We start from the raw sequence: 41,438 nt of genomic DNA, 5'->3' as shown, positions 1-41,438 counted from the left end.
AAGGGCACCACAAGATTGAGCTCGCCATAGGGATGGCCGTGATACTGCCCGCGCAACACGTCATGCTCGTCCTCGTCCTTGAAACGGCGCGGATCGGCGCTGTTCATGTAGACGGCCGTGATGCTGAACTGAAACGTTTCGGGCATTGGTTCGAGGATGCGGCTCCGCCGGTAGTTCGGACCGTCCACCTCCTGGTTCGCTGCCCAGCCTTCTTCGACCCCGATCTTGATCAAGCGAGCCAAGTCCTGATAGAGCGCGCTCTCCTCTCCATATTTCTCGTTGAGCCAACGCTCCATCTCGGCGCCAGGCGTCATATCCTTGACTTCCCGGAGGAACGGAATGCTGCGCTGAATCAGTTCTTCTCGGCTTCCCATAGTCGTCTCCTTACTCTTCTCGATTGGGCTCTATGTTTCGAAACCCGCGAACGAGGCGAACTCATCGACGTCCGCCCGCGGCATCAATCTCTCGGTCATCGCAACCTTGGCGTTCCCGATCGAGATGCCGCACACCACGATCTGCTCCGGCGGGATCGACAGCAGTGGGCGCAGGATCCGGTGATATCTAGAGAACGTCTCCTGCGGACAGGACTGAAGCCCACGCCCGGCCGCGGCCAGCAGCACGTTCTGAATGAACATTCCGAGGTCGAGCCAGCTTCCGACTTCCAGCCGCCGGTCGATGGTCACGATCAATCCCACCGGCGCGCCGAAGAATGCATAGTTCTTTGCGGTTTGCCTCCTCCGGGCTTCGACATCGGCTTGAGCAATCCCGAGCGAGCCGTAGAACAGTCGTCCGAACTGCTGGCGGCGATTGAGGTATGGCTCAGGCAAGTCGCTGGCGTAATACTTGTACTCGGACACGTGCTCGTCGCGGCACGTCTCGTTCGCCTCCAGCAACGCCGCCGATACGCGGTCCTTGGCTGCGCCGGCGAGCACGTAGACGTACCACGGCTGGATATTCGCCCCGCTCGGTGCGAACCGCGCGATGCGGAGGATCTGCTCGATGGTCCGTCGCGGGATCGGAACATCGGCGAATTCACGGCACGCGAAGCGGCCGGCGATGATCTCGTCGATCCGATTCTGCGCGACGCTGCTCGCCGCACCGTCGCCGATCACGGCTTCTTCGAGAGCGGACATCCTCCTTCCTCCATCGGTTTGAAGGCTTCTTCCCCAGGGATTGTCGCGAGCAGCTTGTAGTAATCGAACCTATACTTGGACTCCTCCGGAGACTTGACACGGAACAGATACATATCGCGCACCAGCCGGCCGTCCTCCCGGATGCGGCCGTTCTTCGTCATGAAATCGTTCACGGGCATTTCACGCATCTTGGCCGCAACAGTCGGGCCATCCAGAGTACCCGCCGCTTCAACCGCCTTGAGGTAGTGCATGACCGCGCCATAGGTGCCCGCATGGATCATGGTAGGAACCTTTTGGGTCCTTTCGATGAAGCGCTTCGACCACGCGCGGGTCTCGTCGTTGAGGTCCCAATAGAACGCCGAACTGAGCATCAGGCCTTGGGCGCTCTGCAGTCCGAGGCTGTGAATGTCGGCAATGAAGACGATCAGGCCGGCAAGCTTCTGCCCGCGCGCAACTCCGAACTCGCCGGCCTGTTTGACCGCGTTGATGAAATCGCCGCCCGCATCGGCGAGCGCGATCACGTCCGCCTTCGAGGATTGGGCCTGCAGCAGGAACGAGGAGAAATCTGGTGTATTGATCGGATGCTTCACGGTGCCGACGACCTTGCCACCGGTGGCGTCGATGACCTTGCGGCTGTCGGCCTCGAGTTGCGAGCCGAGGGAGTAGTCGGCTGAAAGGAAAAACCAGGTTTTTGCGCCGAGACGTGAGATTGCCTTGGTCGCACCCTGCGACAGCGCGTAGGTATCGTATGTCCAATGGATTCCGGTCAATGAGCATTCGTCGCCGGTAAGGCGAGAGGTGGCGGCGCCGGTGGCAAGGAAGAGCTTCTTCCTGTCTCGCGTGATGCCCTGCACGGCCAGAGCGACGGCGGAATTCGGCACGTCGAGGATAGCGTCGACATTTTCATTCTCCAGCCACCGCCTGGCTATCGCCGAGCCGACGTCAGCCTTGTTCTGGTGATCTCCCGCAACAATCTGGATGGGCCGTCCGAGCAGCTTTCCGTTGAAGTCATCCACCGCCATCTGTGCCGCGACGACCGAACCCTGGCCACCATTGTCCGCGTAGAGCGAGGACATGTCGGACAGGACGCCGAGCTTGATGGGGCCGTCCTGTGCAATCGCCGGCATCACCACCGCCAACAGCGTCAGCGCCAATCCGAGCGATTTGCGCTGATTACCTCGGACCGGCTTTGCCAATGATGTTATCATGCCTCTGCTCCAAGCCGACCAACGCAATCATGCCCAAACGGCAGTGATACGGAAGTGAAACTTTTGCAGAGTCATCCTGAACCGTCTTCAGATCAGAGCGAAGATAGCGATACAGCACGTTCTTCGGCATCCACTCGGTTGCATCCGCGGTGCGCCTGACCTTAATTGGACGGGGCGGCAGCAACTTATCGAGCCGATCCGTCAGTGACCGGAGGAGATCCCGTGTCTGTTTCGTTCAACACATTGGATCTGAACCTGCTCAAGGTCTTCGATGCCGTCATGGAGGAACGCAGCGTGCTGCGGGCCAGCCAGAAGGTTGGACTCAGCCAGTCCGCCGTGAGCCACTCGCTCGCGCGGCTCCGCGAAATCCTGGACGACGACCTGTTCGTGCGCACAGCGACAGGCATGCAGCCGACGGCGCGCGCGCTGACGATGGCGCCCCAGGTTCACGAGGCCATGCGAGCGCTGGAGGCCGCGGTCGAACTAGCGACCTTCGTGCCGGCCTGCTCCACCAAGCAGTTCACGCTGGCCGCCAACGATTTCACCACGATGGTGCTGTCGTCTCCGCTCCTGAAGATCCTTGGCTGCGAGGCGCCCACGATCGACCTGATGATCAAGCCGGTGACGCGGATCGACCTTGCCGAGCAAATCGACCTTGGCCGCATCGACGTCGCCATCGGTGTCTTCTCGGTCCCCCCGGGCCGCTTCCGCTCGGCCCTGCTGTTCGAATATGACGATGTGCTGATCGTTGGCGGAAAGCGCGAGCTCGGCCGGCTGGACAATGCGAAGCTGGCACGCCTGCCGCTGGTCGTCGTCTCCTTTGGCGGCGAGCAGGAGGGCGCGATCGGCGGTTTCATCTCCGAGCGAGGTCTCGCCAGACGCTCGGAAATGTACGACCGCGCCGCGCTCGAGCGGGCGCTCGCCGAAAGCGACCGCCCGCCGCGAATCGCGGTCTCCTTGCCGCATTTTCTCGCCCTGCCCGCCCTGCTGGCCGATTCCGAACTAGCTGCCATCGTCCCGCGCCCGTTGGCGAGAGTGCTCGAGCAAAACTATGCCATCAAGACCTGCGAGCTCCCTTACACCACGACGCCGGTGGAGGTTCGGATGCTGTGGCACGAACGTGTCGAGGCCGAACCATCGCACGAGTGGCTTCACGAGGTCCTGCGCCGGGCGACCGAAGAGCTCAGGCGCGGCGCGAGCTGACGGCATGGCGCGTCGGCGCCCGTTCGCGCCCATTTATTTGGCTGCCATGGTGCCGGAAAGCGGCACCCAGCGCTCGCCGTCGAAGCGTTGTGGCCGGAGCGACTTGATCAGGCGATAGTCATCTGGGCTCGTGTTGACGGTGATGCCTGGAATCAGGCCTGGTAGCGTTACGTTCTTCAGGGACGTGGCATGCTTCATGATGTTTTGTGGCGTAAGGTCATCGCCACATGCTTTGATCACCTTGGTCATGAGAACGGCGACGTTCCATCCGGTGAAGTTGAGCTGATCCTCAATGTCTCCTTCGGGGTAGTATTTCTTCATGAAAGCCAGCCACTCCAGGTAGGCGGGGTCGTTGGCCCATTCGGGATCGCCCACGGTCTTGGTCGGCGTGGCCGAAATCGCACCCTTCGCGTTTTCGAGCCCTGCCGGCTTGAGGATCGTCGCCACGAAGTTGCTTCCGATCGGCAGTAACTGCTGGGCGCGCCATCCAAGCTGGCTCGCCTTGCGTATCGCCTGCGAGGTGAATTTGCCGGTCGACGCATTCAGGAAGACGTTGGCATTGCTGCTGGCCAGCGACACGACCTGTGAATCAACGGTCGGCGACGTCACCTCGTAAGGCGCGGTAGCAACGATCTCGGCCTGCGGATCGAGGCGCGCCAATTCGGCCTTGAAGCTGCGAAGGTATTCGCGTCCATAATCATCGTTCTGGTAGAGCACCGCAACGTGGGCCCGCGGAATGGTCTCGGAAACGAGTCGCGCGTAAATCGCCGCTTCGGTGCTGAACAGGGTCATTCCCGAGATGGTATATGGACTGGTCTTCGGGTCGGCAAAGCGGTCGGTGGCGGCGAAGACGAAGAGCTGCGGCACCTTCCGGCCGTTGAGATATTTCTGGACCGCCGCGTTCTGCGCGGTTCCCATGCTGCCGAAGATCGCAACGGCCTCATCGTTCTCGACCAGCCTGCGCGTCTGTTCCACGGCCTTTGGCGGGCTGTAGCTATCGTCGAGCGAGATCAGCTTGATCTTGCGGCCGTTGATTCCGCCGCGTTCGTTGATCATCTGGAAATAGCGGATCTGGACCTTGCCGACCGCGCTCAGCGCCGACGCCGGACCGCTATAGGGCATTGTCTGCCCGAGGATCAGCTCGCGCTCGGCCGCCTCGGCGGCGCATAACGTGGCCAGTGAAACCGCGAGAAAGAGTATTGCGCCAAGCCCACGCATGCGACCTCCCCAATATAGATAATGTTTCTTACTCGGAATATTCTTCCTAGGAAGATATTTGTCAACACCGGAGCGAGAGGTCGCGTCGCCGCCGCATTCCCCGGGCAGGACCTTGGACCAATACTAGGAACTTGCGCCGCGACACCTGAATTGGAGAGTGCTAGATTGCACCAAGACGTGGTGCCGGTGCCGCTGGCGCAGACTAGCGAGGGTAGAAAGGAATGACGAAAAAGACCGTGTCGCGCGGTGTGGAGCCAATCACCAAACGGGCGCCAAAGCACGATAGCAGCCTTTACGACGACATCGAGGCCGCCTGGCTTGAACAGCGCCCCGATCTCGACCTGACCGCCGCATTAACGCTGCTGCGGCTGGAGCGCGTCAACCAGCTTCACGAAAAGCGGCTGCTGGGCATATCAAAAGCGGTTGGCCTGCAGACCGGCGAGCTCTACGTCCTGCTGGCGCTCAGACGCTCGGGAAGACCATACGAGTTGCGCCCGACCGACCTGTTCCGCGCTCTGCTCGTCACCTCGGGCGCCATGAGCAAGCGGGTGGCGCGGCTCCAGGAAGGAGGGTTCATCCTCCGCGTTTCGGCGAACGATGATGGCCGCTCCGAGCTGGTCCGGCTCACCTCGAAGGGCCTTGCGACCGCTGACCGCGGCATTACCGAGATCGCGAAAGTTGTGGAGAGCGTGATCGACGCGAGCGGGCTAAACAAGGCCGAGATCGGGATGCTTGACCGGTGCCTGCGCAAACTTTTGGCGGTGAAGACCGTGAAGGCGACGAAGAAGATTGGCCGCCTCGCTGCGACCGGCTAGGGACGCGAGATCAGGCGACGGTTTTCTCGTCCGCCTTCAGCAGTGATTTGATGTCGAGCGAGCAGTCTCCGGCCTGCTCCGGCGCCGGAGAAATGCCTGCGGCAATGAGGCGCCGTGCTACCATCTGGTCGCCGGGTCTGTTGATGCTGTCGGCCGCGACCAATCTTCCCTGCCTGTAATGGAACACGGAGAACCTGCCATCCTCGACGGAGCCACGGGTCACGACCTGGTCGCTGCGTCCAGAGAGCCCGACGATCTGTAGTTTGAGATCGTACTGATCCGACCAGAACCGCGGGACACTGTCGTACCGCTCGTGGCTTCCCGCAATAGCAAGCCCTGCCACCCTGCCCTGGTCCTGGGCGTGCTGGACCGATTCCATCCTGATCCACTCATCTGCGAACCGGTTGTAATGATTTGCGCAGTCGCCCGCAGCGTAAATGCCGGGAACTTCCGTGCTGCCGTGCTCATTCACGACGATTCCATTGCAGCATTTCAGCCCGGCGGTACTTGCGAGTTCATCATTGGCGATTACGCCAATGCCCACCACGACGAGATCGGCACGCAGACGAGTGCCGCTGCCGAGAACGACCTCGGCGATCCTCCCATCATGCCCGGTCATCGCAACCACGGTCTCACCCAGCCTCACATCGACGCCCGCCCGTGCATGGGCATCGAGCAGGAAACGCGAGACAATCGTCGATACGGCACGTTCAAGCAGCCGGGAGGCGGCCTCGATCACCGTGACCTTGTTGCCAAGCTTTGCCGCCGAGGCAGCAACCTCAAGTCCAATGAACCCGCCCCCGACGACGACGATCTCGTTCGCCTGCTCCAGTCGCCCCTTGAGATCGCAGGCATCAGTGAGGGATCGAAGATAGCAAATCCCATCGAGTTCGGCGCCGGGGACCAATATGCGCCGAGCACGCGATCCGGTGGCGATCACGAGACTGTCGAAGTCCAGCCGGGCGCCGCCCGCCAGCGCGACCTGTTTCGCTTGCCGGTCAATCTCCACGGCCCGTTGTCCCAGAACGAGGTCGATCCGGTTGCTCTTGAAGAACGCATCATCCCGCAGAATCAGCTGCGGCTCGCGAACTTCGTTGAGCAAAAAATCCTTTGACAGCGGTGGTCGTTGATACGGGAGCGATTTCTCCTCGCCGACGACGGTCACCGGTTCGGCATAGCCGGCATCACGGGCGCTGAGTGCCACCTGAACACCGGCATAGGATGCGCCGATGACGACAAGCCCGCTCACGGTGTGGCGTCCGTCACGTTGTCGCGGACATCTTCACTTGCAGGTCCGCCGTCGAGATGCACATAGACTTCGCGATCGCGGATCTCGACCTTGAATGCTCTGACATCCTTGTAGGCGCCTGAGCGGCACCTGCCGTCGCGTACGTCGAACATCGCACCATGCAGCGGGCATTCGACGAGATGCCCCTCGAGAAAGCCGGTGGAAAGCAGGGCGAACGCATGCGAGCAGACATCATCCGTTGCGAAGATCTCGTCGTCGATCTTGTAGAGAGCGATGCGCTGGTCGCCGATCTTGAAGCCGACAGGCTCTCCTTCGGGCAGCTCGGTGGCGGCGCATATATGTTTCCAGGTCATGGCATGGGGTCTCCTGAGGCGGCAATAAACGACTGGCGATCCGCGCGGCGCGTCCGATGCAGTCAGCGAGGGATCTGTCGCCAGTCCTCCGAGGCGGACGCCAGCCGGCCGCCGACCGCGCGGATATCCTTGTAGGACATGCTGTCGCTCTGGGCGCTCTTCGGCGGCTTGCCGTCCATGAAGCCGTGCACTTCCTCAAGCAATTGGCGACGTACCCGCACAATCGCCTGGTCCGCCGAACAGAGATATTCCTGCGAACGGTCGACGATCGGGCCCATGCTGACCATCACCACGAAATCCTCGATGACGATCTCGTGGAAGCCGGTGCTGTTGCCGGCATCCATGATCTGGCGATTCTGCCCCCAATTGTTGGCCTGATTGCCCGGGAGGCCGCCCGCCATCGGCCACTGATTGGCACGCTGCACCTTGCGCCAGGAGTCCACCGGTTTCTCGGGATTATAGTAGATGTACCACTGGATCAGGTTTTCATCGTCGATCGGCACTGCGATGATTGCGGTACGATCCTGCTGCGGGCCAGAATAGATCGGCGCAATCAATCCGTAATAGGGCATCACAAACTCGGTGACGCGGGCGAGGCATGAGCCATCGGGCGCGGATCGAAGCGCCGCGGCACGAAAGCCGTACGGCTTCTTCTCGAACTGGTAGCTGACTTCCGTATTGACCCGCGTCGCCGCAAAATCCGTCGCCGAGCTCGCGGTCCAGCTCTGGTGCAGCAAAGCGACATGCGAGGAGTCGATGGTTGCCTCGACGCCCTGCAGCCAATTTGCATTGAGCTCAATGCCGGCCGCGTAGACCTGATCCGGTGGCAAATCCATCCATTCGAAATCCGGTGCGGGGGGCGCCGTTCCCTCGCCGAGCCAGACCCAGATCAGCCCAGCTCCTTCCCGCGTCGGATAGGATTTCACCTTGACGGTCTTTGCAAATTCCCTCGGGTTATTGGGCTCGTTGGGAACATCGAGCACCTCCCCGCTGGCACTGATCTTCCAGCCGTGGAACAGACAGGTCAGAGAGCATTCACCGACACGTGCGAGCGCAAGGGAGGCACCTCTGTGCGGGCAGGCTTCGTCGAGGAAGCCGACGGTCCCATCCGTCCCTCTGAACGCCACGAAGTTGCGGCCGAACAGCTTGACGCGCACTGGCGCTTCGCCCCTGCGCACCCGCACCGAGAGGACGGCCGGCAGCCAATAATGCTGACGCAGCATTCTTCCCATCGGCGCATCACGCGTGACGCGGCACAACAACTCATTTTCTTCCCTCGTGACCATAGCGAGACATCCCTGATTGACGTGTCTGATTAATCCCGCTTATTATCTTCCTCGGAAGATTACTCTGTCAATGAATCTTCCTGGGAAGCAATGTGGGTATGATATGGCCGAGGGACCCCTGAGGGATCGTGTTGCGCTGGTAACGGGCGGAAGCCGCGGAGTCGGAAAGGGAGTGGCGATCGGATTGGCCGAGGCTGGGGCGACGGTGATCGTCACTGCGCGCACGCGCAGCAGTGGCGGGTCGGAATGGCCGGGCTCTCTCGAGGAGACCATCTCGGCAATCGACGAAGCCGGAGGCAAGGGCATCGGCCTCCTATGCGATCATTCGGACGACGGTTCGGTCAGGGAGGTCTTTAACCTGCTCCGGCGCAACCACGGCAGGCTCGATGTACTCGTGAACAACGTGTTTGCAGCGCCGGACGTCATGCCGGTCAACGTTCCCTTCTGGCAGGTTCCAACCTCGCTGTGGGACACCCTGCATCGCGTCGGCCTCCGCTCACATTTTGTCTGCAGCCAGTTCGCTGTGCCGCTGATGCTTCCGCAAAAAAAGGGCCTGATCGTCAATACGTCGTCCGGCGGCGGCGTCCGCTACACGTTCAACGTCCCGTTCGGTGTACAGAAGGCGGGCGTCGACCGCATGGCCCGAGACATGGCGCATGAACTCAAGCCATTCGGCATTTCCGCAGTCTCGATTTGGCCTGGATTCATCAAGAGCGAGAAGCTTGCGGCCCAACCCGATCGTGTGCCGGCGGCACTTGCGAAGCTCATTGCCGAGAGGGGCGAGACACCGGTCTTCGTCGGGCGCGCGATCGCGGCGTTGGCCGCTGATCCTGATGTGATCGCCAAAACCGGACAGGTCCTACTCGCCTCCGAACTGGCGACTGAATACGGCTTTACTGATGTCGACGGAAGAATCCCGCCGCCGCCAAGCCGGGATCCCGCTCCGCTTTCGATATTCAAGCCGATCGTCAAACCTTGAGATCAAACAGGAGAGGCCAATGAGCGTTGCACTGGGAATGATGAGGCCGCTCGCGGAGCGGGACTGGCGCCACCTGTCGCTGGCGATCCTTGCGGGTTTCGCCTGCGCGGTGGCGATCGGTAGAACGTTGCCGCTGGCGATGGACGCGATATCAAGCATTCCGGCGCCGTTATGCGCCGAGAGCGCCTCTTCTGGCTCATCGCTCAACAAAGTCGAGGTGATCAGTTCACATGCCTTGCCGAATGTACCCGGCAAGCGCGTGACCGTGGTCCGCGTCACTTACGGACCGGGCGGCTTTACTCCACCGCACCGCCATGGTGGCTCGGTGACGGCCTACATCACAAAGGGCGAAGTCCGCTCGCAGCTCAAGGGCGGTCCGCTGGAGACATTTGAGGTCGGACAGTCGTTCTTTGAGCCGCCAGGCGCGACCCACCTCGTTTCCGCCAATGCAAGCAACACCGAGCCGGCCGAACTGATCGCCGTCTTCGTCGCTGACGAGGGTGCGGAATTGACGACCCTCCTCGACCGATAGCGGCATGAAAGCAACCAGAAAAAGAAGCGTGTTGCCTGGTCACTTGGAGGAACGGCCGCTCATCAGGCTGCCCGCCTTGCACGTAGTCACGGCAAACTTAGCTCCCAGTCAGCAGCCGATCCGATGCGATCGCCGGTGAATCGCTGGTGCCGATGCAATCGTGCGAACTTGAAAAGTCGCTGCTGGTAAACTGTACCGGAAATCCGATAACCGTTACTGAAGTGCCGGGTGACCGGTTCGCATAATTGAACTCGGGCAACGCATGGAGTTGCCTTTGGAAAGTGCCCTGACGAATAGGAACCAACGATGAGCGATTCTCGTCCTGCGATGACACACGCGACCGGCGCGCCGGTGACGGACAATCTCAACATCATGACCGCGGGCCCGCGCGGGCCGGCGCTATTGCAGGATATCTGGCTGATCGAGAAGATGGCGCACTTCGATCGCGAGGTGATCCCGGAGCGGCGGATGCACGCGAAGGGCTGGGGCGCCTACGGCACGTTCACGGTCACACACGACATCACCCGCTACACCAAAGCCAAGATCTTTTCGGAGATCGGCAAGCAGACGCCGATGTTTGCGCGCTTTTCGACGGTTGCCGGCGAGCGCGGTGCCGCCGATGCGGAGCGCGACATCCGCGGCTTCGCCCTCAAGTTCTACACCGATGAAGGCAATTGGGACATCGTCGGCAACAATACGCCGGTCTTCTTCTTCCGCGATCCGCTGCGATTCCCCGATCTGAACCACGCGATCAAGCGCGATCCGCGCAGCGGGCTGCGCTCAGCCGACAACAATTGGGATTTTTGGTCGCTGCTTCCCGAGGCGTTGCACCAGGTGACGATCGTGATGTCCGATCGCGGAATTCCGAAGAGCTTCCGCCACATGCACGGTTTCGGCAGCCACACTTTCTCGATGGTCAATGCCAGTAACGAGCGGGTCTGGGTCAAATTCCACTTCCGCACCCAGCAAGGCATCGAAAACCTCAGCGACGAAGATGCGGCTGCTCTGGTCGCAAACGATCGCGAGAGGCACGGACGCGATCTGCTCAATGCCATCGAACGCGGTGACTTCCCGCGCTGGAAGCTGTTCATCCAGGTGATGACGGACCAGCAGGCCAAGGCCCACAAGCACAATCCCTTCGATCTCACGAAGGTGTGGCCGAAGGCAGACTATCCGCTAGTCGAAGTCGGGGTGATGGAGCTGAACCGCTATCCCGACAACTATTTCGCCGAAGTGGAGCAGGCCGCCTTCTCGCCGGCGAACATCGTGCCAGGGATCGGCTTCTCACCCGACAAGATGCTGCAGGCACGGCTGTTTTCGTACGGCGACGCCGCGCGTTACAGGCTGGGAGTCAATCACCACCTCATTCCGGTCAACGCGCCGAAGTGCCCGTTCCACAGCTATCACCGCGATGGCGCAATGCGCACGGACGGCAATCTCGGCGGCACGCCGAGCTACTGGCCCAACAGCAGGGGGGCCTGGATCGATCGCGACCCGCAGCTTGCCGAGCCGCCGCTCGACTGGACGGGTGCCGCGGCGCACTGGGACCATCGCCTCGATGACGATCACTATGAGCAGCCGGGCATACTCTTCCGCAAGATGACAGCGGCGCAGCAACAACTTCTCTTTGAGAACACCGCCCGCGCGATGGGGGACGCACGTCTCGAGGTGAAGCAGCGTCAGATTGCCAACTGCACGAAAGCCGACCCGGCCTATGGTGCAGGCGTGGCAAGGGCCTTGGGACTTACGCCTGCACAGGCCGCCGCAGAATAATCGGCGGCGGCTCCCAACCACCACAACCGCATGCCCCTTGGCGATTCACACCACTCCGGAGGTTTGCGCAACGATGGAGACTGTTCCATGTCCGAGATAATTGCCGGGATTCGGGTGCCGGACAGCGCTATCGCCCGCGCCGCCACCCAGCTCGCCCGCGATACCGAGGATGACCTGCTTTACAACCAACCACAGCCGCCGCGTCTTCTTTGGGGGGCGCTCAACGACGAGCGCCGCGGCCTGAAGTACGGCCCGAACTTCTGTATCTTGGCGCCATGTTTCACGACATGGGGCTGACGGAACGCTATTCGAGTCCCGATCTGCGCTTCAAGGTTGATGGCGCCAACACGGCCCGCGATTTCATGAAGAACTACGGCGTCGCGGAGCGCATGTTGAGGACGTGTGGACCGCGATCGCGCTCCACACCACGCCCGGCATCCCCGAAGATATGCGTCCGACGATCGCGCTGGTGACTGCAGGCGTGGAGATGGATGTGCTTGGCATTGGCTATCATGACTTCAGCCATGAGCAACGCGACCATGTCTGCGCCCATCATCCGCGCGAGGCAAACTTCAAGGAAAACATCATTGACCATTTTGCCAACCGCATCATCAAGAACCTTCGACATCGCCCGCCAGGATCGGCCGGCCACTAATTTCCGCAGATGAAGCCGTCGCAGAAATCCGAGACGTGCTGGACTCGAGCGGGGACAGCTGCCCGGAGTGCCCGCCTGACGCCTGACGCTCTCTGCCGAGAACTTTAGCGCTTCGCCAACGCCGCCGTACTCCCTTATGTCCCGAAGGCGCCTGCTGCTGAGCATTGGCATTGTTCGGGTTTTGCTTGTTCGCCTCGTGATGGCCGACTACACAGCCTGCCACGGCGCCTAGCTTGCCGTGCCCTGCCATATGGCCGGCGACACCGCCGACGATCGCACCCTTGATGCAGCCCTTAGCGTCCGCCGCGGGAGCGAATGCCAGCGAAATCGCCAGGGCGCAAGCCGCCGCCATAATCTGTCTCATGTACGTTTCTCCGCATGAAGATCGAACGGTCAACGCGATCTGGTCAAATTCCGTTCCGGAGAAGCGAATGGCCGCTCACCGGCCATCCCGCGCGCGCCGCAGGGCGGCTTGCAGCCGTTCTCTGTCCTTTTCCCAGCGGTCGTCCTCGGCCCGCGATCGCTCCTCGAGAGCATCGACCTCAGCCTGAATAGCCGCGGCTTTCTTCGCATGCTCGCGCTCGGCCTTGTCCAGTGCCGCCTCGGCTTTCGCGGCTGCCTTTTCTCGCCGTTCGCGGTCTCTCTGCCTGGCGGCCTCTTGCGCTCTGCGTCGCGGCGCTTCTGCTCCTTTTCGAATTCGGCGGCGGCCTTTCAGGCGTCCCGTTCGCTGACGTTCGGAGAGGTTCGCTTCGCCCGCTTCGGCCGCCCCTTTGCCGCGGAGTTCCGTTCTCGGCGAATCCGAGGTCCAAAGGGAGATCGGAGTGCTCAGCGAAGCGCCCGTTCGATCCGGCAGGGCGCTTGAGCACCACGCCCGACTTGGACATTGTCGCAGCGATAACGTCCGGATCGTCCGTCTCCTTGGCGATGCCGTAGTGAAGAGATTGCTGCCGGCGCCCCACGCTTCAAGCGCCGCCTTCATCGAGGGCGCCGCGATTGCGAGATCGTAAAAGCCCAGTGAGGTCTGAAATGTCTTGAGCTTCCTGACTATGAGGCGTGCAGGCTCGCGGATCTCCTAGCGCCGGCGCCCGACCCAGACCCCAAGCAGGAAGGCAGCAAAGAGCGATTGCAACGGGGCCTTCACGGTCAACTCGCGCAGGCGATCAGCCCAGCGCATCGCGGCATCCTGCGACGGCGACTGGACTGATCGCCGGCGCGCGTCCGAAGTCAGCTCGTCGCCGTCCTCGTTGATCAGCCCGAGGCCTCCGTCATTGCCGAGGCTTCTTTCATATCCATGCGGCCTCCTCCTCTGGCGTCAGGCGAAGGGGCTCGAGGCTCCCGCCATTGGCGGCGGCTTCGGACGAAGGCTGGAGGCCGATGGCACGGTGCTGGCCGTCAAGATCGCCAAGCACGTCGATGCCCCTGTGAAGGTGATCTGGAGCCGCGAGGAAGACATCCAGCACGACATGTATCGGCCGTATTATTTCGATCGGCTGTCGGCCGGACCTGACGCGGCCGGCAAGCCGGTTCTCTGGGCGCATCGGATCGCCGGCTCCTCAGTCATGATTAGCTTCGGAGGGAGGTCTCGATGGACGCCCCCCGGCCGGTACTAGTTCGCGTGCATCCGGCTGCCCGAGACGCGCTCGTAGAACACCATCAGCTTCTCGCGCTCTTCGAGCCCCCGAATGGCGGCGTCAGGGCACACGCATCCATGCCCCGCGTCGTGACGTTCAAGAAATGCGAAAGGATGCGGCTGATCTCGTGATAGAGAGCCCTTAGCAGTTGGCCGCGCCGCGGCACTTCTATGCCAATCAGCTTCTCGATCGCCAGGCAGAATGCGTGCTCCTACGTCAGCGGCGCCACATAGTCAGCCCGTCGAAACAGGTTATCGCGTGCAAATAGGTCTTCGCCTCGATGAGCTTCTCGGCGCACCGATGCAGTAGTCCGATATGAGGATCCAGGCGCTAGACCACTCACCATCCAGTTCGAGCACGAGATGCAGCACGCCATGAGCCGCCGACAAAATCGTGGAAGATCGGGCGCGCGACAGGTCATCCATTTGAGACCGCAGAACCCATTGCTGCAGCAATGAAATGGGTTACCTTCGGTTCGGCCTTGGCGTCGTATTGACGGACGGCGTCTTGGAAGACGCGGTCCGCATTTGTAACGCGCTGGTGCTGTCGCAGATGCTCAAGCCACGATGCGACGAGGAATGTTTCCATGAAGCGTCCTTCCTGGGCGGCGTCTTCAAAGATATCCCAGGCATACGCGCCGTCCCGTCGACGCTGCTGACCAAGCCTCTGGATCGCTGCCAGAAAGGCAGCGCGCCGTTTAGGATTTATGTGGTATTCGATCGTCACCAGCACTGGTCCTCGATCTGGCTCGGCGTCGATTGTCAGAACCGGAACAGGCCAATGCATGGACGGCGTCAGGTCAATTTCTGCGCCGCTTTGCAGCTTCCACGACCAGCTTAACCCAATGCCAATCAAGGCCCCGGCGGCCGCGATGACGTGAGCGGCTGGCGGGCTGAGCATCGACGCAACTTGTCCCCAAATCGCGCCGCCTGCGGTCATGGCCCCAAAAAAGACGGTCACGAACATGGCAAGCCCGCGGCCGCGTACCCAATCCGGCAGCGACACCTGCGCCGAGACATTGAGGGTCGCGAGAACCGCGATCCAGGAAACACCAGCGACGATGCAGGCAACCAACGCGACCGTGGAGTGACGAGCGAAGCCGAGCAGGATCAGGCTGACCGCTGTGCCAATAGTGCCGAGTGCGACGAGCCGATCGGGCCCGAAGGTCGCTTTTAGCCACGGGAGGCCGAAGGCTCCGCCGACCGCCCCTGCTCCGATCGCGCCCAGTAATGCGCCGTAAAGCTCCGGGCCCCCGGCGATCTGGTTGCGCGCGACAAGCGGAAGCAGCGCCCAGTAGGTGCTCGCAAAGAAGAAGAAGCTGGCAGCTCTGATCAGTGTTGCCCTCAGATGCGGATTATACCGGGCATGGCGAAGTCCGATCACCAAAGCGCTTGTCAAACGTTCGGCAGGAAGTGCATGACCGCCAGCAGTTGACGGCCTCCACCACCACAGGGCTCCGATGACGCCGAAATTGCTAAGCGCGTTCAGCGAGAACGGCGCGGCAATTCCCAATGCGCCGATGATTACGCCGCCCAGTGCAGGTCCGATCGCCCGGCTGATGTTGACGCCAACGCCGTTACTCGCCACGGCCGCGGCCAGATCCCGCCTCGGTACAAGGCTGGGCACCACCGATTGCCACGCTGGCGCGGTGAACGCTGCGCCTGCGCCGAGGAGGAACGTAAACAGCAGCAGGATAAACGGATTGATAAGGCCCACCCAGACCAGCACGGCACTCGCCGCCGCAACCAACGTGACCACAACTTCCGTCACGATCAGAAAGCGACGCTTGTCGACGATGTCCGCCAGCGCGCCAGCCGGAAGCGCAAACAGAAACATGGGAAGACTGGTTGCGACTTGAACCAGTGATACGCTCAGCGGATCGGCATTCAGGCTAGTCATTAGCCAACCTGATGCCGCATTGTACATCCAGGTGCCGACGTTGGAGACCACAGTGGCAATCCAAACCACGGTGAACGCCGTGTGGCGAAATGCGTTCCAGGGCGACGTGCTCGGCGGACTCGTCATCCGCTCTGGAGGCTGATCCGTTGCCATCGTAACCCGCTCCCTTCAAGTTCAGGTATGGCGGTGCTCGGTGCCTCACGTGAGCGGCAGCATCGCTCGCGGCCGCCACCACGGCCAGCGACTGCAAACGACTACGCTTACGTCCAACGAGACGGACTCGGGCAGCAGAAAGCCGAATAGTCAGACTTCTTCGGCAAGACGCCGACTGGTGGTTAGATCGCGTAAAGAGTAAACGGCGCCGCTCATCTCTCGACCTAATGGCTGCTCGACCGAGGAACGCACGATCGATCGTCTCCTAAATTGACTTGCCACAAGCTCCGGTCAAATTGCACAAGATGCATGCACGACTGCGGCCAGGGCTCAGATTTTCGTTTCATGTCTTGATCGGCGAGGCCAGCCGAAGAAGCAACGAAATCGCTGCCAGCCCCGGCGGCACGACGAAACACCAGACGCCGTAACGTGCGTACAAGAGAGCCGCGGCGCCGCACCCGACTGCGAAAACGATGACGCTCCTCGTCATATTCGACATCCGCGAGCTGAGTTGGCCGTCTCGGGATTTTCCGTAGATCGTATCTGCAAGATCAATCATGATCTGCGTTGTCGTACCTGTCATGAGCGTGGATGGCGGCGTGCTGCCGAGATAGGCGCGATGAGCCGCGTTCTGCACCGCCATCGCGGCGACGAGAACCATTCCGGTAACCACGGCTTGCCAGCTATCGCTATTCTCGAATGGCCCCCAATTGATCGCCAGAGCAGCACCCGCGAGTAGCAGTAGCACTTTCAGGCCAAGTATCGCCTCGAACACAGCGCTGTAGCGCGCCGAGAGCAACGTGCCGATCAGTCGTATCGCGATCACCACCACGCAGAAGACTGGAAGGGCTAATAGCTTCGCAACGGCACCGGATGTGCCGAGCGCGAGCGATGCGCCAAGCGTGACGAAGTTGCCCGTGACGTGAGCCGTGAAAAGGCCCTGCAGGGCAAGAAATCCAGCCGTGTCGACATACCCGGCCGTAAGACTCAGGACCAACGGCAGGGCCCAGGGATTTTCAGTGTCAGCCGGCATCATTGGCAACCAAAGATCGTTTGAAACCAATCGGAAGCAACTCGGGACCCTCTACCATCCCCGTTTGATCTCTACGCCGACATAATTGGAGTCATGGCCGCCGGCGTTGCGCAATGCGTCACCGATCGCAAAGTGCACCGCCTCGACTGCGAAGGCAGTTGCGCGATCGATCGTCCAATCGAGCCGAAGCTGGGCATAGCTTCCGGTATAGGCGCCTGGCCGTCCGGCAGTGTTCGGGACCGCAACGTCGGGCTGGGTGTAGATCGCATCGGCCGTGTTCTGGCGCCACAGGGCCGCTGCCGCGACCATGATCTTCAGCGACGAACTCAGACTCAGGGTCAGAGACGGCTTGATGTGAATGAGGTTGGTGTACCCGGTGTAACCCGCAAGTGTAAAATAATAGCCGTTTGGAAACAGCGGATTGAAGGTCCCAAAGGTTTGTTTGTTGTTGCCGTCACCGGAAGCTGCGTCGAATTGGATGCCGACCCTTGGGCTCCATTTCACGTCGGCGAAGGTGTAGCCAGCGAGTGAGCCGACAGCCCATGCCTCGATAGGCTCGTTGCCAATGCGTCCGGTCTGGTTCATCACTTCGAAGTCAAAATCGAAATGATTGGCGCTGCCGTTCAGATGGATATCGAAAATGTCTCTCCGCTCGTTGCCGGACGCATTTGGAAACTGCACGTTCCCCTGCGTGAAATTGGCATAGTAGCCGGCGATGAACAGCGACTCTGAGAACTTATACTCGGTCCGCACCATCCCGAAGGTCTGCGCGCTGACGCTGCTGTAATCATCGAATATCGTAACGTCCCGAACCTGGACCGGTAGGCTGTAAAAGGTGATAAACCGCCAGGGCCCATTCTCGTAGTCCGCCCAGGCGGCGTCGTAAGATTGACGGACGTTGGGACCGTCGCGAACGGATACGAAGCGCTGTAGATCGAAGGCAAATTGCTGCCTTCCGCCCCTCAGCTTCAACGTTCCGCCTCCGACGGACTCGGTCAGGGCCACCCAACCCTGTTCAAGATCGAGTTTGTCCCGATCGACCGGCGTCAACATGGTCTTCCAGGGCGCATAGTCAGCCTGAAATTGCACGAACGCTTGAATTTGATTGTCTACACGGAGATCAGCGTGGAATTCGTTTCGGCTGATAACGTAGTTTTGGCTGCGGTTCGGACCGGTGCCGAAGTTCGCGGCGTTGTTGGACTCGAAGCGCTCACGCGTGTTCGCTCCGAATGAGAGATACGTGTATGGATCGATGCTGGACAACGGAATATACTTGAGTTCGTCGAAAGGCTCACGCGGCACGCGCGGGTCCGTCAGCACCGACCAGTTTTCCTGAAATCGGTTGAACATGATGGCCGGCCGTTGCGGCGTGGAAGCCTCAGGCTTTTGATCATCCCCCCAAGCGAGCTGAGGCGTAGCCAGGCACAGTACTCCTGCCGCCCATTCCCTCCGCATGAGCCATCGTCCCAGCAGCAATGCCATCGCGCCCCCTACTTCGGTGCGGCTGCGTGAATCTCCGCAATATATCCGCCAGGGAATTGTACCATGGCTTCGGCCCTTCCGTCAGAGGTGTAAGGCTCGACGAGTACCACGGCACCCGAGGCCTTGGCCTTCATCAGGGTTCCCTGCAAATCCCTCACCTCATAGCCGGTCAACTCCCGTCCGTACGGGTAGGGCAAGTGGCCGTCGCTCACGAGAACAGTCATCTTTCCAAATACCGATTCAATGTGGATACGCCGATATGTGTCTTTGGCTCGGCCGATCTCGATCCCCGCGGCATGTGCATCGTCGGAAACAACCTTTCCTTGCGAAAACCGCAGGAAACTGCGGGTAAAGGCATCCGCCCGCTCAGGCGAGACATAGACGCGGTTCTCGGGGATTGTCTCGAAAGGCGCATAGGAAGGCTTCGTCGTGTGCCAGTAGAGTTGCATATTCACGCCGCCCGGCCACTGGATCACCGCATCGCGTCCGATGGGATCCGGAAAGGCTGCCACCAGCACGTCCGCCCCCGAATCCTTCGCCGCATTTATCGCCTCGTCGAGGTCCGTAACGAGATAGCCGGTCCGCTCAGCACCGAAAGGATAAGGAATGGGCGTCTTGAATCCGAACAGCGACACGGTTCCGACAGGCGTCTGAAGAAGCTGGGACGTCGTGCTGCTCGGCGTCGGCGTCACCGTGGCAACGACCTGTTTGGTGCTCTGACCTCCGAACGTAGCGAGAAAACTGGCCGCGAACTTGTCCACATCCTCGGGAGCCACATAGACATGTGTGGTGTCGTACTGCGCGCCGACACCGACCTGTGGCGCGGCATGCGCTCCCGGATCCCGCGCGATTGCCACGGACGGAGATAGCAGTGACGACACGAGGAGGATTTTAATCAGATGACGCTTGCCGATCATGGAACACCTCGAACACGGAGTTGAGCGCTCATTTCGAGCGCAAGGACAGTACAGACACGAGCACCAGGCCGGCGATCAGCCCCAGATGCTCGAAAAAGGCGTTCACGGCCAGGAAACGATCGTGGCCGGCTTTGGCCCAGAAATCGTTCGCGGTGAGCATGGCGACCGCAGTCAGCACGCCGAGCCCACCGGCTCCCAGCCACACCCAGCGTCCAAAAATGACGAGCACGGAGCCGCCAAGTTCGACGATGATGGCGGCGCTGGCCCAAAGCCATGCCGGCTGCAGGCCGAAATGCGCTTGCTCCGCAACGGCGCCTGGGAAATCAAGGGCTTTCTGGATTCCGCCGATCAAGAACGCGGAGACGAGCGCAATTCTGGCCGTCGCGGCAAGCCATGACCAGGATAGCACTGTCGCAACCCATCTCGGCGTATCCGATTTGGCGAACATCTCACACCGCCCAGCAGGCGCAACCGAGCACACCCCAGAAGCTCCTGAGATCCGAAACCGGCAGCCTTCCAGACCACGCGCGCGCATGGTCGTGGCCGTGCACGCTACACGCGGTGGAACAGCCGCACATCTGCATTGCGTTGGCGCGGATGGCCTGTGCCTTGCCGCCCTGTTCCGCCCAGTTGCCGTACCCGCCGAAACTGCGCACCGGCGACCAGTCGGGCATCGCGGGCGGCGGCGCGGTATCGTCGAGAGCTGTGAACTCGCCTGCCCCGTAGACGATGCGCCCGCCGACCACCGTCAGATCGCTCGCGATTTCGGCGATCTCGTTGTCGGCGCAGGAGAAGAAATCCCGATCGGGCACCATCAGGTCGGCGAACTGACCGACCTGGATGCGCCCTTTCTTCCCCTCCTCATTGGAGAACCAAGTGACGTTTTCGGTCCACATCCGCAACGCGGTTTCGCGATCGAGGCAATTGGTCTGCGGATATATCCGCAGACCGCCCACGGTCATGCCGGTCACGAGCCAGGCCAGTGAGACCCAGGGATTGTAGGAAGCAACCCTGGTTGCATCCGTGCCGGCAGAGATCTTCACGCCCTTGTCCATGATCTTCCTGACCGGTGGCGTCGCTTCGGCCGCGCCAAAGCCGTAGCGCTCGACGAAGTACTCGCCCTGGTAGGCCATGCGGTGCTGCACGGCGATGCCGCCACCAAGCGCCGCGATGCGGTCGATGGATTGATCGGAGATGGTCTCCGCGTGGTCGAAGAACCAGTGCAGACCGTCCAACGGCGTGTCCTGGTTGACCTTCTCGAACACGTCGAGCGCGCGCGAGATCGTCTCGTCGTAGGTCGCGTGCAGGCGCCATGGCCACTTGTTCTGGACCAGGATACGCACGACGTCCTCGAGCTCGCCCTCCATTTCCGGCGGCATATCCGGACGAGGCACGCGGAAATCCTCGAAGTCAGCTGCCGAAAACACCAACATCTCGCCGGCGCCGTTGTGCCGAAAGTAGTCGGTTCCCTGCTTGTACTTCGAAGCTTTGGTCCAATTCAGGAAGTCCTGCTTCTCCCCTTTCGGCTTCTGCGTGAATAGGTTGTAAGCCAGACGCACGGTGAGCTGCCCTTCCTCCGACAGCTTCTGAATGACCGCATAGTCCTCCGGATAATTCTGGAAGCCGCCGCCGGCGTCGATCGCTCCGGTGACGCCAAGACGGTTCAGCTCCCGCATGAAGTGGCGGGTCGAGTTGACCTGATATTCGAGGGGAAGCTTCGGTCCCTTGGCCAGCGTCGCGTAGAGGATGTTGGCATTCGGCTTGGCAAGCAGAAGCCCGGTCGGATTGCCCCTGGTATCGCGCACGATCTCGCCACCCGGCGGCTCCGCCGTGTCCTTTGTGTATCCGACTGCGCGCAGCGCTGCAGCATTCAGCATGGCGCGATCGTAAAGATGAAGGATGAAGACCGGAGTGTCGGGCGCGACTGCGTTGAGTTCCTCGATTGTCGGCAACCGCTTTTCGGCGAACTGATGCTCGGTGAATCCCCCGACGACCCGCACCCACTGCGGCGGCGGCGTGATCGCGACCTGCTTCTTCAACATGGCCATCGCGTCGGCAAGTGACCACACGCCGTCCCAGCGCAGCTCCATATTGTAGTTGAGCCCTCCCCGTATGATATGGAGATGATTGTCGATCAGCCCCGGCAGCACGCGCCGACCCTTCAGGTCGATGATCCTTGTCGAGGAACCGGCGAGCTTCATCACGTCGCCAACGTGCCCGACGGCCGTAAACAGCCCGTCTTGGATCGCCACGGCGGTCGCCGCCGGATTCGAGCGATCAAGTGTCGTGAACAGACCGTGATGCAGGATCAGGTCGGGGCCCTGCTTGCTCATGCTTGCTTCTCCGGATTCTTGAGGTCATCAACCGGACCGACCGTGCGTCGGCCCGGCAGCATGCCGAAAATGTGGGAATCGCAGCTCGAGAGATGGAAGGCCTCGGAAAAGCTCGAGCCCCCTATGAGCAGTTTGGTAACGGGGATGATCTGCTCGCCAACCAGGATTCCTAGAAGCCCGACCAGCGCCACCAGAGGCGGCGCTGGCGAGCGTACGCTAAGGAGATTGTAGATCACTCCGACGAGGAGGCCCGCAGCCAAAGACAACACATAAACCTTCATGACTGTCCTCCTATCTTCGGCGTTCCAGGAATTACCGCGGGCCCGCCTCGGACGCGTGCTCGCCGAGCGCCCACTTCGAGAAGCGCACCTGGATGCCGTATGGCGTATGGGCACGGAGGATATCCATGACGCCCTCGTAGGTCTCGGCGCGCGCCCAGTCTTGCTGCAGTTCGAAGACGTATTGGCACGAGGTGATCGGAACGGCGCCGGCCAGCAGCAGGCGCTCCATGGAGCGGTTGTGGGCCTCGAGCGACAGATCACCGCAGGCATCTGCAGGAACGTAGATTTCGTAACCCTCCTTGAGCATGTCGAGGCTCGGAAACATCACGCATGCTTCCGTCCAGAGGCCGGCGATGACGAACTTCTTTTTGCCAGTAGCGGCAACGGCTTTGCGGAAGTTCGGATCGAGCCACGAATTCATGGACGTCCGGTCGATGATTTCGTGGTTCGGGAACAGATCTGTCACCTCCGGCATGAACGGACCGGAGAAGGAGTCCTTGGCAACCGTCGATATTACGGTCGGGATCTTGAACAGCTTCGCCGTCTTGGCCAGAATTTGGATATTATTGAACACCACCAGGCGGTCATGCGACTGCACGCCCTGGTACATTGCCGGCTGATAGTCGATCAGCGCGATGGCGCTGTTTTGCGGGGTAAGCATATCAAGGCTGGGCATTCGAGGTCTCCTGAGTTTGGTAAATGCAGATCAGTGGGAGGCGAACTGTAGTTTGATGCCGTCCGTGCCGTTGCCGGAAGTGAAACGATTTCAGCTGGTCCATGTACACGCTGCATTTCTTCCTTTGCCGACACAGCGGAGACTGGGACGGCTGTGGCTGGGGCGAATAAAAAGGCTTGGCGATACTCGAGCTCTAGGCGAGGACCCCTTCCGGTGATCGCGACCTGAGATTGTGCGCGCGACGATGTTGCACTGATGATGGCCAGCGGCTTCGAATGAGACCGTCACAGGCCGAAGCGTGCTGCGATTGACCCCTGCCTGTTCATCTCAACCCACTTCCCATTCCGTCATGGGATGACGGCTATAGTATCGGCACCGCGCCCATGTAAATTAGGCACTAGCCTGCTACTAGGTTTCTAATCGGATACCGCATCGTGCAACATGAAGCTCATCATCCTGAACTCATCTATCCGCCAGAACTGGAAATCTGGCCCTTCCCGGCGCATTGTCCGAATCGGGTGCTGATCGAAGAGATCGCCGATAAATGGACGATCCTGGTAGTTGCGGCGCTCTCGCGAGGCCCGACGCGTTTCAATCAGCTCAAGCGCGCACTAGAGCCCGTCACGCAAAAGTCATTGACGCAGACACTGCGCCGTCTGGAGCGGAGTGGGATGGTTTCTCGAAAGGTGCTTGATACCTCTCCAGTAGCGGTTGAATACGCCATCACCCCGCTCGGCCGTACGCTCGGCGGTCCGTTCTCCGCTCTATACCGGTGGGCCGTCGCATACCACGACCAGGTCGGGGCCGCCCGGCAGCGGTTCGATGCCCAGCGAGGAAAGGCCCGCAAATAACGGAATCTCGCCGTCTGCGCGATGGTAACCGCGTTGCGAAGCCAAACGCACTCCAAGAGCGTCGGAACTTGCTTGCCTCTCGACAGCTGGATCGGTCAATAGCCTCTCGTTCGCAAGCGCAGCACCCTCTCGTGCCTAAACGCGCCAGCTTCCCCCGCGGCAATCTTTAGAATTTGGACAAAGCCGAACTCGAATGGTGTGCCAGCGTCAAACTGCATCCAATCGCTTCACTTTCGCCAGCGCTTGAAGTGGCACAGTCCCAGCGGGCGCCACTTCGAGCTCTTGAATCAATTACATTGATTGGTAAAATCAACCGATAGGTCCGGTCTGGTGCGTTTGATTCAGGAGCGACGATGTCTCGAGCGCCAGAGTTTGATGAAACTGAGGTCCTCGACAAGGCACTTCAGGTGTTCTGGCAGCAGGGCTATGAAGGCACCTCTCTCAGTGACCTTCTCGATGCGACGGGGCTCACGAAATCAAGCCTGTACTCTGCTTTCGGTGACAAGGAGGACCTATTCCATCGGGTTGTCGAACGCTACTTGTCCAAACACGTTGCATTTCGCCAGGCGTGTGCGCTTGCCGAACCAACCCCTCGGCGGATTGTGGAGAGTTTGCTTTACAGTATGGCGGATCTGCACGCTGGATCGCGTACACCGCCCGGCTGTCTTGTCACAAGCGCTGCTCTCACATGCTCGCCGGCAAGTGAGCCAGTTCGTCGATATCTCGTTCGCAGCCGAAACGAGTTTGTCCACATTCTAGGCAACCGGCTCGAAGCGGTGAAGGATGCCGGGCCGTTGCCTCCTGGCATGACCGCAGCGGATGCCGCGCGGCTTGTTGTGTTGACCATTCAAGGGATGGCAGTTGAGGCGAAGGGGGGCTCGACAAGGAACCAGCTTCGAGAAATTGTGCGCACATTCCTGCTCGGTTGGCCGGAGAGCTGAGCTGCAGATTCAGAGGCTCCCGCCGGCGGGCCTCTTTCGAGGACGCCAGTGCGGCTAACCGTGCCAACTCTCACGCAACATTCGCACTGCCGATCGCAGAGCAGGGACGGAGCGCGACCATCGCGATTAGCAAGGCAACGCTCGCCATCGCGATTGACGCGTAGGGGGTCGCCAGCAGCCCGGGCCCTGTCAGGAGCTGGCCACCGATGAAGGACCCGCTGGAGATTCCGAGATTGAAGGCGGCTATATTGAAACCGGACGCCGTTCCAAGCGCATCCGGAGCCTCCTGCTTGGCGGTGGTAACAACGCCGGCCTGCATAACGGGCGGGATGGCGAAAGCAAACGCCCCCCAGACAGCGATCACCACGAAAGTTGCCGATTCATTGTGAATTGCCAATCGAAGCGAGACAAAAGAGATGATCAGTCCGGAAAGCAGGATCATCATCGCCTTGCGTGTACCGACGGCGTCACTCAATGCCCCGCCGGCAAGATTTCCGACGACAGTTGTCGCACCAAAGAGCAGTAGCGCGAGATTGACCGCCTCCTCCGGTACCCCAGTGACGTCGGTCAACAATGGGGACAGGAAGGTGAAAACCACAAAGGTGCCGCCGAACCCGACCACCGTAAGCAAGTACATGGTCGCGAGGCGTCGATTCGCGAGAAGGGTCAGTTGGGCCGCAAACGAGGCGGGCTGCTAATGCGAAATTTCGCGAGGCAAGAGCCATGTCAGACCAAGCACCGCGATGGTTCCCATGCCAGTGACAATAAGAAATGGAGTACGCCAATTAAATAATTGGCCGATCCACGAACCGAGCGGTACCCCGACCACCATGGCGACGGTGAGCCCTCCCATCATCACGGCGATTGCACTGCCGGCCTTTGCCTTTAGAACAAGAGAACTTGCACAGGCCGCACCGACACCGAAGAAGACCCCGTGAGCAACCGCCATGACAATACGTGAGAGCAGCAGTGTGGTGTAGTTTGGGGAGACGGCGGCAGACAAATTGCAGATCGTGAACAGTGCCATGAGCCCAATCGCCAATTGCCGGCGGAAGAGCGCCGGTCAGTGCGGAAACGATTGGCGTACCAAGCGTGATGGACAACGCGTACAAGCTGACGAGGAGCCCGGCCTTTGGGATCGATATACCTAGATCGGTTGCGATCTCTGGAATAAGACCCACAATAACGAACTCGGTCGTGCCGATTGCGAAGGTCGCAACCGCAAGGGCATAGAGAGCAAGGGGCATCGCGCTTGACCTCAATCCAGGAGTGGGCAAGACACCTGCTGAGCCTGAGCCCGGCGTGTTGTTCTGAAATTTTCGCGGCGATCCCAAGCAGCGTCTCACGGCTTCTTCGCAGGATCGTCGGCGGGGTTCTCGTAGACGGTATCCGTCGGCCCGAAGCCGGTGATCAGCACAGTCACTGCCTCGTCGCCGGTCATCGCGAAGTGCGCAGCGCCGGAGGGCTCCGTGTAAACTGAGCCGACCGGTAGAGTTCGGAGCGCTTCCTGGGTGAAGCTCGGGCCGTAGCCGAATATCCAGGTCCCCTGGAGCACGGTGCCAACCCGATCGCCTGCATGATGATGCGCGGCAATTCTTGCATGTGGCGCAACCCTGAGCAGTTGGCTGTACATCCCCGGCTTGGATGGGTCGCCGAGGATGGTAACAACTTCGACCTTGGCGTTGCCGGACCCGCCGGGGCCACCGGTGGGTGCAGCAGCCGACAATTCCGCAGGCGTCCTTGAGTAATTCGGAAGCACTGATGCTGGCGACTGTGCGACCGCGGGGGCGGCAAACATGCTCGTGACGAGGACGAACACCGTCTGGTTCCGGGGCATGGCTTTTCCTTTCGCTTTAATAGATCTCTGGTCGAAGCTCATGGCGTCGCCGGGACCGGACCCTTGGGATACTCGAGAAACTCCAGAGTCACACCGTCGGGCCCACGCACGTAGACGAGACGAAGTCCGGTGCGCTCCCCTGACCGCACCGTCTGGACCTTGCACACGGCGCTCCACCCTGCACCGCCGACTCGCATTAGCAAGGCATCAAGGTTTTCAACTCGGAAGGCCACGTGGACCGAGCCGACATCGCAAGACCGGGGTTTCATGACCCGTCGATCGCTCGGAGAGCGGTATTCCAGAAGCTCGATCAGATGCCCTGGCCCCTTGACCATCGCGATACGCGCTGCTGCAGCCTTCACGCCGACCAGGTCCCCCAGCAAGGAGCTCTCTTCAAAGTCCCAGGTGTAAAGATGCTGGAATCCCATGACGCCGCTCCAGAACGAAAGCGCTTCGTCCAGTGAGGAGACCGTGATGCCAGTATGCTCCGTCGTCTCGATGCGAAATGGAGCGCCTGCTTCAGTCATGACGCTCACATCCTGGCGCTCTTGTCCCAGAATTGGCCCAGTTGTTCGCAAATGAAATCTTTTTTTTCCTCAAACACCCAGTGTCCGCATTCCTCAATGACCCCTCCCTCCGCACGGTCCGAGAGTGCCCTTGCGCTGTCGAAGCAGTGCGACCCGAAGGAGCGGCGACCTCCCCAGCCCATGATCGGGATCGAAAGCTTCTTTCTTGCAAGCTGGGCGAGTTGTGCTGCCTTCTCATCAATAAAGCCATAGTGGTTCAGGCTCGCCCGCAGATTTCCGGGCTGCTTCATCTGGACGACGTAACGCTGCAGTTCGGCTTCGCTGATCGCGTTGGGATTGTAGGCGAAATCTCGGAAGAAGTGACGAATATACTGCTCCTCTCGTCCTTCGATCAGGAACCGCGCAATATCCATGTTCGCATGCATGGAGAGGTGCCAATATGGCACGCGCGGATCAACATAGCCTTCATAGTCGAGTCCAAAGAACGGCGTCTCGATCGTTGCGAGAGACAGGACCCGGTTACCCGCCATGTAAGCGAGAGCGACCGAGGGAGGCCCTCCGAGATCATGGCTAAGGATGTGGAACTGATCGGCGTTTTCGACGTCGGCGAGCTCGAGCAGATCTTGGGCAATGGTGGCCGGCATGTAGTCCGCGTAAGGCTTGTCGCTGTCGGCGTAGCCGCGCAGGTCCGGTGCTATGAACCGGTACCGTTGAGCAAACGCCTCAAAGATCGGCACGAACTCGTTATGATTTTGGGGCCAACCATGGAGACAGAGCACTGCGGGCCCGGAGCCGACCGTCACGTAGTGCAGCGTTACGCCATTCACCAAAGCGCGCTTGCTGACCATCTGAGCTTTCACCATCGGCAAACCAGTCCGCTGCTGCCGCGCTAACCACATGCACCAAGCCGGTCGATGGATGTATCCCGGCGAACCTAGGCGCGGCTTTCGGCAACATGTTGTGCGATTTCGCTAGCAGTCGGAAGTGAAACGATTTCAGCCGTCCGATGAGCCGCCTGCATCTCGGCTGATCAACGCGTGGGCATGCCTGCGCGACATCGATGACGATGATTTGGTGCATGCGCTTCGCTCAAGTAATTGGTGACGGACGGAACTAACGCTAGAGATCGAGCTTTGCGGCGACATTCACGAGCTCTGCGAAAGAGGTAACCCTCATCTTTCGCATGACTTGGCCGCGATGTGCCTTGACTGTTATCTCGCTGATGCCAAGCTCATGCGCCACTTGCTTGTTCAAGACACCGCGAACGATTAGACGCATGACTTCCCGCTCGCGTCGGCTCAGCAAGGCGTAGCGTTCCCGCAACGCTTCCATCTCGGCTTCAACCCGCAGCGCGGCGCCGCTGCGATCAATAGCGTCTTGGATTGCGTTCAATAGTACAGTGTCACTGAACGGCTTAGTTAGAAATTCAACAGCGCCAGCCTTCATCGCCTGCACCGTTGTCGGCACATCACCATAGCCAGTAATGAAAATGATCGGCATACCCGGTCGCTCGACCGCCACCCGTCTCTGCAATTCGAGGCCATTGAGCCCCGGAAGACGAACATCCAAAACCAGGCAATTGGGCACAAACACGCGTGGACGTGAAAGAAATTCCCGAGCGGACTCAAATATCTCCGATTGCCAGCCCGCGTTGCCGATCAACAGTTCAAGGGATTCGCGCACCGAGACGTCATCATCGACGACGAATACGATTCCCTCATCTGGTTTGGCGGGCAGCTGTTGCCCCGTCGATTTCATCGGTCCTTCTCCGGGCGCAGACATGTCTGGCTCAACTCGTCCCGAAAGCCGCATTGAGCGCCCTCAGCAAGGCGGCGTCGGAAAACGGCTTGGATAGGCACTCTGTGGCGCCCTGCTCGAGCATTCGAGGACGCGTGAACTCATCTCCGTGCGCGGTAATAAAGACAATCGGAATTTTATGGCGGAGACGTGTCAATTCCCTCTGGAGCTCGGGACCGGTCATGCCCGGCATTGCAATGTCGAGAATGAGGCAGCCTGTCTGCCCTACATATTCAGAAGCAAGGAAGTCCTCTGCGGAGGAAAACGCTTGAGCTGCATAGCCGAACTCCCTCAGGAGATCAGGCAGCGACTCACGCACAGACTCATCGTCGTCAACGACCGATACAAGTAATGGTGTGAGCATCATGAATTCCTCGTGACGCTGTTGCCGAAAGTCGTTCTGCCGCCACGATCGTGGGCGCCGATCACCCCCTCAGTATTCCGAGGGATCGAAAACGAGAACGTAGCTCCTAGACCATGGTTCGGAGCAGCCCACAGGTGACCATGATGATTCTCGATAATTGAGCGGCTGACGGATAAGCCAATTCCCATCCCCTCGTTCTTGGTTGTGTAGAACGCATCGAAGAGCTTCTCCACGGCCCCGGGATCAAAACCAGGTCCAGAATCCTCCACACTCAAACGGACTCGATCACCTTCGTCTCGTTGTGTCCTGATGGTCAGCTCTCTTGCGCGATCGTCGATCGCGCTCATCGCATCCAGCGCGTTTTGCACCAGGTTCAAGATGACCTGCTGCAACTGGACCCGATCCCCCGCGACAACTGGAAGGTCTTCGGCTAATTCCGTCCTCAAGTTCACCCCATCGCGTCGAAGCCTGTCGAGCGATAAGGCCACGACCTCGCGAGTTGCCTCATTCAGATCAATCGGCCTGGTTACGGGCGCTTTCCTGTTGAAGAGCGCCCGCAATCGCCCGATGATAGCGGACGCGCGGTTGCCGTCCCGGATTGTGCGACGCGCAGTTTCACGCGCGCCAGGAACGTTCGGAGGATCGGCGGCGAGCATGCGCAGGCAGGTGCTGGCGTTAGTGACGATACCTGACAGAGGTTGACTGATCTCGTGAGCTATGGACGCCGTAAGCTCACCCATCGTCATTACGCGCGCCATGTGCGCCAATTTTGCTTGGGTGTTGCGTAGTTCTTCCTCCGCCCGCTTACGATCTTCTATATCGGTGTTAAGACCGAACCATCCAACGACGTTGCCCACTTCATCACGCAGTGGGTTAGCTCGAAAGAGGAACCAACGGTACATGCCATCGAAACGGCGCAATCGTGCTTCCTTTTCACCGGCTTCGCGAGAAGTCCTGATCGATTGCCAAGCACTAGCGAGATCACTCAGATCGTCGGGATGAACTGCCGCAGTCCACCCCCAATCTCGAGCCGCCTCCGAACTTAGACCCACATAGTCGAGATAATGCTGGTTGAAGAACTCGGCGGAGCCGTCTGGCCGAGCCGACCACACAAGCGCCGGAATGGTATTGATGATCAGATTGAGGTTTCGCTCACTGCTGCGCAAGGCATTCTCGGCGCGCTTGCGGTCCTCAATGTCGATCTGCAGCACGCACCAGCGCACGATGGATCCATCAGTGTCAAGCAAGGGAAAGCCGCGGACGTGGAACCACCGATACACGCCATCTCTGCGGCGATGGCGGCTTTCGATTTCGTAAGGCTCTCCGGATTCGACAGCCCGCATCCAGGCCCTGATCGTCGATTGAAGATCATCGCGATGAACAGCATCAATCACATTCCAACGCTTGAGTTCCTCGACCGACCTTCCGAAGTACTCCAAAACGGGGCGATTGACAGCCTCTAGCTGACCTTCTGCGGTCATAATGGCCATAGGAGCCGGAATGGCGTCGACGACCAACTGTATGTCAATTTCTCGCACGCGCAGCGATTCCACCACCCTTCTGAGTTCGACAATCTCCTGTCTTCGCTCTTCGCTGATGGCGATGATGTCTCCAGTTCGTCGCGCAACCTCTCGGTTGATCATTTCGGAAGCTCGTTTCCGTTCCTTCGAAAGGCGAGCGTCCTGCAGCCACTTCGCGATTTGCACGCTTGCAATTCTGAGGCGAAGCCTCTCTGTTTCTTCGGGAAATTCAACGCGCGCTGATCCGGTTACGAGCGTTCCGGTTGCACCCTCAATTCCCAACTGCAACGACGAGGTCGATATTTCTCTACCGCCGATCGCAATTCGCTGTTGTGACGGCCACCACTGCAGATCTTGGCCCAATGACTCTCGCAACAGACGCCCCAGTTCTAGTGACAGAAGGGCGTCCCAAGCTTGAGCCGTTCGGGTTATCTCGAAGCCGTCTACACCGATTGAATCCTCGAAACGAACATAAGCAAAGTCCAGCTGGAGCAGCTCCACCAGCAGATCGAGCAGATCAGAGAGTCCTTGCGAGAAAGTGCCACCGTCCCGGATCGGAGGATGCTCAAAAATCTTATTGAGATCGTTGATACAGCGCCGAAGATGCCCACCCTCCTCAGCGCAATGTTCGCTGTTGACTACCATTTTAGATCGCTGACAAGGCGCTCGCGTGTGCGGCTGACACTTGGGAGGCTTCAAGCCGACAACCCGCGTTATCATCACGAAGGTGCTCGACAGGAAATGAGACTGACCATCCTCGCACCACACAAAATATCATGCCCCTTCTCGCCTCACAAGGTTGCATCGATACATGATCGCGCGTCAAAAGACGCCAGCCGCAGTGCTGCCCGCCACTCCTCGAACTGCTGTTGACCGAATTCGAATAGACTAAACAAGGTGGTCGCGACGGCGGCCCACCGCGTCGTTACGACAACTCTCCCGTTCGCCCCGGCAACCGGTCAATTCCTAGATCAAGCAAAGTACTCAAAATCGAGGCGAGAGCTATCGTACCTTGGTGTTGGTGGCTCGGAAAGTAGCTCTAAAGAACTACGCGCCAAGCGCATGCTCGAAGCGGAACCGTCACGGTGCTGCCCCAACTTGCTGTTGCAGCGCGGGTGAGATGGACCGAGCGGGACGCACGAAGTCGCATAGGCGAGCGCGAAGAGGCTCGGCGGCTTGGGCCAATATAGCCCGCAGCCACTCTTGGGCAGCATTACTGGCGTTGCGTTCCGGCCACAGAACACTAACGCCCTGCAAAGCGGTTTGATACGGTAGCTCGTACATTGATATTGGGTGCCTAAGGACTAACAATTTGGCGAGAGGCCGTGGCACGATGGCGGTTAGGTGCGTATCTTCGAGCAGGGTCGGAAGCGCGAGAAAGTGCGGTAACGACACGGCCAAACGTGGACCTCGCTTCGCCCCTGAAAAGGTCCGTTCGAAAGCTGCCCGGTCAAACATCTCCGACCGCCGCGCCAGTCCGTTTTTGGCGACGAAGCCGTCGACTATTTCTTCATGCTCTCCGTGCAAGCAGACCACGGCTATTGAAAGCTTCGAAAATGTTTCTAGGGACAATTGACCAAGCCGACGTGAAGAGCTGGCGATGAGAACATCGTCGTATGCAAAGAGTGAGCTTGATCCGAAACGGGCGGGTACGCTCGAGAAAATCCCGATTGTCGCATCAATTTGCCCGAGATCCATCTGCTCGGCCACATCGATCCAACTGTCCGGCCGGATTACGAGATCGACTAGCGGGGCTTCCTGCCTGAGCAGCGCGAGGAGACCAGGCACCATCACCATAGTGATGAAATCGCTCACTGCGATTGTAAACCGCCTGGTCGAATGACGGGGCTCAAACTTGGGAGGATCGATTGCTGCCTCTAGCGATCTCCACGCCTCCCTTATTAAAGGGGCCATTTCGACTGAGCGCGCCGTCGGCCGCATCCCCGTGGTGGTACGTACAAATAGTTCATCATCGAGCAATTCTCTAAGGCGGGCGAGAGCGTGACTAACAGCAGTAGGACTGAGACAGATCCTCTGACTTGCCCGCAGAACGCTTCGCTCTTGCATTACAGCGTCGAAAACGCGCAGAAGGTTCAGATCAAATCTGTTGAACGACATTGTCATAGCCCGTGGCGAACAATGATTACCGGTCGTTTCTTCGGTTTGGAATCTGGTCCACAGGCCTCCAAGGACTCTCAGCTCGCGCTGAGATTTTGGGACCAGGTAAATCGTGAAGCCTATAATAGGGTCGAACACCACCACAATTCAGGTGACGGTAGGGTGTGCCGCTGTTGGTTGTCATAGAAATGCTCTCTCGCTGTCCACAGCGCGACCGTAAAGCGATTGGAAATGCCGGCTCAATTGCACCTTGGTGTGAACTATTCCCGACCGCGCGTAGTGGTTCAGGCTGGAACCGGTCAGGCTGTGGCGGCAGGTCCAGGGCGCCGAATAGGGCTTCGCACGCCAAATTCAGTCACAAGCGATCGCGGCATCGGAAGTTGGCCGCTGCGCAATTCCGAGAGCTGAGGAGCATAGCCGCGGAATTTGGATTTACGGCGCCTCTGCTCATGTCCAGTGCGGCACGCGACAGATACCTAAGTATCGGTTTGGAGACGGGCGAAGAACTGCGAGCGCACGAGCACGAACAATTGCGTGCCGACGGTCCATCCCTGGTTAGCGCCGATCAATCTGCACACGCATGCCCCGCCGCATGTACTCCTCGACGAAGCCCGAGAGATAGCCAACGCTGACTGTAAATGGTCTTTTGAAGCAATCATCCTCGCGCGGTCGCGCCAGATGTAAAGCGGGCGCTCCTCCGACCCTTCAGCCGCTTCGGCGCGGCGACACGGCGATCGGGGGCCGACGAGCTCGCCGTTCAACTGGCGATACTGCTGGCCATCAAGGAGCAACCAGTTGTGGAAACGGCCGTGGCCGCCGCCCTGAGAAGCGGCGCGGTCGTGCCTGCGGACCGTCTAATGAGGGCCAGGGCGCTGCTGCGCTCGAGGACGACCTGGAAGAGACGCTCGCCGCCCTGTCGCGCACGCCGCGCGAGCCGCGCCTAACTCTCCCCAGCCCCAGTGGCTGGTCCGAACTGCTCGCCGGTCTCGCCGCGCCCGGACGGACGCCCTCCGACGAACAGCGCGCCGCGGCCGTCGGCACGATCTCGCGCCCCCTCCCCTGCCTCGTCGGCGGCGCCGGTACGGGCAAGACGTACACCTGCAAGCTGATCTCCGATCGTTCGACGCGCCTCGGCGGTCGCGTGTTGTTGTGCATCCTCGCGGGCAAGGCAGCGGTACGCCTGTCGCGTTCGACCGGACGTCTCGCCAAGACGCTGGCCCGCATGCTGGCCGCGCTCGCCGAGCGCGACGAACTCGAAGCCGCCCTGAGTGATCCGGCCATGTCGGAGAGAGTGAGAGCGCGAAGATCCGGACCAAGCTCGAGTCCCTCAGCCTCATCGACGACAAAACGCTGGTCGTCGTCGACGAGGCCTCGATGACCGACGTGCCGACGGTCCACGCGATCGCGAAGCGCCCGGTCGCCGGCAGCCGCCTGCTCTTCGTCGGCGACGAGGCGCAATTACCCCGATCGGATTCGGGCTCGTCTTCCACAAGCTGGTGCAGGATCCCGCGATCGCGCTGCGGCTGACGGAGGTCCACCGGCTGGCCGAAGCGACCGGCATCTCGCCCGCCGCCGCGGCCGTCCGGTCCGGCGACATGCCCCCGTCCTCCGAGTTCGCCGGCACGGCCGACTATCGTTCGTGGACGTCGACCATTCCTCGCTGGCGCAAGTTGGACGAGGTCATCGTCAAGCTCGCCGGCGAGCCGAGGTGCTCGTCGTCACGACCATGGCAGGCAACTTGAGCCGATCTGAACCTGACCGACTTCGAGTGGCGCGTGCGAACTGCTGCTACCCAACAAGCCGCGAGGTGTACCGCGCGTCGATGATCGCCGCGTGCTGAACGGCATCTTTTGGGTGCTGCGATCCGGCACGCCCTGGCGCGGCCTGCCGGAGCGCCATGGCCCGCGCACTACCTACTACAACCGCCTCGTGCGACGCCCGTCGCGCAAAGACCCTCCCGCGAAGGTTCGCGCCTTCGTGGATTTCTGCATCGAGATCGTCAAAAACTTCTAGCTGCCAGCGAGCGCTGGGCATTGGAGGATGGTCCCTCTAAGTGCGACGCTGGATATTTGAGGTTCACGACAACCGATTCAAACAGCGGTTTTCAGTGGCTCATAGGTCTGCCGGTAACGCTTCGGCCCAATGAATGGAAAAAGAGCGTTTCGAATGAATGCCGGTAGTTTGGCCGCCTGCGACATCGCGTCGGTCAGAGCTTGAACATGAGCCACACGTGATCGCCGCTGTGCTTCGAAATCGGCGAGGGCTGGAAGCTCGTCGCAAATCGTAGAAAGCGCGCGAGCGAGAACTATGGCGTCTTCAAGCGCGAGCGCTACGCCTTCTGCCCAAACTGGTGCAGTGGCGTGTGCAGCATCGCCGATCAGCACTGCTCGGCCGTTATGCCAACGGTTCAGGCGGACTTCCTCGAGCGGAGAATGGTAAAGCGCGTTGGGTCGCGCAAGGACATCCAGCACGGTTCTTCGGACACGCTCGGGAAACTGGCGGGTCAGCCAATCCAGTGCTTCCGGAGAATCGCCCCTCGACAACGGTCGCGTAATGGCCGCCCACCCATAGACTTCGCGGTCATCGATGGGCATGAGAAGCACCACTCCTTCGTCGGCCGCCCAAACGGTCCAGCAATCGACGCCTGGATTGGGCGCCATGAAACGCCAGCTCTTTTCCGCGAGTAGCGCGTGCCCTGGTCCCAACACCGTTCCGAAGGCTTCCGTGCGGATTGTGGAGCGAACTCCATCAGCGCCGACAACCAAACGAGTGGCCAGATTTGTCCCGTCTGCCAATCCAAGCTCGGCGTGCGTCGAATGTAACGTCATCGATTGGACATCAGCGTTGTAAAGGAGTGAGGCTTCGGGCAAGCCAGCGGCCAGCATCGAAAGGAGGGCAGAGCGCCGAATGCTACGCGGCCGAAGCGCGGGGCCCCAAAAGGCGTCTTCATCCACTTGGAACAGAAGCTTGTCGCGAGCGGTACGATATTCCCGACGTCGCAGCGGATGTCCGAACTTCTCGATCTGCTCTCTTAGGCCGAGTGCCGAGAGTGCCTGGATCGCGTTCCCCGGCAGGTTGATGGCTAGCCCACCGTCAAACGGCGTTCGCCGGCGCTCGATGATGCGAAAGGGGAGGTCTTTACGCTGGAGGGCGCGAGCAAGCGCGGATCCGGCAATTCCGCCTCCAACGATGAGAAGGGAGTCTTCGTACGAATGGGACAAACGTTCCTCGACGGTCTTCTGACTATATCTAGAAGCGGCCTCTTCCGAGAGACCCGCTCACGCTATCAAATCGATTCATGACCTGCATGTGGAGCGAAGCACTTCACCGCGCTAAGCGCTTGGATCGATTGGCTCTTCTCTTCGTGAGTGATGGTAAGGGCTTCCCTCTTGCTCTCGCACTATGCCGACAAACTCCTACTACAGCCACGGCAGGGGTCGCAGGAAAAAACATGTTACGTCTGACACAAACGAAGACAAAATCGAGCTGCGTGTTATGTTTCGTCTTCACCGTCTGACCGCGGGATGCATGGGACAGGTCCTCGCGCGTGAAGGTCTACGGCGTGTTCGTGACAGCGTCTCGGAGCTGAGAACTGGTGCGGATCGTTGACCTGTACCGCCTGTGGCAGCGGAAATGCGAACCGCATCTCCTTTGCACCGCGCTGGTAGCGGGTTGGAGGACCGATCGAGCGGGCAGCGCTTCACGCCAAGCATCGAACTCCTCCGATCGGGCGCTATCGATCGCACCGTCGCCAATACCCTTAGGATTGACTGGAAAGATCCGCATCACCGCTCCGCGCCAAAGATGGATGGCGCCGTTACTTGACGCCACCCGCGATGCCCAGTCAGCGATCAAGCCGGAGCCTTGAAGGCGTAAGAGATGCGTCCGCCGGCAGGTAGAACAACGCAATGACAGCTCCCCCCCCCTCACCCCCGCTGCCGGGATCGGGCGCGGTCCAACGAGGCACCTGCCCCCCCTTCAACTCGGCGCCCTTGTCAAGGGGAACGACCAGGTTGAGTTCACCATAAGGATGGCCGTGATACTGCCCGCGCAACACATCGTGATCGTCATCGTCCTTCAAGCGGCGCGCATCGGCGCTGTTCATGTGGACAGCGGTCATGCTGAACTGGAACGTTTCCGGCGTCGGCTCCAGGATGCGGCTGCGCCGGTAATTCGCGCCTTTCACCTCCTGGTTCGGCGCCCAGCCTTCCTCGACCTCGATCTTGATCAGGCGAGCCAGATCCCTATAGAGCGTGCTCTCCCAGCCGCATGTCTCGTTGAGCCCAGCGATCCATCTTGGCGCCGGGTTGTCATATCCTTGACTTCCGGCAAGAACGGAATGCTGCGTTGGATCAATTCTTCTTGTTGTGCGGCATGCCACATGTCTAGCGGCGCCGGCGTTCCAACGCTATTCCCGCGATTGGCACAAGCGCCCGCTCGTCCAGCCCACTGATCCGACATCCTTGAATCCGCGTCGTTCTGATCGCCAATCGCGCTGCAGCCACTTTCAGCTGCCCCGACCGCACCGGCCATGCCGCCCTTTGGTTGGAATCTCAGTGACACAGAGACTGCGGACGTCCTGACCTATGTTCGCAACACCTGGGGAAATGCCGCGTCAGCAGTCCAGTCCACGAACGTCAGTACGCTGCGTGGCGGGGTGTCTCAATGACGTCGACCACGCTGCGCCCGAAGTTTTGGCGGACGGATCGAGCGTGCTCGCGATACCTGTCGCAAATAGAATCGGGACATACCAATGCTCAATTCTCGCGTCACGGGCGTCAGCCATCTTCTTAGCCGCCCAATGCCCCGATTTTGCCGACCGCCTAAATCAAGACATACCGAGCGACTTGTCAGGTCTAGACGCTGAAAAAAAGACCTCAGCAGTTGCGCTTGCCACGAAGCTGCAGGTGGAACGTGTCCTGATCGCTGAACTCATAGCGCGCGGCAGGCTTGGGGGCCGAAGCTCCGGGGACGGCGCTGCCCTGGAAATTCTGATCGAGATGGACCCACATGAATTCCGCTGAGAAGGTCAGGTTAGTGACTGGGGTCCAGCGGGTAGTGACACCAAGCTGCGACAGGTTGAAGTCGGGGTTGCAGATGTAATCCGCGCTGACCGCCTTGGCGGGCGTGGTGTGGTTCGCGCAAATGAAGGCCTTGGCGGCGCCGTCATAACGGACGCCCACATACGAGCCAAAGAGGCTCGAGGACCAATATGGATCCCAGTTATTTGAACGCCCCGCGAATGCCAAAGGCCTCGTCAGATGCAGCGAGCCGTCACCGCCGGCTGCGACCGGCAAATACACGCGTCGGTCGTTGCGCCGAACCCGATGCTCTGATAGGCGCCGGGAGTGCTGGTGCTGCCGAAGATGGCAAAGCTCGGCGAAGTTGAAGCTGACGGTACTTCGTCGCCCCTTGGTATAGCTCGCGTCCATCTTGATGTCGTCCCGGCGCCAGTCAGGATGTTCTTGATCGGCAACGCCGCCATCGCTGCGCCGCCCCATGAGGTGTCGGGAGGTCAAGAAAGCTCGGATGCCGCGGTCGACGCCGCGCCCGGCAGGTAGATCGGGGAGAGTCCGCTCGGGCCTCAATGCCTGCCAAGGGTCAATTTCGTTGAACAACTCATGTCTCTGCGCCGGGCAACAGCCGACTTTTTCAACGCAAGCGCCCCCAAGTGGACCATGGTCCAATCGCTCAGAGTGTGCTCATGCCGCCATCGACAATGAGTTCGCTACCGATGGTAAAAGCTGATTCATCTGAGGCGAAGAAGACGACGGCATCAGCTACTTCCTTAGGCACGCCGCGGCGACCCGCCGGGATTTGACTGACCAGGCCTTTGATCTCGGCATCACTCATGCCGATCTTGCCGTGCAACGGCGTAGCGATTGGACCGGGGCTCACTGCATTGACGCGAACGCCCCGCGGCAGGAGCTCGCCGGAAAGGGTACGAGCGAGCGAAATTAATCCCGCTTTCGTCAGCGCGTAGACGCTCGAATTCGGCATGCCAATGTGGGCGTTGATCGAGGTATTCAGCACTATCGATGCCGGGTTAGCAAGAAGCTTCAACAGAGCCTGGATCAGAAAAAACGGCCCCTTCAAATTGACCGCCACCGAACGGTCGAAGCCAGCCTCGTCCCACTCAGCCAGGGGACGGAAGTCACCGATGCCGGCATTGAGGAAGATAGCGTCCAGGCCTCCGAAACTGTCCTGTATCTCAGCGGCAATCTTTTTCTGAGCGGCGACGTCGCCTGCATCCGCATGGACAACTAGCACGTTGCCGAGTTCCTTGCGAGCAGCCTCCAGGGAGGCCAAATTGCTACCAGTGATGGCGACGCGGGCCCCTTCCTCAAGGAAGCGGCGAGCCGTCTCGAGCCCGATACCGCTGCTGCCGCCGGTAACAAGAGTGCGCTTGCTATTCAACCTGTTCATTTGTCAGTCCTCCTCCGTTAAAAAGTTGTGCCGGTCCAACGGAGAAGCGCCGCAATGCTGTTGCACGAACAACGACAGCTGCGGCGATAGTCCGCCGTCTGAACTACTCTCGCTTGTTTCCGATGGTTTCCTGGTGGGCGATCGAACGACCTCGATGCCTTCGGTCGGAATCATCAACGCACTTTTTCAGTCATCTGTCGCCACGACCTAAGTGTAGGGCCCTGAAGTTGGTGGCTCAATTGCACCTTGGTGTGAACAACTCTTGCGCACGCCGGCAGGGCCGAAACCCTATGAACAAATCGACGCTCAGTTCCCGGCGCGCGATCGGCCTTGATCCGCGTGATAGTTTGCGTCCGCCCAGCCTTTCTCGTCCCGGGTCTTGGAGGGAACTACGTCGCTGAAATGCCCAAGCAACGAGTGAGCACTTCTTCCTGTCGTCGATGGTCCAGCACTACAAATCCTTGAAGTCGATTTCTGATGGCCGAGCAGCACATCGCCGACTCCATCCTGTTCTGGCGCCAGGCCCGCGAGGCGGGCTCCAGAAGCCGATGATCGGCAACGGCGGCGGGCTCAATGTGGGCGACTTCGTTGGGGCGTTAGGTGGCGAGTCAAGGGTATCTTGAACACCGGCACATCGGTCTACATCAATTCGGACGCGCTGCAGCCGGAGACCGCGCCGTTTCCATGAAGAGCATCCGAAGATGTTCGAGGGCCGGAAACCCTCGGCCCATTCCGGCATGGGCTTCAACGCGATGTATACGGTGCTGAACGACATCTTGCCGGCGGCCGGCAGCATGGACCGAGAACATTCGCGAAGCTGCGCTTGCTCAGAACAAGCCGATCGGGTCGTGGATCGTCGGTTAGGGCCTGAAGTTCGATCCCAAGAGGCAGAACAACACGCGGGCCTTCTCGACTTGCGATCAATGGCAGAACAAGCACTCCAGTCGATTGGACCTGAGCCGTTCGGAATGGCCAAGAAGATCACGATGCCGCCGCCCGACTGGGGTCAGCGCAGCAACGGTGGGTCCCGCCCAGGACCAACGGTTGTCACGAACGGTGGCTACGGCGGCGTCAACTCCTTGACGCGCGTCATACCGGCCCGCGACTGAGACCAGATCTTTTCCGCGGAAGTCTATGGCCGGCTGACAGGAAAGCCTGGCGTTGTCTTCGGCCAGGGACCCTGGGGTGCTCGGCAACGGGCTGATCGGCACGATCGAGGCGTTGCTCTCCAGCTCGCCCATGCTGCTGCTGACGGATTTCAGCGACACTCCGGTGTTCTCCTTGCACGCGCCATACCAGTCCGGGACCAGAGAATATGGCAGCTGGGATGCGCGACGGAGCTTCTCCGGCGCGACAAAAGAACTGTTCCGGCTGCCGGATCTTCTCGTGACAACGTCTGCTTCGGCGGCCCTGACTGGCACGAGCCGGCCCTGAAGCTCGAACACCGACGGTGAGGTAAGCTGAGCGCATAGCCCAATAATGATGAACGCACGCTCACAGCGCCCTCGTGCAACGGTAGCCGACGCGGCGCGCCAAAGGCGGTCGTGGCTCGCACAGATGCTGGCGCGCAAATCGCGCATGTTCGGCAACCATTGCGCTCGCCAACAAAATGGCGCGGATTGGACCTACTTACACAGCAGGAAGATCGCAGAGCTTCGCTCGGATCTTGGTTCTTCTGCAGGGCTCGCCCGCAGCCCCGCCGGCGACGGCGGGGCTTTTCATTTTAGAGCGTGTTTGGCGCGGTCGCGCCTGCCAACGAAAGTGCGTCCCCCGAACCAACGCAACGAAGGTCCGGACTCGTTCTTCGGATGCAGTATTTCCATTACTTCGTCTGCTATGCCCGCTTTAATGACGGCACGTTTCGCGGCGGCAAGGAATACATCGTCAGGGACGGGAATGAGCTTGAGGAAGTTTTCCCGGTCATTGGACTATTCACTGGCTTTTTTGGCCATAGCCAAGAAGAACGCAGAAACTAAATGGGCGGTCGCTCGAGGATTGCACTACGAGTTGGGCATGTGCGTCAGATACTGGTAGATCGCTTCCAGCTCGTCATCATCCATTTTCCCGACCGAACGCCACGGCATTTGTTCGCTGATTTGATGGCCGTTGGGATCGATACCGGTGCGCATGGCCGCAGTGAAGCCGGCGAGCGTCCAGTCCTTGACCAGATTCAGGTCGGGTCCGAGCGGCGCCAACTGCCCGGGCACGCCGCCGGTCAACTTCTCGCCGTGGCACTCACGGCAGTCTT

General features: G+C 60.2%; 40 protein-coding genes and 7 pseudogenes. 15 read left to right on the top strand and 32 right to left on the bottom strand.

Annotated elements, in window-relative coordinates; all coding sequences use genetic code 11:
- The 3 genes from YY7_RS0138205 to YY7_RS0138195 form a co-directional block, all read right to left on the bottom strand.
- Positions 1 to 374 (bottom strand): DUF4863 family protein (locus tag YY7_RS0138205; RefSeq protein ID WP_028167778.1); only part of this gene is annotated, 374 nt, incomplete at its 3' end.
- A 30-nt stretch (positions 375 to 404) separates the two neighbouring features.
- A complete protein-coding gene (locus tag YY7_RS0138200; protein WP_245287558.1) occupies positions 405 to 1,133 on the bottom strand; it encodes a nitroreductase in 729 nt (242 codons plus the stop codon).
- Positions 1,109 to 2,341, bottom strand: a complete 1,233-nt coding sequence (locus YY7_RS0138195; protein WP_051397139.1) for an ABC transporter substrate-binding protein — start codon at positions 2,339 to 2,341, stop codon at positions 1,109 to 1,111. Before YY7_RS0138195 ends, YY7_RS0138200 begins: the two co-directional genes overlap by 25 nt.
- Positions 2,342 to 2,563: 222 nt before the next feature.
- Here YY7_RS0138195 and YY7_RS0138190 point away from each other — a divergent pair, with 222 nt between their 5' ends.
- Positions 2,564 to 3,544: a LysR family transcriptional regulator gene (locus tag YY7_RS0138190; RefSeq protein ID WP_028167775.1), complete on the top strand. Its 981-nt coding sequence runs from the start codon at positions 2,564 to 2,566 to the stop codon at positions 3,542 to 3,544.
- 33 nt (positions 3,545 to 3,577) lie between these two features.
- On the opposite strand, the gene YY7_RS0138185 is transcribed toward YY7_RS0138190, so the two are convergent.
- On the bottom strand, positions 3,578 to 4,762 hold the full coding sequence (locus tag YY7_RS0138185) for an ABC transporter substrate-binding protein (protein ID WP_028167774.1): 1,185 nt from the start codon (positions 4,760 to 4,762) through the stop codon (positions 3,578 to 3,580).
- Positions 4,763 to 4,983: 221 nt separating this feature from the next.
- Between YY7_RS0138185 and YY7_RS57055 the strand changes: the two genes are divergently transcribed.
- On the top strand, positions 4,984 to 5,577 hold the full coding sequence (locus YY7_RS57055) for a MarR family winged helix-turn-helix transcriptional regulator (protein WP_051397138.1): 594 nt from the start codon (positions 4,984 to 4,986) through the stop codon (positions 5,575 to 5,577).
- A 10-nt stretch (positions 5,578 to 5,587) separates the two neighbouring features.
- On the opposite strand, the gene YY7_RS0138175 is transcribed toward YY7_RS57055, so the two are convergent.
- The 3 genes from YY7_RS0138175 to YY7_RS0138165 form a co-directional block, all read right to left on the bottom strand.
- On the bottom strand, positions 5,588 to 6,826 hold the full coding sequence (locus YY7_RS0138175) for an NAD(P)/FAD-dependent oxidoreductase (RefSeq protein ID WP_028167773.1): 1,239 nt from the start codon (positions 6,824 to 6,826) through the stop codon (positions 5,588 to 5,590).
- Entirely contained in the window at positions 6,823 to 7,179 is a 357-nt protein-coding gene (locus tag YY7_RS54180) for a Rieske (2Fe-2S) protein (RefSeq protein WP_051397137.1), read from the bottom strand. The genes YY7_RS0138175 and YY7_RS54180 overlap by 4 nt, the downstream gene beginning before the upstream one ends.
- A 62-nt stretch (positions 7,180 to 7,241) precedes the next feature.
- Positions 7,242 to 8,402, bottom strand: coding sequence for a Rieske 2Fe-2S domain-containing protein (locus YY7_RS0138165; RefSeq protein ID WP_210164729.1), 1,161 nt, complete (start codon positions 8,400 to 8,402; stop codon positions 7,242 to 7,244).
- A gap of 133 nt (positions 8,403 to 8,535) precedes the next feature.
- Here YY7_RS0138165 and YY7_RS0138160 point away from each other — a divergent pair, with 133 nt between their 5' ends.
- The 4 genes and pseudogenes from YY7_RS0138160 to YY7_RS64840 all read left to right on the top strand — a co-directional run.
- Positions 8,536 to 9,444 carry an SDR family NAD(P)-dependent oxidoreductase gene (locus tag YY7_RS0138160; RefSeq protein WP_349642702.1) on the top strand — a complete coding sequence of 303 codons (909 nt, stop codon included), beginning with the start codon at positions 8,536 to 8,538 and terminating at the stop codon, positions 9,442 to 9,444.
- Positions 9,445 to 9,481: 37 nt separating this feature from the next.
- Positions 9,482 to 9,976, top strand: a complete 495-nt coding sequence (locus YY7_RS0138155; RefSeq protein WP_028167770.1) for a cupin domain-containing protein — start codon at positions 9,482 to 9,484, stop codon at positions 9,974 to 9,976.
- 306 nt (positions 9,977 to 10,282) lie between these two features.
- Positions 10,283 to 11,749, top strand: a complete 1,467-nt coding sequence (locus YY7_RS0138150) for a catalase (protein ID WP_028167769.1) — start codon at positions 10,283 to 10,285, stop codon at positions 11,747 to 11,749.
- An 87-nt stretch (positions 11,750 to 11,836) separates the two neighbouring features.
- Positions 11,837 to 12,365 (top strand): annotated as a pseudogene (locus YY7_RS64840) (HD domain-containing protein); the annotation flags it as partial.
- A 187-nt stretch (positions 12,366 to 12,552) separates the two neighbouring features.
- Here the strand turns inward: YY7_RS64840 and YY7_RS63805 are convergent.
- Together YY7_RS63805 and YY7_RS59040 are read right to left on the bottom strand one after the other, a co-directional pair.
- Positions 12,553 to 12,768: pseudogene (locus YY7_RS63805) on the bottom strand (hypothetical protein); the annotation flags it as partial.
- A 75-nt stretch (positions 12,769 to 12,843) separates the two neighbouring features.
- A pseudogene (locus YY7_RS59040) lies at positions 12,844 to 13,452 on the bottom strand (cell envelope biogenesis protein TolA).
- Between the two features lie 292 nt (positions 13,453 to 13,744).
- Here YY7_RS59040 and YY7_RS59030 point away from each other — a divergent pair.
- A pseudogene (locus YY7_RS59030) lies at positions 13,745 to 14,002 on the top strand (molybdopterin cofactor-binding domain-containing protein); the annotation flags it as partial.
- A gap of 11 nt (positions 14,003 to 14,013) precedes the next feature.
- On the opposite strand, the pseudogene YY7_RS59025 reads toward YY7_RS59030, so the two are convergent.
- The 9 genes and pseudogenes from YY7_RS59025 to YY7_RS0138080 all read right to left on the bottom strand — a co-directional run.
- Positions 14,014 to 14,460: pseudogene (locus YY7_RS59025) on the bottom strand (NADH-quinone oxidoreductase subunit D); the annotation flags it as partial.
- A complete protein-coding gene (locus tag YY7_RS0138115; protein WP_028167764.1) occupies positions 14,453 to 16,087 on the bottom strand; it encodes an MFS transporter in 1,635 nt (544 codons plus the stop codon). The gene YY7_RS0138115 and the pseudogene YY7_RS59025, both read right to left, overlap by 8 nt.
- A gap of 343 nt (positions 16,088 to 16,430) precedes the next feature.
- Positions 16,431 to 17,123 (bottom strand): DUF1275 family protein, encoded by a 693-nt coding sequence (locus YY7_RS0138110; RefSeq protein WP_028167763.1) that lies wholly within the window; start codon positions 17,121 to 17,123, stop codon positions 16,431 to 16,433.
- A 48-nt stretch (positions 17,124 to 17,171) separates the two neighbouring features.
- The gene (locus tag YY7_RS0138105) at positions 17,172 to 18,602 is read right to left on the bottom strand and encodes an alginate export family protein (RefSeq protein WP_028167762.1); all 1,431 of its coding nucleotides are present in this window, start codon (positions 18,600 to 18,602) and stop codon (positions 17,172 to 17,174) included.
- A gap of 8 nt (positions 18,603 to 18,610) precedes the next feature.
- Entirely contained in the window at positions 18,611 to 19,519 is a 909-nt protein-coding gene (locus YY7_RS0138100) for a hypothetical protein (RefSeq protein WP_028167761.1), read from the bottom strand.
- 28 nt (positions 19,520 to 19,547) lie between these two features.
- The gene (locus tag YY7_RS0138095; RefSeq protein WP_028167760.1) at positions 19,548 to 19,967 is read right to left on the bottom strand and encodes a DoxX family protein; all 420 of its coding nucleotides are present in this window, start codon (positions 19,965 to 19,967) and stop codon (positions 19,548 to 19,550) included.
- 1 nt (position 19,968) lies between these two features.
- Positions 19,969 to 21,852, bottom strand: coding sequence for an amidohydrolase (locus tag YY7_RS0138090; protein ID WP_028167759.1), 1,884 nt, complete (start codon positions 21,850 to 21,852; stop codon positions 19,969 to 19,971).
- The gene (locus YY7_RS54165) at positions 21,849 to 22,133 is read right to left on the bottom strand and encodes a XapX domain-containing protein (protein WP_035691985.1); all 285 of its coding nucleotides are present in this window, start codon (positions 22,131 to 22,133) and stop codon (positions 21,849 to 21,851) included. The genes YY7_RS0138090 and YY7_RS54165 overlap by 4 nt, the downstream gene beginning before the upstream one ends.
- Before the next feature lie 31 nt (positions 22,134 to 22,164).
- Positions 22,165 to 22,809, bottom strand: coding sequence for a hydrolase (locus YY7_RS0138080; RefSeq protein WP_028167758.1), 645 nt, complete (start codon positions 22,807 to 22,809; stop codon positions 22,165 to 22,167).
- 434 nt (positions 22,810 to 23,243) lie between these two features.
- On the opposite strand from YY7_RS0138080, the gene YY7_RS0138075 reads away from it, so the two are divergent.
- Both YY7_RS0138075 and YY7_RS0138065 read left to right on the top strand, forming a co-directional pair.
- Entirely contained in the window at positions 23,244 to 23,660 is a 417-nt protein-coding gene (locus YY7_RS0138075; RefSeq protein ID WP_245287556.1) for a winged helix-turn-helix transcriptional regulator, read from the top strand.
- Between the two features lie 353 nt (positions 23,661 to 24,013).
- On the top strand, positions 24,014 to 24,601 hold the full coding sequence (locus tag YY7_RS0138065) for a TetR/AcrR family transcriptional regulator (RefSeq protein WP_028167756.1): 588 nt from the start codon (positions 24,014 to 24,016) through the stop codon (positions 24,599 to 24,601).
- A 70-nt stretch (positions 24,602 to 24,671) separates the two neighbouring features.
- Here the strand turns inward: YY7_RS0138065 and YY7_RS63800 are convergent, their stop codons facing one another.
- The 9 genes from YY7_RS63800 to YY7_RS54140 form a co-directional block, all read right to left on the bottom strand.
- On the bottom strand, positions 24,672 to 25,238 hold the full coding sequence (locus tag YY7_RS63800) for an MFS transporter (RefSeq protein ID WP_245287555.1): 567 nt from the start codon (positions 25,236 to 25,238) through the stop codon (positions 24,672 to 24,674).
- Between the two features lie 57 nt (positions 25,239 to 25,295).
- Positions 25,296 to 25,628 (bottom strand): MFS transporter, encoded by a 333-nt coding sequence (locus tag YY7_RS63795; protein ID WP_245287554.1) that lies wholly within the window; start codon positions 25,626 to 25,628, stop codon positions 25,296 to 25,298.
- 315 nt (positions 25,629 to 25,943) lie between these two features.
- Positions 25,944 to 26,438 (bottom strand): cupin domain-containing protein, encoded by a 495-nt coding sequence (locus YY7_RS0138055; RefSeq protein WP_051397135.1) that lies wholly within the window; start codon positions 26,436 to 26,438, stop codon positions 25,944 to 25,946.
- A 38-nt stretch (positions 26,439 to 26,476) separates the two neighbouring features.
- Positions 26,477 to 26,965, bottom strand: a complete 489-nt coding sequence (locus tag YY7_RS54155) for a VOC family protein (protein WP_051397134.1) — start codon at positions 26,963 to 26,965, stop codon at positions 26,477 to 26,479.
- Between the two features lie 5 nt (positions 26,966 to 26,970).
- The gene (locus tag YY7_RS54150; RefSeq protein WP_196237394.1) at positions 26,971 to 27,813 is read right to left on the bottom strand and encodes an alpha/beta fold hydrolase; all 843 of its coding nucleotides are present in this window, start codon (positions 27,811 to 27,813) and stop codon (positions 26,971 to 26,973) included.
- A 271-nt stretch (positions 27,814 to 28,084) separates the two neighbouring features.
- Positions 28,085 to 28,723 carry a response regulator transcription factor gene (locus YY7_RS0138040; protein ID WP_028167754.1) on the bottom strand — a complete coding sequence of 213 codons (639 nt, stop codon included), beginning with the start codon at positions 28,721 to 28,723 and terminating at the stop codon, positions 28,085 to 28,087.
- Positions 28,724 to 28,754: 31 nt separating this feature from the next.
- Entirely contained in the window at positions 28,755 to 29,129 is a 375-nt protein-coding gene (locus tag YY7_RS0138035) for a response regulator (protein ID WP_210164727.1), read from the bottom strand.
- Positions 29,126 to 31,291, bottom strand: coding sequence for a sensor histidine kinase (locus tag YY7_RS54145; protein WP_196237393.1), 2,166 nt, complete (start codon positions 31,289 to 31,291; stop codon positions 29,126 to 29,128). The genes YY7_RS0138035 and YY7_RS54145 overlap by 4 nt, the downstream gene beginning before the upstream one ends.
- 435 nt (positions 31,292 to 31,726) lie before the next feature.
- Positions 31,727 to 32,764 carry a LysR family transcriptional regulator gene (locus YY7_RS54140; protein ID WP_196237392.1) on the bottom strand — a complete coding sequence of 346 codons (1,038 nt, stop codon included), beginning with the start codon at positions 32,762 to 32,764 and terminating at the stop codon, positions 31,727 to 31,729.
- Positions 32,765 to 33,410: 646 nt separating this feature from the next.
- On the opposite strand from YY7_RS54140, the gene YY7_RS65300 reads away from it, so the two are divergent.
- The 4 genes and pseudogenes from YY7_RS65300 to YY7_RS54135 form a co-directional block, all read left to right on the top strand.
- Entirely contained in the window at positions 33,411 to 34,142 is a 732-nt protein-coding gene (locus tag YY7_RS65300) for an AAA family ATPase (protein ID WP_196237391.1), read from the top strand.
- Complete coding sequence (locus YY7_RS64560; protein WP_080664024.1) at positions 34,070 to 34,291, top strand: AAA family ATPase; 222 nt, start codon at positions 34,070 to 34,072, stop codon at positions 34,289 to 34,291. The genes YY7_RS65300 and YY7_RS64560 overlap by 73 nt, the downstream gene beginning before the upstream one ends.
- Positions 34,261 to 34,506, top strand: coding sequence for a hypothetical protein (locus YY7_RS0138020; protein ID WP_028167752.1), 246 nt, complete (start codon positions 34,261 to 34,263; stop codon positions 34,504 to 34,506). Before YY7_RS64560 ends, YY7_RS0138020 begins: the two co-directional genes overlap by 31 nt.
- A gap of 6 nt (positions 34,507 to 34,512) precedes the next feature.
- Positions 34,513 to 34,699: pseudogene (locus YY7_RS54135) on the top strand (transposase); the annotation flags it as partial.
- Positions 34,700 to 34,854: 155 nt separating this feature from the next.
- Here the strand turns inward: YY7_RS54135 and YY7_RS0138010 are convergent.
- The 4 genes and pseudogenes from YY7_RS0138010 to YY7_RS0137995 form a co-directional block, all read right to left on the bottom strand.
- Positions 34,855 to 35,985 (bottom strand): FAD-dependent oxidoreductase, encoded by a 1,131-nt coding sequence (locus tag YY7_RS0138010; RefSeq protein ID WP_028167750.1) that lies wholly within the window; start codon positions 35,983 to 35,985, stop codon positions 34,855 to 34,857.
- Positions 35,986 to 36,615: 630 nt separating this feature from the next.
- A pseudogene (locus YY7_RS54130) lies at positions 36,616 to 37,147 on the bottom strand (DUF4863 family protein).
- Positions 37,148 to 37,641: 494 nt separating this feature from the next.
- Positions 37,642 to 38,382, bottom strand: coding sequence for a porin (locus YY7_RS0138000; RefSeq protein ID WP_155255494.1), 741 nt, complete (start codon positions 38,380 to 38,382; stop codon positions 37,642 to 37,644).
- Positions 38,383 to 38,455: 73 nt separating this feature from the next.
- The gene (locus tag YY7_RS0137995) at positions 38,456 to 39,190 is read right to left on the bottom strand and encodes an SDR family oxidoreductase (protein WP_028167748.1); all 735 of its coding nucleotides are present in this window, start codon (positions 39,188 to 39,190) and stop codon (positions 38,456 to 38,458) included.
- A 701-nt stretch (positions 39,191 to 39,891) separates the two neighbouring features.
- On the opposite strand from YY7_RS0137995, the gene YY7_RS0137990 reads away from it, so the two are divergent.
- Positions 39,892 to 40,299 carry a hypothetical protein gene (locus YY7_RS0137990; RefSeq protein ID WP_028167747.1) on the top strand — a complete coding sequence of 136 codons (408 nt, stop codon included), beginning with the start codon at positions 39,892 to 39,894 and terminating at the stop codon, positions 40,297 to 40,299.
- Positions 40,300 to 40,351: 52 nt separating this feature from the next.
- The gene (locus YY7_RS0137985) at positions 40,352 to 40,624 is read left to right on the top strand and encodes a hypothetical protein (protein WP_196237390.1); all 273 of its coding nucleotides are present in this window, start codon (positions 40,352 to 40,354) and stop codon (positions 40,622 to 40,624) included.
- Positions 40,625 to 41,190: 566 nt separating this feature from the next.
- Here the strand turns inward: YY7_RS0137985 and YY7_RS54125 are convergent.
- On the bottom strand, positions 41,191 to 41,438 hold a 248-nt coding region (locus tag YY7_RS54125; protein WP_035691978.1), incomplete at its 5' end, for a c-type cytochrome.

Source organism: Bradyrhizobium elkanii WSM2783 (genome assembly GCF_000472865.1).
In the GTDB taxonomy this organism is placed as follows: Bacteria; Pseudomonadota; Alphaproteobacteria; order Rhizobiales; family Xanthobacteraceae; genus Bradyrhizobium; species Bradyrhizobium elkanii_A.
This window is presented reverse-complemented; position numbering and strand designations above follow the sequence as displayed.

Coding starts and splice junctions, on each gene's coding strand:
- YY7_RS0138155 (WP_028167770.1), top strand. CDS start 9,482: ATGATGAGGCCGCTCGCGGAGCGGGACTGGCGCCACCTGTCGCTGGCG.
- YY7_RS54165 (WP_035691985.1), bottom strand. CDS start 22,133: ATGAAGGTTTATGTGTTGTCTTTGGCTGCGGGCCTCCTCGTCGGAGTG.
- YY7_RS0138160 (WP_349642702.1), top strand. CDS start 8,536: ATGAATCTTCCTGGGAAGCAATGTGGGTATGATATGGCCGAGGGACCC.
- YY7_RS0138200 (WP_245287558.1), bottom strand. CDS start 1,133: ATGTCCGCTCTCGAAGAAGCCGTGATCGGCGACGGTGCGGCGAGCAGC.
- YY7_RS0138165 (WP_210164729.1), bottom strand. CDS start 8,402: ATGCTGCGTCAGCATTATTGGCTGCCGGCCGTCCTCTCGGTGCGGGTG.
- YY7_RS0138100 (WP_028167761.1), bottom strand. CDS start 19,519: ATGATCGGCAAGCGTCATCTGATTAAAATCCTCCTCGTGTCGTCACTG.
- YY7_RS63800 (WP_245287555.1), bottom strand. CDS start 25,238: ATGTACTTGCTTACGGTGGTCGGGTTCGGCGGCACCTTTGTGGTTTTC.
- YY7_RS0138150 (WP_028167769.1), top strand. CDS start 10,283: ATGAGCGATTCTCGTCCTGCGATGACACACGCGACCGGCGCGCCGGTG.
- YY7_RS0138185 (WP_028167774.1), bottom strand. CDS start 4,762: ATGCGTGGGCTTGGCGCAATACTCTTTCTCGCGGTTTCACTGGCCACG.
- YY7_RS0138110 (WP_028167763.1), bottom strand. CDS start 17,123: ATGATGCCGGCTGACACTGAAAATCCCTGGGCCCTGCCGTTGGTCCTG.
- YY7_RS54150 (WP_196237394.1), bottom strand. CDS start 27,813: ATGGTCAGCAAGCGCGCTTTGGTGAATGGCGTAACGCTGCACTACGTG.
- YY7_RS63795 (WP_245287554.1), bottom strand. CDS start 25,628: ATGGCACTGTTCACGATCTGCAATTTGTCTGCCGCCGTCTCCCCAAAC.
- YY7_RS54180 (WP_051397137.1), bottom strand. CDS start 7,179: ATGACCTGGAAACATATATGCGCCGCCACCGAGCTGCCCGAAGGAGAG.
- YY7_RS54155 (WP_051397134.1), bottom strand. CDS start 26,965: ATGACTGAAGCAGGCGCTCCATTTCGCATCGAGACGACGGAGCATACT.
- YY7_RS54145 (WP_196237393.1), bottom strand. CDS start 31,291: ATGGTAGTCAACAGCGAACATTGCGCTGAGGAGGGTGGGCATCTTCGG.
- YY7_RS0137995 (WP_028167748.1), bottom strand. CDS start 39,190: ATGAACAGGTTGAATAGCAAGCGCACTCTTGTTACCGGCGGCAGCAGC.
- YY7_RS0138035 (WP_210164727.1), bottom strand. CDS start 29,129: ATGATGCTCACACCATTACTTGTATCGGTCGTTGACGACGATGAGTCT.
- YY7_RS0138105 (WP_028167762.1), bottom strand. CDS start 18,602: ATGGCATTGCTGCTGGGACGATGGCTCATGCGGAGGGAATGGGCGGCA.
- YY7_RS54140 (WP_196237392.1), bottom strand. CDS start 32,764: ATGTCGTTCAACAGATTTGATCTGAACCTTCTGCGCGTTTTCGACGCT.
- YY7_RS0138040 (WP_028167754.1), bottom strand. CDS start 28,723: ATGAAATCGACGGGGCAACAGCTGCCCGCCAAACCAGATGAGGGAATC.
- YY7_RS0138080 (WP_028167758.1), bottom strand. CDS start 22,809: ATGCCCAGCCTTGATATGCTTACCCCGCAAAACAGCGCCATCGCGCTG.
- YY7_RS0138065 (WP_028167756.1), top strand. CDS start 24,014: ATGTCTCGAGCGCCAGAGTTTGATGAAACTGAGGTCCTCGACAAGGCA.
- YY7_RS0138195 (WP_051397139.1), bottom strand. CDS start 2,341: ATGATAACATCATTGGCAAAGCCGGTCCGAGGTAATCAGCGCAAATCG.
- YY7_RS0138095 (WP_028167760.1), bottom strand. CDS start 19,967: ATGTTCGCCAAATCGGATACGCCGAGATGGGTTGCGACAGTGCTATCC.
- YY7_RS0138055 (WP_051397135.1), bottom strand. CDS start 26,438: ATGCCCCGGAACCAGACGGTGTTCGTCCTCGTCACGAGCATGTTTGCC.
- YY7_RS0138090 (WP_028167759.1), bottom strand. CDS start 21,852: ATGAGCAAGCAGGGCCCCGACCTGATCCTGCATCACGGTCTGTTCACG.
- YY7_RS0137990 (WP_028167747.1), top strand. CDS start 39,892: ATGTTCGAGGGCCGGAAACCCTCGGCCCATTCCGGCATGGGCTTCAAC.
- YY7_RS57055 (WP_051397138.1), top strand. CDS start 4,984: ATGACGAAAAAGACCGTGTCGCGCGGTGTGGAGCCAATCACCAAACGG.
- YY7_RS0138115 (WP_028167764.1), bottom strand. CDS start 16,087: ATGGCAACGGATCAGCCTCCAGAGCGGATGACGAGTCCGCCGAGCACG.